Annotated in this window: 49 protein-coding genes (2 of these 49 running past the window's edge); 33 read left to right on the top strand and 16 right to left on the bottom strand. The window is 71.1% G+C overall.

Features of this window, described 5'->3' with window-relative positions; all coding sequences use genetic code 11:
• The 5 genes from ACWD1U_RS17575 to ACWD1U_RS17555 all read left to right on the top strand — a co-directional run.
• On the top strand, positions 1-925 hold the 3' portion of the coding sequence (locus ACWD1U_RS17575; protein WP_451108391.1) for an NAD(P)/FAD-dependent oxidoreductase. The gene continues 317 nt to the left of window position 1, outside the view; 925 of the gene's 1,242 nt are visible here — the last part of the coding sequence; its start codon lies off the left edge, out of view; its stop codon occupies positions 923-925.
• Positions 926-1,204: 279 nt separating this feature from the next.
• On the top strand, positions 1,205-1,570 hold the full coding sequence (locus ACWD1U_RS17570; protein ID WP_053671919.1) for an Rv2175c family DNA-binding protein: 366 nt from the start codon (positions 1,205-1,207) through the stop codon (positions 1,568-1,570).
• Between the two features lie 296 nt (positions 1,571-1,866).
• Positions 1,867-2,529, top strand: a complete 663-nt coding sequence (gene thiE, locus ACWD1U_RS17565; RefSeq protein WP_451108390.1) for a thiamine phosphate synthase — start codon at positions 1,867-1,869, stop codon at positions 2,527-2,529.
• A 95-nt stretch (positions 2,530-2,624) separates the two neighbouring features.
• On the top strand, positions 2,625-3,548 hold the full coding sequence (metF, locus tag ACWD1U_RS17560) for a methylenetetrahydrofolate reductase [NAD(P)H] (RefSeq protein WP_451108388.1): 924 nt from the start codon (positions 2,625-2,627) through the stop codon (positions 3,546-3,548).
• 56 nt (positions 3,549-3,604) lie between these two features.
• Positions 3,605-4,537 (top strand): SCO2102 family sporulation regulator, encoded by a 933-nt coding sequence (locus tag ACWD1U_RS17555; RefSeq protein ID WP_451108386.1) that lies wholly within the window; start codon positions 3,605-3,607, stop codon positions 4,535-4,537.
• A gap of 27 nt (positions 4,538-4,564) precedes the next feature.
• On the opposite strand, the gene ACWD1U_RS17550 is transcribed toward ACWD1U_RS17555, so the two are convergent.
• From ACWD1U_RS17550 to ACWD1U_RS17535, 4 genes are all read right to left on the bottom strand, one after another.
• Complete coding sequence (locus ACWD1U_RS17550; RefSeq protein ID WP_451108385.1) at positions 4,565-6,055, bottom strand: phytoene desaturase family protein; 1,491 nt, start codon at positions 6,053-6,055, stop codon at positions 4,565-4,567.
• A 432-nt stretch (positions 6,056-6,487) separates the two neighbouring features.
• Entirely contained in the window at positions 6,488-7,117 is a 630-nt protein-coding gene (locus ACWD1U_RS17545) for a TetR/AcrR family transcriptional regulator (RefSeq protein ID WP_451108383.1), read from the bottom strand.
• A gap of 47 nt (positions 7,118-7,164) precedes the next feature.
• Positions 7,165-9,249 carry a YhgE/Pip family protein gene (locus ACWD1U_RS17540; RefSeq protein ID WP_451108381.1) on the bottom strand — a complete coding sequence of 695 codons (2,085 nt, stop codon included), beginning with the start codon at positions 9,247-9,249 and terminating at the stop codon, positions 7,165-7,167.
• Complete coding sequence (locus ACWD1U_RS17535) at positions 9,221-10,015, bottom strand: ATP-binding cassette domain-containing protein (RefSeq protein WP_451108380.1); 795 nt, start codon at positions 10,013-10,015, stop codon at positions 9,221-9,223. The genes ACWD1U_RS17540 and ACWD1U_RS17535 overlap by 29 nt, the downstream gene beginning before the upstream one ends.
• Positions 10,016-10,183: 168 nt before the next feature.
• On the opposite strand from ACWD1U_RS17535, the gene ACWD1U_RS17530 reads away from it, so the two are divergent.
• The 3 genes from ACWD1U_RS17530 to ACWD1U_RS17520 all read left to right on the top strand — a co-directional run bounded on the left by ACWD1U_RS17530 (position 10,184) and on the right by ACWD1U_RS17520 (position 12,435).
• On the top strand, positions 10,184-10,747 hold the full coding sequence (locus ACWD1U_RS17530; protein WP_451108379.1) for an SAV_6107 family HEPN domain-containing protein: 564 nt from the start codon (positions 10,184-10,186) through the stop codon (positions 10,745-10,747).
• Positions 10,748-10,947: 200 nt separating this feature from the next.
• The gene (locus ACWD1U_RS17525; RefSeq protein WP_451108377.1) at positions 10,948-11,754 is read left to right on the top strand and encodes a class I SAM-dependent methyltransferase; all 807 of its coding nucleotides are present in this window, start codon (positions 10,948-10,950) and stop codon (positions 11,752-11,754) included.
• A gap of 279 nt (positions 11,755-12,033) precedes the next feature.
• Complete coding sequence (locus ACWD1U_RS17520) at positions 12,034-12,435, top strand: DUF3040 domain-containing protein (protein WP_451108375.1); 402 nt, start codon at positions 12,034-12,036, stop codon at positions 12,433-12,435.
• 70 nt (positions 12,436-12,505) lie between these two features.
• Here the strand turns inward: ACWD1U_RS17520 and ACWD1U_RS17515 are convergent, their stop codons facing one another.
• From ACWD1U_RS17515 to ACWD1U_RS17495, 5 genes are all read right to left on the bottom strand, one after another.
• Complete coding sequence (locus ACWD1U_RS17515) at positions 12,506-12,799, bottom strand: hypothetical protein (protein ID WP_451108374.1); 294 nt, start codon at positions 12,797-12,799, stop codon at positions 12,506-12,508.
• A complete protein-coding gene (locus tag ACWD1U_RS17510) occupies positions 12,769-15,159 on the bottom strand; it encodes a transglutaminase TgpA family protein (protein WP_451108372.1) in 2,391 nt (796 codons plus the stop codon). Before ACWD1U_RS17510 ends, ACWD1U_RS17515 begins: the two co-directional genes overlap by 31 nt.
• Positions 15,159-16,520 carry a DUF58 domain-containing protein gene (locus tag ACWD1U_RS17505; RefSeq protein ID WP_451108370.1) on the bottom strand — a complete coding sequence of 454 codons (1,362 nt, stop codon included), beginning with the start codon at positions 16,518-16,520 and terminating at the stop codon, positions 15,159-15,161. Before ACWD1U_RS17505 ends, ACWD1U_RS17510 begins: the two co-directional genes overlap by 1 nt.
• Complete coding sequence (locus ACWD1U_RS17500; protein WP_451108369.1) at positions 16,520-17,557, bottom strand: AAA family ATPase; 1,038 nt, start codon at positions 17,555-17,557, stop codon at positions 16,520-16,522. The genes ACWD1U_RS17505 and ACWD1U_RS17500 overlap by 1 nt, the downstream gene beginning before the upstream one ends.
• 301 nt (positions 17,558-17,858) lie before the next feature.
• Complete coding sequence (locus ACWD1U_RS17495; protein WP_451108367.1) at positions 17,859-18,416, bottom strand: beta-class carbonic anhydrase; 558 nt, start codon at positions 18,414-18,416, stop codon at positions 17,859-17,861.
• Between the two features lie 438 nt (positions 18,417-18,854).
• Here ACWD1U_RS17495 and rsmH point away from each other — a divergent pair, with 438 nt between their 5' ends.
• The 16 genes from rsmH (at position 18,855) to ACWD1U_RS17415 (ending at position 36,595) form a co-directional block, all read left to right on the top strand.
• A complete protein-coding gene (gene rsmH, locus ACWD1U_RS17490) occupies positions 18,855-19,811 on the top strand; it encodes a 16S rRNA (cytosine(1402)-N(4))-methyltransferase RsmH (protein WP_451108365.1) in 957 nt (318 codons plus the stop codon).
• Positions 19,812-19,845: 34 nt separating this feature from the next.
• Positions 19,846-20,295, top strand: a complete 450-nt coding sequence (locus ACWD1U_RS17485; RefSeq protein WP_451108364.1) for a hypothetical protein — start codon at positions 19,846-19,848, stop codon at positions 20,293-20,295.
• A 5-nt stretch (positions 20,296-20,300) separates the two neighbouring features.
• Positions 20,301-22,259, top strand: coding sequence for a peptidoglycan D,D-transpeptidase FtsI family protein (locus tag ACWD1U_RS17480; RefSeq protein WP_451108362.1), 1,959 nt, complete (start codon positions 20,301-20,303; stop codon positions 22,257-22,259).
• A gap of 182 nt (positions 22,260-22,441) precedes the next feature.
• Positions 22,442-23,962 carry a UDP-N-acetylmuramoyl-L-alanyl-D-glutamate--2,6-diaminopimelate ligase gene (locus ACWD1U_RS17475; protein WP_451108360.1) on the top strand — a complete coding sequence of 507 codons (1,521 nt, stop codon included), beginning with the start codon at positions 22,442-22,444 and terminating at the stop codon, positions 23,960-23,962.
• A gap of 28 nt (positions 23,963-23,990) precedes the next feature.
• Positions 23,991-25,406, top strand: a complete 1,416-nt coding sequence (locus ACWD1U_RS17470; RefSeq protein WP_451108359.1) for a UDP-N-acetylmuramoyl-tripeptide--D-alanyl-D-alanine ligase — start codon at positions 23,991-23,993, stop codon at positions 25,404-25,406.
• Positions 25,406-26,497, top strand: coding sequence for a phospho-N-acetylmuramoyl-pentapeptide-transferase (mraY, locus tag ACWD1U_RS17465; protein WP_451108503.1), 1,092 nt, complete (start codon positions 25,406-25,408; stop codon positions 26,495-26,497). The genes ACWD1U_RS17470 and mraY overlap by 1 nt, the downstream gene beginning before the upstream one ends.
• Complete coding sequence (murD, locus tag ACWD1U_RS17460) at positions 26,479-27,921, top strand: UDP-N-acetylmuramoyl-L-alanine--D-glutamate ligase (protein ID WP_451108357.1); 1,443 nt, start codon at positions 26,479-26,481, stop codon at positions 27,919-27,921. Before mraY ends, murD begins: the two co-directional genes overlap by 19 nt.
• A 138-nt stretch (positions 27,922-28,059) precedes the next feature.
• A complete protein-coding gene (gene ftsW, locus ACWD1U_RS17455) occupies positions 28,060-29,424 on the top strand; it encodes a putative lipid II flippase FtsW (RefSeq protein WP_451108355.1) in 1,365 nt (454 codons plus the stop codon).
• A gap of 6 nt (positions 29,425-29,430) precedes the next feature.
• Positions 29,431-30,528, top strand: a complete 1,098-nt coding sequence (gene murG, locus ACWD1U_RS17450; RefSeq protein WP_451108354.1) for an undecaprenyldiphospho-muramoylpentapeptide beta-N-acetylglucosaminyltransferase — start codon at positions 29,431-29,433, stop codon at positions 30,526-30,528.
• 25 nt (positions 30,529-30,553) lie between these two features.
• Entirely contained in the window at positions 30,554-31,348 is a 795-nt protein-coding gene (locus ACWD1U_RS17445; RefSeq protein WP_451108352.1) for a cell division protein FtsQ/DivIB, read from the top strand.
• Positions 31,349-31,635: 287 nt separating this feature from the next.
• Positions 31,636-32,829 (top strand): cell division protein FtsZ, encoded by a 1,194-nt coding sequence (ftsZ, locus tag ACWD1U_RS17440; RefSeq protein WP_451108351.1) that lies wholly within the window; start codon positions 31,636-31,638, stop codon positions 32,827-32,829.
• Between the two features lie 10 nt (positions 32,830-32,839).
• The gene (gene pgeF / locus ACWD1U_RS17435) at positions 32,840-33,571 is read left to right on the top strand and encodes a peptidoglycan editing factor PgeF (protein WP_451108350.1); all 732 of its coding nucleotides are present in this window, start codon (positions 32,840-32,842) and stop codon (positions 33,569-33,571) included.
• A 5-nt stretch (positions 33,572-33,576) separates the two neighbouring features.
• A complete protein-coding gene (locus tag ACWD1U_RS17430) occupies positions 33,577-34,296 on the top strand; it encodes a YggS family pyridoxal phosphate-dependent enzyme (RefSeq protein ID WP_451108348.1) in 720 nt (239 codons plus the stop codon).
• A gap of 128 nt (positions 34,297-34,424) precedes the next feature.
• Positions 34,425-35,066 (top strand): cell division protein SepF, encoded by a 642-nt coding sequence (sepF, locus tag ACWD1U_RS17425; RefSeq protein WP_451108347.1) that lies wholly within the window; start codon positions 34,425-34,427, stop codon positions 35,064-35,066.
• Between the two features lie 60 nt (positions 35,067-35,126).
• On the top strand, positions 35,127-35,411 hold the full coding sequence (locus ACWD1U_RS17420) for a YggT family protein (RefSeq protein ID WP_007448661.1): 285 nt from the start codon (positions 35,127-35,129) through the stop codon (positions 35,409-35,411).
• 53 nt (positions 35,412-35,464) lie between these two features.
• A complete protein-coding gene (locus ACWD1U_RS17415; protein WP_451108345.1) occupies positions 35,465-36,595 on the top strand; it encodes a DivIVA domain-containing protein in 1,131 nt (376 codons plus the stop codon).
• Between the two features lie 204 nt (positions 36,596-36,799).
• Here ACWD1U_RS17415 and ileS read toward each other — a convergent pair whose 3' ends face one another.
• Positions 36,800-39,943: an isoleucine--tRNA ligase gene (gene ileS / locus ACWD1U_RS17410; protein ID WP_451108344.1), complete on the bottom strand. Its 3,144-nt coding sequence runs from the start codon at positions 39,941-39,943 to the stop codon at positions 36,800-36,802.
• Between the two features lie 630 nt (positions 39,944-40,573).
• Between ileS and ACWD1U_RS17405 the strand changes: the two genes are divergently transcribed.
• The 6 genes from ACWD1U_RS17405 (at position 40,574) to ACWD1U_RS17380 (ending at position 46,605) form a co-directional block, all read left to right on the top strand.
• Complete coding sequence (locus tag ACWD1U_RS17405; RefSeq protein WP_451108342.1) at positions 40,574-41,821, top strand: TraR/DksA family transcriptional regulator; 1,248 nt, start codon at positions 40,574-40,576, stop codon at positions 41,819-41,821.
• A gap of 87 nt (positions 41,822-41,908) precedes the next feature.
• Positions 41,909-42,586: a signal peptidase II gene (lspA, locus tag ACWD1U_RS17400; RefSeq protein ID WP_451108340.1), complete on the top strand. Its 678-nt coding sequence runs from the start codon at positions 41,909-41,911 to the stop codon at positions 42,584-42,586.
• A 55-nt stretch (positions 42,587-42,641) separates the two neighbouring features.
• Entirely contained in the window at positions 42,642-43,586 is a 945-nt protein-coding gene (locus ACWD1U_RS17395; protein ID WP_451108339.1) for an RluA family pseudouridine synthase, read from the top strand.
• Entirely contained in the window at positions 43,583-44,053 is a 471-nt protein-coding gene (locus ACWD1U_RS17390) for a GNAT family N-acetyltransferase (RefSeq protein ID WP_451108337.1), read from the top strand. Before ACWD1U_RS17395 ends, ACWD1U_RS17390 begins: the two co-directional genes overlap by 4 nt.
• Before the next feature lie 95 nt (positions 44,054-44,148).
• Positions 44,149-45,735 (top strand): Na+/H+ antiporter, encoded by a 1,587-nt coding sequence (locus ACWD1U_RS17385; protein ID WP_451108335.1) that lies wholly within the window; start codon positions 44,149-44,151, stop codon positions 45,733-45,735.
• A 129-nt stretch (positions 45,736-45,864) separates the two neighbouring features.
• The gene (locus ACWD1U_RS17380) at positions 45,865-46,605 is read left to right on the top strand and encodes an SDR family NAD(P)-dependent oxidoreductase (RefSeq protein ID WP_451108334.1); all 741 of its coding nucleotides are present in this window, start codon (positions 45,865-45,867) and stop codon (positions 46,603-46,605) included.
• A gap of 92 nt (positions 46,606-46,697) precedes the next feature.
• Here ACWD1U_RS17380 and ACWD1U_RS17375 read toward each other — a convergent pair whose 3' ends face one another.
• Positions 46,698-47,822: a mechanosensitive ion channel family protein gene (locus ACWD1U_RS17375; RefSeq protein ID WP_451108332.1), complete on the bottom strand. Its 1,125-nt coding sequence runs from the start codon at positions 47,820-47,822 to the stop codon at positions 46,698-46,700.
• Between the two features lie 62 nt (positions 47,823-47,884).
• Between ACWD1U_RS17375 and ACWD1U_RS17370 the strand changes: the two genes are divergently transcribed.
• Positions 47,885-48,499 carry a dienelactone hydrolase family protein gene (locus ACWD1U_RS17370; protein ID WP_451108330.1) on the top strand — a complete coding sequence of 205 codons (615 nt, stop codon included), beginning with the start codon at positions 47,885-47,887 and terminating at the stop codon, positions 48,497-48,499.
• Positions 48,500-48,628: 129 nt separating this feature from the next.
• Here the strand turns inward: ACWD1U_RS17370 and ACWD1U_RS17365 are convergent, their stop codons facing one another.
• The 4 genes from ACWD1U_RS17365 to ACWD1U_RS17350 all read right to left on the bottom strand — a co-directional run bounded on the left by ACWD1U_RS17365 (position 48,629) and on the right by ACWD1U_RS17350 (position 53,397).
• Positions 48,629-50,299, bottom strand: a complete 1,671-nt coding sequence (locus tag ACWD1U_RS17365) for an alkaline phosphatase D family protein (protein WP_451108329.1) — start codon at positions 50,297-50,299, stop codon at positions 48,629-48,631.
• A gap of 92 nt (positions 50,300-50,391) precedes the next feature.
• Positions 50,392-51,210 (bottom strand): DsbA family protein, encoded by an 819-nt coding sequence (locus ACWD1U_RS17360; protein WP_451108327.1) that lies wholly within the window; start codon positions 51,208-51,210, stop codon positions 50,392-50,394.
• A 75-nt stretch (positions 51,211-51,285) separates the two neighbouring features.
• A complete protein-coding gene (locus ACWD1U_RS17355) occupies positions 51,286-51,978 on the bottom strand; it encodes a hypothetical protein (RefSeq protein ID WP_451108326.1) in 693 nt (230 codons plus the stop codon).
• A 69-nt stretch (positions 51,979-52,047) separates the two neighbouring features.
• Entirely contained in the window at positions 52,048-53,397 is a 1,350-nt protein-coding gene (locus ACWD1U_RS17350) for a DUF2252 domain-containing protein (RefSeq protein ID WP_451108324.1), read from the bottom strand.
• Positions 53,398-53,615: 218 nt separating this feature from the next.
• Here ACWD1U_RS17350 and dnaE point away from each other — a divergent pair, with 218 nt between their 5' ends.
• Entirely contained in the window at positions 53,616-57,155 is a 3,540-nt protein-coding gene (gene dnaE / locus ACWD1U_RS17345) for a DNA polymerase III subunit alpha (RefSeq protein ID WP_451108322.1), read from the top strand.
• 103 nt (positions 57,156-57,258) lie between these two features.
• On the opposite strand, the gene ACWD1U_RS17340 is transcribed toward dnaE, so the two are convergent.
• Positions 57,259-57,423, bottom strand: a complete 165-nt coding sequence (locus tag ACWD1U_RS17340; protein ID WP_451108321.1) for a hypothetical protein — start codon at positions 57,421-57,423, stop codon at positions 57,259-57,261.
• A 223-nt stretch (positions 57,424-57,646) separates the two neighbouring features.
• Here ACWD1U_RS17340 and ACWD1U_RS17335 point away from each other — a divergent pair, with 223 nt between their 5' ends.
• Positions 57,647-57,671: the 5' end (the start) of an NYN domain-containing protein gene (locus ACWD1U_RS17335; RefSeq protein WP_451108319.1), read on the top strand. The gene runs 1,187 nt beyond the window's last position; 25 of the gene's 1,212 nt are visible here — the first part of the coding sequence; it begins with the start codon at positions 57,647-57,649; its stop codon lies beyond the right edge, outside the window.

The following is a 57,671-nucleotide window of genomic DNA, read 5'->3' as shown; positions in this document are numbered from 1 at the left end:
GTACGACGTCCTGGTCGTCGCGACCGGCGCCGAACCGGTCCCGCTGCCCGGCGCGGAGGGCGTGCCCGGCGTGCATCTGCTGCGCACCCTGGACGACGCCGAGCGGCTGCGGCCGGTGCTGGCCCGCCGGCACGACATCGTGGTCGTCGGCGCGGGCTGGATCGGCGCGGAGTTCGCCACGGCCGCGCGTGAGGCGGGCTGCGCGGTGACCGTCGTGGAGGCCGCCGAACGCCCGCTCGCCGGGGCGCTCCCCGCCGAGGTCGCCGCGCCGATGGCCGACTGGTACGCCGACGCGGGCGCGGTACTGCGCACGCACGCGCGGGTGCGACGTGTCGAGCCCGGCGCGGTGCACCTCGACGACGGCTCGCGGCTGCCCGCGGGCGCGGTCGTCGTGGGCATCGGCGCCCGCCCCGCCACGGCCTGGCTGGCCGGCTCCGGCGTCGAGCTCGGCGCCCACGACGAGATCGTCGCCGACGAGCATCTGCGTACGTCCGTGCCGGACGTGTACGCGGTCGGCGACTGCGCCTCCTTCCCCTCGGGCCGCTACGGCGAGCGCCTGCTGGTGCACCACTGGGACAACGCCCTCCAGGGCCCGCGCACGGTCGCCGGGAACATCGTCGGCCGGGCCTCGGGTCAGACGCCGGCGGTGTACGACCCGGTGCCGTACTTCTGGTCCGAGCAGTTCGGGCGGTTCGTGCAGTACGCCGGGCACCACGCGGCCGCGGACGCCATCCTCTGGCGGGGCGACCCCTCCGGCCCGGCCTGGACGGTGTGCTGGCTGCGGGGTGAACGGCTGGTCGCGCTGCTGGCGGTGGGCCGCCCCCGGGACCTGGCCCAGGGGCGCCGCCTGATCGAGTCGGGCACACCGATGAATCCGGTGCTGCTGGCGGACCCGGCGAGGCCGATGAAGGCGGCGACGGCGTGAGGGGTCCTTGCACTGTGCCCGCCCGGGGCGCGCGGCGTGGCACCGCGCCTCGCCGCCTTGCCGAAACGAAACGCCCAGGTGGCTCCGCTATTCAGGGCACTCCGGCGCCTTGCGATGCACACACCGGACCACGCGACCTGATCGGACGCTCACAGTGCGAGGACTCTAAGGGCCGGGCCGTGCGAGGGCGCCGCTGACCAGGACGCCGGGCCCGGCGCGCCCGCCCGGGTGGACCGGGTCGACTTCCGACTGTCGGTGGCGGATGGCAGGCTTGTTTCCGTGACCGAGATTGACGCAAAGATCGATGCTCTCGTCCCCGCCTGGCTCACCCTCCCCGACATCGCCGAGCAGCTCGGCGTCGAGGTGACACGCGTGCGGCAGCTGGTCAAGGAGGGCCAGCTCATCGCCGTACGCCGCGGTGAGAACCGCGCGCTGCACGTCCCTGCCGCCTTCATCGACGGGGACAAGGTCGTCAAGGGCCTGTCCGGCACCCTGACGCTCCTGCGGGACGACGGCTTCACGGACGAAGAGATGCTCGAGTGGCTCTTCACTCCCGACCCCAGCCTGCCCGGCACCCCGGCGCAGGCGCTCAGCGAGAATCGCGGCACGGAGGTGAAGCGCCGCGCGCAGGCGCTCGCGGTCTGACCCGACCTCGACCGAACAACCGTCCGGCACCGTGTGAGCGGAGCCGGGCCTGAACAACCGCCCGTGGGGCCGTGGCCCGTCAGGTCACGGCCCGGGGCAGGCCGCGCCCGCTCCCGCCGTGGGCCGGGCGCGGCCGACCCGGGGGCCGCCCCGGGGCAGGCGTAAGGTGCCCGAGGCGTTGCGGTGAGGACAGGGGCGCTCCCGCACCGCACGCCACCCACGGGCACGCCGTATCCGTAGCCATCCGCGCAGGCGCGGAGCGCCGCCCGCACGCCACCGACACCCAGGGGGACATCATGACCGGCACCGTCGCCATCACCGCCCGTGCCCGGCTGGCCGACGCCCGGGTCTACCTCTGCACCGACGCCCGCAAGCGGCAGGGTGATCTCGCCGCGTTCCTGGACGCCGCGCTGGCCGGCGGGGTCGACATCGTGCAGCTCCGCGACAAGGGCATGGAGGCGGGCGAGGAGCTGGAGCACCTGGCGGTCTTCGCCGACGCCTGTGCCCGGCACGGCAAGCTGCTCGCGGTCAACGACCGCGCGGACATCGCCCACGCCGCCTGCTCCGACGTGCTGCACCTCGGCCAGGGCGACCTGCCGGTCCCCGCGGCCCGCGCGATCCTCGGCGACGACGTCCTGATCGGCCGCTCCACCCACGCCGAGTCCGAGGCCGCCGCTGCCGCCGTGCAGGACGGCGTGGACTACTTCTGCACCGGCCCCTGCTGGCCGACCCCCACCAAGCCCGGCCGCCACGCCCCGGGTCTGGACCTCGTGCGGTACACCGCCGCCCTCGGCACCGACCGCCCCTGGTTCGCCATCGGCGGCATCGACCTCGGCAACCTCGACCAGGTACTGGACGCCGGCGCCCGGCGAGTCGTCGTCGTACGGGCGATCACCGAGGCCGACGACCCGGGCGCGGCAGCGACCGAGTTCGCGAAGCGGCTGCGGGAGCGGGAGTGACGCCGGTCTGTCCAAGGGATGGACAACAAGTAGACAAAAAGGGCAAATGTCGGCGCCTGGTTGGGGGACCGACCGCCCCTGGCTAACCTGCCGGTATGGCCCTCGGCACCGCATCCATCAGGTCGGACCACGCACGCACGGTCCGCGACATGCTCGCGACCGGTAAAACGACGTACTCGTTCGAGTTCTACGCCCCGAAGACCCCGAAGGGCGAGCGGAACCTGTGGAACGCGCTGCGCCGGGTCGAGGCCGTGGCGCCCGACTTCGTCTCCGTGACCTACGGCGCGGGCGGTTCCACCCGCGCGGGCACGGTCAAGGCGACCGAGGCGATCGCCTCCGACACCACCCTCACGCCCCTCGCGCACCTCACGGCGGTCGACCACTCGGTGGCGGACCTGCGCAACATCATCGGCCAGTACGCCGACGCCGGGATCCGCAACATGCTCGCCCTGCGCGGCGACCCGCCCGGCGACCCGATGGGCGAGTGGGTGCCGCACCCCCGGGGCCTGGCCTACGCAGCCGAGCTCGTCGAGCTGATCAAGGCCTCCGGCGACTTCTGCGTGGGCGTCGCCGCCTTCCCGGCGATGCACCCGCGCTCCACCGACTGGGACGCCGACGTCCGCCACTTCGTCGACAAGTGCCGCGCGGGCGCCGACTACGCCATCACGCAGATGTTCTTCCAGCCGGAGGACTACCTCCGGCTGCGCGACCGCGTCTCGGCCGCCGGCTGCGATACCCCGATCATCCCCGAGGTCATGCCGATCGCCAGCGTGCGGACGCTGGAGCGCATCGGGTCCCTCACCAACGCCGCCTTCCCGGCCGCCCTGAAAGAGCGGATCCTCACAGCAAAAGACGATCCGGCCGCTGTACGCTCCATTGGGATCGAATTCGCCACGGAGTTCTGTGCACGGCTGCTCGCCGAGGGCGTGCCCGGCTTGCACTTCATCACGCTCAACAACTCCACGGCGACGCTGGAAATCTACGAGAACCTGGGCTTGCACCACGCACCGCAGGCCTAGACCGTTCGCACCGGTATACGACACACTGCGTAGCGGCGACTGGGAGAGGGGCGTACATGGGCTGGGCGGTCCTCTACATCGCGTTCGGCGTCGTCGCGCTGTGGCTGCTGGGCGAGGTGCTGTTGCAGTACAAGGCGCGGCTGCGCTGGCGGCTGCTGGCCTTCGTCGGGTTCCTCGGTGTCGTCGTCGGCGTCCTGATCCCCTCGGTCGTCGTGATCGGACTGGGCGCGGCAGCCTTCGCGGTCGGGCAGACCTACGTCACCCTGTCGTTCCGCAGCGGCTTCGCGGCCGGCTGGGCGATGAACGCGCCGGTACTGGGCGGCCGCAGCAAGCGCCGCCGCGGTGAGCGCGGCCGCCAGGAGCCGACCCTCGAGGTCTCCGACCTGGAGGCCGCCGACGGCGGCCACAGCGACGAGGGCGCCGACCACCGCCGCGACACGGCCGGATACGGCTATGACGACGACTACGACGCCGACGACGTCTTCACCCCGGCGCGCCCGGGCCGGCCGGCCGACGCCGAGACCACCGCCGTCTACGAGCCGCAGCCCATGCCCGAGGACACCGGCTCCTACGGCGTCTACGGCAACCCCGGCCACCAGGGCCAGTCCCACGACCAGTACGCCGCCCAGGGCGCCGACCAGTCCTACTCCTACGACTACTCGGGCTACGGCCAGCAGCAGGGCTACGACACCACCGGCCAGCAGCAGTACGCCGCCTACTCCGACCCGTACATCGGCTCGTCGAACTACGGCGGAGCCTCCTACGACACCGGCTACGGCGACCAGCAGTACTACGGCCAGCAGGGCTACGGCCAGGACCAGTACGCCGGAACCTACGGCGGCGAGACGCCGCCCGGCGAGGTGTGGGTGCCGCAGCAGCGCAACACCGACGAGTACGGCCGGGAACTGCCACCGGAGCAGCCCTACCCCTACCAGGGGGGCGAGCACCAGCCGCAGGGGAACGGCTTCGACGAGCAGTACCGTTTCTGAGGCCTGCGGCTCTTCAGCCCATCCACCTCACTGCGAGCCCCGGAACTCCGGTCCCTCCACGATCAGTCCCGCGACCAGCGCTCCGGACATGCCCGCGTGCGGCAGTCCGCCGCCGGGGTGGGCCCAGCCGCCCACGGTGAACAGGCCGGGCACACGTGTGGTGTTGGACGGGTGCAGCAGCCGCCCGCCGGCCGCCGCCAGCGCCGGCACCGGAACCGCGCCGCCCTCCGCGCCCGTCACGTCCGCGATGTCGGCCGGGGTGCGCACCTCGTGCCAGAGGAGACGCTCGCGCAGGTCTGGCACGGCGCGTTCGGCGGCGGTGATCATGCGGGCGACGAGGTCGTCGCAGGACCGGACCGGGCGCGCGGGCACCACCGTCGTGAGGGTGACCGCCTCGTGGTCCTCCGGGGCACCTCCCGGGTCGTCGGGCCGCAGGATCGTCACCGTGGGATCCGGACGTTGCGCCGCCGTGCCGAACAGGGCGTCCAACTCGGCCTCGCGGTCCGGGGTGTGGACCACCGTGCGGTGCGCCGTGCCCTCGGGGCGGGCGCCGCGCAGGGCGAGCAGGACCGTCAGCCGCCCGGCCGTCGCCGGCTGCGGGGACACATCGCCGTCGCCCCGCACCACATGGCCCGCCGTCAGCCCGTCCAGCGTGCCGGGTGCGACGCCGGCGACCACGAAGTCCGCCTCGGCGACCGTCCCGTCGGCGAGTTCGACCCCTGACGCCCGGCCGTCCTTCTCCAGCACGCCCGTCACGTCGGCGCCGAAGCGGAACTCGACCTTTCGGGTCACGCACCGCTCGTACACCGCCCGCGCCAGCTCCCGCAGGCCACCGCGCACGTACCAGGTGCCGAAGGCGTGCTCCATGTACGGCAGTACGGCCGAGCTCGCCGGGGTGGACCGGGGGTCCAGGCCCTGAGTGAGGGCGTGGCTCTCAAGAAGGGCGGCGAGCCGCGGGTCGCGCAGTTCCCAGGCGCCGATCTCGGCGAGTGTGCTGGCCCGGCGGGTGCGCAACAACCGTTTGTGCGGCACCGCCGGATACGGCTCCCGCTCGGCCAGCACCTGCCAGTTCGGCCACAGCGGCTCCTCCAGGAGCGGCCGGCGGGTCCGGTCCCAGGCCTCGCGGGCCCGGACCAGGAAGTCGCCCCACCGCATCCCGGCGCCCGCGCCGAGCCCCTCGTCCAGGGCGGCGACGACGCCCGCGCGCGAGGCGTTCGGCAGTGACACCTGAGTGCCGTCCGCGAACACGTGCCGGGACGACGGGTCGACCTGGACCAGGTCGACGCACGCCTCCAGCGGCTCCTTGCCGGTCTTGACGAACAGATCGCGGTAGACCGCGGGCAACGTGAGCAGACCGGGGCCCGTGTCGAAGGAGAATCCGTGGCGCTCGAAGCGGCGCAACGCCCCGCCGTACGTGTCCGTCCGCTCGTACACCGCCACCCGGTGGCCCGCGACGGCCAGCCGGGCGGCGGCCGTCAGCGCGCCCATCCCGGCGCCGATCACCGCAATCCGTGCCATGCCAGGGACTTTATCCGCCCTGCTGACAGCCCGTGCCGGGCCACCTCCGAGTACGGCCGCGGAGGCGATCGTGACCAGGTGGCGACGGAGCGTTCTGAGGCCGGATGCGCAGGAGTGAGTATCCGTACCTAGGCGGGGACTTGAGTACGCGCGCGGATGGGGGAGGACCTGCGGGAACGAGAGAGTGGAGACACGGAGAGGGGCACGGCTCCGGCACCGGCGACACGGGGCGCCGGAACGGAGCCGGCCCGCGATCCGCTCCTTCCGTCGGCGGTGCCGGCGGGAGCGAGGCACGGGGGAGAACCGGGGGACGACCGGAACGGGGGTCCTGCGGGGGGACGTACGGGGGAGCAGGGAAGGCGCCGGTTCGAGGTGGCCCGCGGGGGACGCGGCCAGTTCGGACCGGCGCTTTCACCTGTGCACCGCGTGCGGTCAGCGGCAGCCGCTCACCCGTCCCTGCAGCAGCCGGGACAGCGCCGCGTGCACGTCGTCCAGGGAGCGCTCCGGCTGGAAGGACTTCCAGTCGAGGGCCGCCACCAGGACCATGCCGACCAGCGCGGACGCGGTCAGCGAGACGTCGATCTCCTCGCTGAACTCGCCACCCGTCACTCCATCGCGCAGGACGCCCTCCACGACCGCGACGGCCTGCTCCCGCACCACCATCAGCGTCGACTGCCAGGCCCGGTTGGTGCGCCACAGCTCCGCCACGTACAGCTGGGTGAAGGCCGGGTAGCGGTCGATGAAGACCAGACCCGCGCGGACCATCGCGTCCAGGGCGTCGACCTTGCTGCCGCCCTCCTTGGCGGTCCGCTCCGCCGCGTCGCGCAGGGATGCGGTGAGGAGACCGACCCCGTGCCGCAGCAGCTCCTCGAAGAGGACGGACTTGCTCGCGAAGTTGTAGTACACCGTGCCCTTCGCGACCCCGGCGCGCTCGGCGATCTCGTCCACGGTCGTGGCGGAGAACCCCTGCTCGGCGATGAGCGTGACGGCCGCCTCGTAGAGCTTCTGCCGGGTGGCCTCGCGGCGCGTGCTGCCGCCCGACGCGGCGCTGCTGCTTTCCATGGCCCTGATTGTCACAGGAACCCTTCCGGGGGATGTCACCGAAGGGCTCACAGGGTCAGCTCCGGGTGCAGCCGGTCCAGTGTCCACACCTGGCGCCGGCGGGCCGCCACGGCGGTCAGCGCGAGGGCACCGGCGGTGAACGCCGTCAGCACCACGCACGCCTGCCACACCGGTTCGAGACCACCGCCGGTGATGAGCCTGCGCAGAGCCTCGACGACGTAGCTCATCGGCAGGTAGGGGTGCAGCGCGTTGAAGAAGGCGGGGCTGGTCTGCACGGGGTACGTGCCACCCGCCGAGGTCAGCTGGAGCATCAGCAGGCCGAGGACGAGGATCCGGCCCGCCGCCCCGAAGCGCGCGTTCAGCCACTGCACGATCGCGGCGAAGCACGCCGTCACCAGGAACAGGAAGGCCACCGTCCCGGCCGCCCGCGCCATCTCCAGTCCGACCGCCCAGTGCAGCACCGACATCAGGGCCACCGTCTGCAGCACCCCGATCGCCACCACCGGCAGCCAGCCCGCCAGCGCGATCCGCCATGCCGGGGCGCCCGCGGCGAGGGCTCGCCGGTTCATCGGCGTGATCAGCATGTAGGCCACCATCGCGCCCACCCACAGGGACAGCGGGATGAAGTACGGGGCGAACCCGGTGCCGTAGTTGGGCGCCTTGTGCAGGTCCTGGGAGGCGAGCCGCACGGGGTCGGCCATGACCTCCGTGCGCCGGTCGCGGTCCTGCTCGTCGTAGTCGGGGATCCGCTCCGCCCCGTCGTGCAGGCCGCCGGCGAGCTTCCCGGAGCCGCCGACGAGCTTGAAGATGCCGCCGTTGAGGTCGTCAGCGCCCGTCTTCAGCTCGCCCACCCCCTTGTCCAGGTCGACGGAACCGGTCTTCGCCTTGCCTAGCCCCTGGTGCAGCGTCTTCGCGCCCGCGGCCACCTTGGCCGCCCCGTCGTTCAGCTTGTTGATCTTCCTGACCGCGTCGTCGAGGTCCTCGGAGAGGTGCGGCGCGCGGTCGGCGAGGGCCTGGGACTGCTTCTGCAGGGTGGCGAGGTTCTTGTCGAGCTTGTCCAGGTCGCCCTTCTGGTCCGCGATCAGCGTGTTGAGGTCGTCCGCGATGAGGGTCACGTCGGCGGCCGCGTCCTTGGCCTTCTTCAGGTCCGAGCAGGCCGCGTCGGGCAGGACGGGGTCCTCGCAGCGCCTGGCGTGGACGTCGGTCAGCGCGCCGGACGCCGCGCGGGCGCCCTCGGCGGCGGTCGGGGCCGTCTTCACCAGGGCGTCCAGGTGCTCGCGGATCACCCCGGAGGAGTCGGCCACCAGCTGGGCCGTGTCGCCGATGTTCTTCTCGTTGCCCTTGAGGAAGGGGCGGACCTTGCCGGCGGTGCCGTTGACCCTGTCGGCGAGCTTCTGCGTGCCGTCCGCGACCCCCTTGGAGCCGTCCTCCAGGGCGCCCGCGCCCTTGGTGAGCTTCCTCAGGGCCTCGGACAGCTCGCCGCTGCCGTCCTTGGCGTCCTGCAGGCCGTGGGCGAGGTCCTTGGAGCCCTTCTCGGCCTTGCCGATGCCGCCCTTGAGCTCGTCGGCGCCCTCCGCCGCCTTCACGGTCTTGCCGTGGATGTCGGAGAACGACACGAAGATCTTGTCCAGGAAGGACCGCGACGTCTTCGTGGACGCCGCCTGCCGCACCTCGCCGAAGACCGTCCGGGAGATCTGCCCGACGATGTAGTTGTTCGCGTCGTTCGTGCGGACCTGCAGGGCGCCGGTCTCCGGGGACTTGCCCGAGCTGGAGGCGATGCGCTCGCTGAAGTCGGTGGGCAGTGTGAGCGACAGGTAGTAGGTGCCGTTCTCGACGCCCTTTCGGGCCTCTGCGGCGCTCACCTCCCGCCAGTCGAAGGTCTTGCTGTCGCGCAGGCGCTCGGTGATGTCGTCGCCCGCCGTGATCCTCTTCCCGTCGGCGGTGGCGCCCTTGTCGTCGTTGACGAGCGCCACGGGGACGCGGTCCAGACGGCCGTACGGGTCCCAGAACGACCACAGGTACAGCGCGCCGTACAGCAGCGGCAGCACCAGCAGCGCGACCAGCGCGGCGCGCGGCAGCTTCCCGCGGCCGAAGCGGCGGAGCTCAAGCGCGGCCAGTCTCGGCGAGCGCATCGGCCTTCTCCTCTCCCCGGTCTGCCGTGTCGTCCTCGGCGTCCTGCCGGTCGTCCTCGCTGTCCTGGTCCGCGTGTGTGGACAGCCGGACGGCTCCCTCCGGTGCCTCGCTGCACACCGCCACCACCGTCGTCCCGGCGTCCGCTAGGGACCTGAGCAGGTCCCAGGCCTCCGCCCGCTCGCCGTCCGAGAGCTTGAGGTCGGTGTCGTCGACGCCGAGCAGCCGCGGCCGGCCGAGGAGCGCGAGAGCGATGGACAGCCGCAGCGCCTCCAGGCGCTCCAGATCGCGTACGGCCGTGCGGGACCCCTTGGGCAGCTTCCCCAGGTCCAGGCCGGTTGCTTCCAGTACCTCGTCGACGCGCTGCCCCCACTCGGCGGCCCGCTCGCTCCGGGGGCGCAGCAGTCCGCGCAGGGAGTCGCCGAACCGCCGCTGGAGCAGCGCCCGTTCCCGCAGGTGCTCGCCCACGGTCAGCGCCGGGTCGAGGTCGGTGACCCCCGGGACATGCGCCGGCGCGCTGAAGCGGCGCACCGCCGACAGCTGCTTCGGCAGTCGGGCGTCGCCCACGACGGCGGTGCCCTCCGTGACCTTCATCCGCCCCGTCAGCGCGAGCAGCAGGCACGTACGGCCGGACCCGGACGGGCCCTCGACCGCTACGAGCGATCCCGGCTCGGCGTCGACGGAGATCCCGCGGACCGCCCACCCCCGCGGCCCCTTGATCCCGAGGCCCTCGGCGGCGATCCGCACTCCTCCCGTCTGTTCCCCCACGAGACTCCCCTGAATTTGAACTGACTGGTCAGTACAAAAACTACTCCGAACCTACGAGCGAGGCAAAACCGCAGGTCAGATCGGATTGTCAGTGCCATACCTCACGATGGGTCACATACGGCCACTCCGTAACGGACGTGCCGTCACACAGACGACAGGAGGTTCGTCATGGCCAGCCACCCCGCAGCAGCCGCCCGCCGGCGCCGCGCCACCGGCCCTGCCCCCTCACTGACCGGCCCTGCGAGCGACGTCCACCCCGTGCTGCGCCGGGCCGCGGCCCCGCCCGCGGCCCTCGACCTGCTCGCCCAGGCGCGCTCGGGGCTCGACGAGGCCACCGTTCTGGAGACACCGAACGAGCGCTACGCGACGGCCCACCTCGCCGCCCTGCGCACCGCCGCAGCCGTGCTCGCCGCCCGCGGGCGGCCGGAGACCTCGCCCCGCGGCCGGGCCAAGATCCGGAGCGCCTGGGAAGTGCTCCCCGAGATCGCGCCCGAACTGACCGAGTGGAGCGCGCTCTTCGCCTCCGGCGCCCGGCGCCGCGCCCGCGCCGAGGCGGGCATCCGGGGCGCGGCCACCGGCAGGGACGCCGACGACCTGATACGGGACGTGGCGATGTTCCTCCGCCTCGTCGAGCGCATGCTGGTCCTCCAGCCGGTGCTCCCGCAGCCCCGGCCGGACCAGGACCGGCCGGAGAGGCCGGGCGCGGGGAGGGACATGCCGGACGCGGGCTGATCGAATGCCGACCTGGGGCCGGCGGTCCGGGTCCGTGCGGTGCCCTCCGGCCGTACCGGGGCCGGTCATGCCGACCGCCGCGGTCGAGGCAATAGGGTGGGGGACGCCTGAAGTCTTCCCTCCCCAAAGCCGGGGCCGGGGAAGACACCCCGTTCGCGCCGCCGTGCAAGAGGCGGTGCCGCGCCGAGGAGTCAACTGCCGTGTCGGACCCGATGCGCCCCCGCGCCTCACTCCGTACCGCCGTGGTCTGGGAGGTCCTCCAGGACGCCCTGGAACGCCGGGTCAAGGCCACGGGCCGGGAGTCGCTGGACGTCCTCGACACCGGAGGCGGCAGCGGCAATTTCGCCGTGCCCGCCGCCCGCCTCGGCCACCGGGTCACGGTCGTCGACCCCAGCCCGAACGCGCTGTTCGCCCTGGAGCGCCGCGCCGCCGAGGCCGATGTCGCCGACCGGGTGAAGGGCGTGCAGGGCGACGCCCACGGCCTCTTCGACGTGGCCGAGCGCGGCGGTTACGACGTGGTGCTGTGCCACGGCGTCCTGGAGTACGTGGACGACCCGGCCGAGGGTGTCCGCAACGCGGTGGCCGCCCTGCGCTCGGAGGGTGTCCTCAGCCTGCTTGCCGCCGGTGTCGGCGGTGCCGTGCTCGCACGGGCCCTCGCGGGGCACTTCAAGGAGGCCCGGCAGGCGCTCGCCGACCCGAACGGACGATGGGGCTCGGGTGACCCCGTGCCGCGCCGCTTCACCGCCGAGCAGCTCACGGAACTGGTCGAGGGCGCGGGCCTCCGGGTCGGGGCCGTGCACGGCGTGCGGGTCTTCGCCGACCTCGTGCCCGGCGTCCTCGTGGACACCGAGCCCGGAGCGCAGGAGGCGCTGCTGAAGTTGGAGGAGGCCGCGGCCGAGCTCCCGGCCTTCCGCTCGGTGGCCACGCAGCTCCATGTGCTGGGTGAGACCGGCGGGACCGGTGAAGCCGGTGGGGTCGGCGAGACCGGCGGGACTGCCGGGAACTGAGCCGCCTCGTGAGGCACGGCCGCTGATCAGCGGCTTGACTGTGCATGGAGTACGCCACAGGCCACCCGAATGGGGGCTTCGCGCCGTATGATCGAGGGAGACCGTTCCGGCATGACGGGTCGGCCGCCGGGGAATGGAAGCCTCAGCGAGCCGGACGTCCATGGCGGGTGCCGGTTGGCCAATTGGCGCAGAGGGGCGGGTTTCACGGGGGCGATTCCCTGCCTATCCTGAAGAGACCCCCCGGGTCGCCCCCGGCGACTGCACGATGAGGAGGACTCCGTGCCGCTCTCGGAGCACGAGCAGCGCATGCTCGAGCAGATGGAGCGAGCGCTGTACGCCGAAGATCCCAAGTTCGCGTCGGCGCTCGAGGGAAGCGGGCTGCGTACGTACACCCGGCGGCGGGTCTACCAGGCGGTCGCGGGCTTCCTCGTAGGTATTGCGCTCCTCATGGCCGGTATGGTCGCCAAGCAGGTCTGGCTCAGCGTCGTGGGCTTCCTCGTCATGCTGGGCTGTGCGGTGCTCGCAGTGACCGGCTGGCGCAAGGCCCCCAAGCCGGGCGAACAGGCCGCCGGTGCCGCCGGAGGGCCGCAGGCCCGTCGTCAGGCCCGACAGCGGCGCTCCATGATGGACCGCATCGAACAGCGCTGGCAGAAGCGCCGCGACGAGCAGGGCGGCCATTAGCCCCTCCCGCTCGCGACGAGCAGGACGGCCATTAGCCCCTCCCGCAGCCTCTCCAGGACTACACCGTCCGTCAGGGGGTGACCACCGAGTCGGTGGTCACCCCCTGACGCATCCCTGCCGACGCCGTGGGGCGCACCTGGTCCTGGCCGTGCCCGCCGCCGGCGAGCGCGGGCACCCGGGGCAGGGCGGCAGCACGGGCACCGCAGGGCGGCAGCACGGGCATCGGCGGGACGACGGCCCGCACGACGGCCCGCTCCGACCAGCCGGAGCCGGACGCGGCAAGGCCGGTCGGACGCAACCCCGTCCGACCGGCCCGGGCCGTACCGGCCTCACTCAGCTCTGCTGTCCCGACGTCTTCCGCCATGTCGGCCGCAGTGCCAGGGCCCGCTCCCGCACCCCCGACCACCACGCCGACGCCGCCCACACCACACGCACGGTGGAGCGGGGGACGAGGAGTGCTCGCAGTCCGGTGGTGCGGCCGGCCCCGGCGCTGAGACCCGCTGCCGCACGGCGGACGTCCTCCGTGAGGCCTGCCGTCGGGCGGGGGTGGGGTGCGTAGAGGACCTGCTCCACCGCGTTCGCCACCCGGTGCACCGAGGCCGCCGCCGTCGCGTCGAGGTCGCCCAGCCGGACGATGCGGGCGGCAGCCTTGCGCGGGGTCCGGGACTCGTCCGGCGCGATGCCGAAGTCCCACGCCGTGTCGGTCAGCTCCTGCCAGACGGCCAGGGTGTGCAGCGCCGCGTCCGCCTCACTGCGGCCGTGCGCCCCGAGCCGGACCGTGCGGGTCCGCAGCCGCCACAGCATCGGTGCCAGAGGCAGCGCCAGGGCGGCGAGACCGGCCAGCGCCCAGCCAAGGAGCGCGTACCACTTCGGGCCGTCGTCGTCCGTGGGCAGCGCAGCCTGCGGGGACTCGCTCGCGCACCCGCCGTCCAGCTTCTTCTGCTCCGGCGTGCAGCTCTCGCTCCGCGAGGGCGCCGCGGACGGCGCGGCGGACGCCGACTGCGACGGGCGGGACGCCTCCGGCACCGAGCTGTCGGGGGTGTCCGGCAGGGTGTAGGACGGCATCGAGCCGCGACTCGGAGTCGGCTCGAAGCGCGTCCATCCCACACCCTCGAAGTACAGCTCGGGCCAGGCGTGCGCGTCCCGCAGCCCCACCGACACCGAGCCGTCCGCCTGCTGCGAACCCGGCGCGAAGCCCACCGCGACCCGGGCCGGTATGCCCAGGGAACGGGCCATCGCCGCCATCGCGAACGAGAAGTGCACGCAGAAGCCCTGCTTGTCCTTGAGGAAGCGGGCGATCGCCTGCGAGCCGCTGCCGACCTGTACCTGCGTGTCGTACTCGAAGCCGCCGGTCACGGCGAACCAGTCCTGCAGCTTGACCGCCTGGTCGTACGGGTCGGCCGCGCCCGCGGTGACCTGGCGGGCGGTGCGGGACACCACCGACGGCAGTGAGTCGGGCAGCTCGGTGAAGTCGCGCAGGACGTCCGCGGGCGGCGGCCCTGCCGAGGCCAGCTGCTTGGCTGTCGGCTGCACGTCCAGGCTCTTGACCTGGTACGTCAGTCCGCGTGTGTTCTGTCCGTGGTCGCCGACCAGCGTCATGCCCACGGGCTCGTAGCGCCAGTTGCCACTGATCCGCACGCCGCTCGGCGGGTACGGCATGGGCAGCCAGTCCTGGGCGTACCAGTCGGCCGCCGAGATCGTGGTGTCGACCTCCGTGCGCTTCACATCGGGGCCGAGGCCGGCCGGCGTCGGGAAGGTGCCGTCGGGGACGGCGGTGATCGACCGGCGGGACGGCTTCCACGTGGTGCCGTCGAAGTCGTCCAGGGACACGATCCGCAGGTACAGGTCGGAGACGTCCGGCATCTTGGTCCGCACGGACAGGACCTGCCGGTCCTCGTCCGCGTTCAGGTTGTCCCGCAGCGACACCAGAGGGTTCACGGCGGAGATCGTGCCGCCGCCGCCCGTGCCGCCGCCCGCGCCCGCTCCCACGGAGCTCAGCAGGCCGCCGTTCATCGCGGGCAGGCCGAGCGGCACCACGAGGGCGATGCCCAGCGCCACCACGCCTATGCGCCGGCCGGTGCGGACCGGGGCGGCCGCGCCGCTCGGCTCCCCTCCGGCCGCGGGCCGGCCGCCGCCGAAGACCCGGCCCCACTGGGAGACCCGGTCCCGGCCCTCGGCCAGCAGCAGCATCAGATAGCCGGCCGCCGCCACCACGAACCACAGCCAGTCCGTGCCGTCGGACAGTCCCGCGGCCACCGAGTACAGAGCCAGCAGCGGCAGCCCGGCCGGGGCGGCGCTGCGGAAGGTCACCGCGAGGGCGTCCACCAGCAGCCCGACGACCAGCACTCCGCCGATGAGTATCAGCCGGATGCCGTCGGACCCCAGGGGTGCCGGGATCGCGTACCGCGCGATGTCGTCGCCGCCTTGCTGGAGAAGGAACGCGAACCGGTCGAAGGCCTGCGGCCCGGGTATCAGCCCGACGATGGCCTGCTCGCGGGCGAACAGGAAGGTCAGCAGCACGACCGTGACCACGGCCTGCACCGCCACCGTGAGCGGCCTGGCCAGCGGCACCCTGCGGGCCGCGGCACCCGCGCCCGCCTGCACGGCCAGCAGGAACGCCGTCTGCACGATCCAGGTGGCCGGCTTGACGAGGGGCAGCAGGGCGCACGCGGCCATCAGCGTGGCCGCCCACGCGCCCAGCGTCAGTCGTACCCGCCCGCTCATCACGGCCCCTCCCCGCCGCTCGCGGCGGCCAAGCCCCGGCGCTCCCGGTCGGCCTGCCGCCACAGCTCGTCCACGGAGGCGCCCCGCGGCACGCCCAGGGCCGTCCAGCCCGCCTCGCGCAGCATGCGCAGCCGCTCCCCGCTTGTGTCCAACGGGCCCGGCACGTCGCTCGGTTCCCGCGTCCAGGTGGCACTGTCCAGCACGAAGGCGACCGCGCCCGGGCTGCGCTGCCGCATCCTGCCCAAAACGGCGGCCTGTTCCTCGTCCAGATCACCGAGGAAGGCCACCAGCAGCCCCTCGTTCCCGCCGCGCAGCACGTCGTAGGCCGGGGACAGGCCGGCACCGTCGGAGTGGTCGATCACCGCAAGGGTGTCCATCATCAGCCCGGCCGCGTCCGCCGACTCCTGGCTCGCGCCGGCGAAGCCGTCACCGCCCTCACCGGGCACCGCGTTGCCGGTGTCCGTCAAAAGCCGTACCGAGAAGCCCCGTTCGAGCATGTGCACCAGCACGGACGCGGCGCCCGCCACGGCCCACTCGAAGGCCGAGTCGGGGCCCGCGCCCCGGTAGGCGGTGCCCCGGGTGTCGAGCAGCACCGTGCAGCGGGCGCGCTGCGGCTGCTCCTCGCGGCGCACCATCAGCTCGCCGTACCGGGCCGTGGAGCGCCAGTGCACCCGGCGCAGGTCGTCGCCGTAGCGGTATCCGCGCGGGATCACGTCGTCCTCGCCGGCCAGCGCGAGCGAACGCTGCCGCCCGTCGCCGTACCCCCTCGCCTCGCCGCTCAGGCGCACCGGCGCCAGCGGCTCCACCCGCGGGATCACCGTCAGGGTCTCGTGCGTCGAGAAGGACCGGGTCAGCTCGCACATGCCGAACGGGTCGGTCAGGCGCAGTTGGAGCGGCCCCAGCGGGTAGCGGCCGCGCAGGTCGGAGCGGACCCGGTAGGACACCTCGCGCCGGCCTCCCGCCTCGACCCGGTCGAGCACGAAGCGGGGCCGGGGGCCGAGCACGTACGGCACCCGGTCCTGGAGCATCAGCAGGCCCGTGGGCAGCCGCGAGACGTTGTCCATCCGCAGATGGACCCGCGCCTCGCTGCCGGCGGGCACGCGCGCGGGGGAGAGGCGGCGGCTGCCCGCGACCCGGTAGCGCGTGCGGTACAGCACCGCCGCGCACACCAGCGGCAGTACGGCCAGCAGCAGGCCCACGCGCAGCAGGTCGCTCTGACCGAGCACGTAACTGCAGACCGCGGCCGCGACGCCGGCGGCCAGGAAGGAGCGTCCGCGGGTGGTCAGACCGGCCAGGGCGGTGCGGATGCCGCCCTTCTCGCCCCGGTCGGCCTCCGTCTGCCCCGCCCCCGCGGTGGTCATCACAGCCTCCGCGGCGGGTGCGAGGGGTACGCCGGCGCGGTCCGGCCCACGGCGCCGAAGCCATTGTGCTGCGGCGCCGACGGCACCGGGGTGCGCTGCAGGATGTCCTCGACGACCTGTTCGGCCGTGCGTCGGTTGAGCTGGGCCTGGGCGGTGGGCAGCAGGCGGTGGGCCAGGACGGCGACGGCGAGGGCCTGCACGTCGTCCGGCAGCGCGTACTCCCGGCCGCTGAGGGCCGCGGACGCCTTCGCCGCGCGCAGCAGATGCAGCGTCGCGCGCGGGGAGGCACCCAGTCTCAGATCGGGGTGGGTGCGCGTGGCGCCGACCAGGTCGACCACGTAGCGCCGGACCGGCTCGGCCACGTGCACGCCGCGCACCGCCTCGATCAGCTTGAGGATCTCGTGCGCGTGGGCCACGGGCTGGAGGTCCTCCAGCGGTGAGACGCCGCCGTGCACGTCCAGCATCTGCAGTTCGGCCTCCGCGCTGGGGTAGCCGACCGAGACCCGGGCCATGAAGCGGTCGCGCTGGGCCTCCGGCAGCGGGTAGGTGCCTTCCATCTCGACCGGGTTCTGCGTCGCCACCACCATGAAGGGGCTGGGCAGCTCGTAGGTCTGGCCGTCGATGGTGACCTGGCGCTCCTCCATGGACTCCAGGAGCGCGGACTGGGTCTTGGGGGAGGCGCGGTTGATCTCGTCGCCGATCACCACCTGCGCGAAGATCGCGCCCGGCTTGAACTCGAAGTCGCGCCGCTGCTGGTCCCAGATGGACACCCCGGTGATGTCCGACGGCAGCAGGTCGGGCGTGAACTGGATCCGTCGCACCGAGCAGTCGATGGACCGCGCCAGCGCCTTGGCCAGCATCGTCTTGCCGACACCCGGGACATCCTCGATCAGCAGATGTCCCTCGGCGAGCAGTACGGTCAGCGAGAGCCGTACGACCTCGGGCTTGCCCTCGATCACGCCTTCCACCGAATCCCGCACGCGCTCCACCACGGCGGTCAGATCAGTGAGGCTCGCTCGATCGTCATAGGTCGTCACCCGGCCCTCCTCGGCCTTTCCCCTGCTCCCAGGGAGCAGGGGATACCCCAATTTCCCGGGCCGACGCCGCATGACGCAGGCCGGCCCACCCCGAACCACGGGCACCACGCGGGAAAGGTTCGCGCGACGCCACTCCCGCATTCTTGCTGCCGTTACCGATTCGTGTCACTCGACTGTGGACAACTGGCCGCGATATGTCGGTCTTACGACCATTCGAACATGTGACTGACAGGCTTTCGACAGCTGTGGCAGGCGGGATTCCGGAGCGGGCTTCCTGCGGCGCCCAGGCCGCAAGCCCGGGTCAGGAGGCCGGATCGACCTCGCGCAGCAATCCGGTCTTCACGTCGAAGACGAATCCGCGCACATCGTCGGTGTGCGGCACGAACGGCGAGGTGCGCACCCGCTGCATCGACTGCCGTACGTCCTGGTCGACGTCCCGGAAGGACTCCACCGCCCACGCCGGGCGCTGGCCGACCTCGGCCTCCAGTTCGTTGCGGAAGTCCTCGGTGAGGCTCTCCAGGCCGCAGCCGGTGTGATGGATGAGAACCACGCTGCGCGTCCCCAGCTTGCGCTGGCTGATGGTGAGGGAGCGGATCACGTCGTCGGTGACGACGCCGCCCGCGTTGCGGATGGTGTGGCAGTCGCCCAGCTCCAGGCCGAGTGCCGCGTGCACGTCGAGACGCGCGTCCATGCAGGCCACGACGGCGACCTGCAGGACGGGGCGGGCGTCCATCCCGGGGTTGGCGAAGGAGGCGGCGTACCGGGCGTTCGCCTCGACGAGACGGTCGGTGACCGTGCCGCCACCGACGGTGGCGCTCTCCGAACCTGTGGAAACCGATGCAGAAGTCGTCATAGCCATGACGTTACTGGCCACACCCCTTCCGAGCCTCTTGTGAGAGTGGACAAAAAATGTCAGCCCGGCGCCGTTGTGAGGTAACCCACATGGGTGGCGCCCCTGTCTCCGTGCGAGTGATTTCGCGCGCCCCGCCGCGTCCGCGGCGCCGACGGCCACGACGCGCAGGCCGGTTGATTGACCGGGAGTCGCCGTGGACTAAAGTGACGCGGAGCGGGAGGCGAGACTCCCCCCGCTGACTGAATCACCTCGGAGACCCCGGCGACGACCGGAGATCTCCCCGCGTGCGCGGCGCGTACGTACGGCTCGGCCTTCTCCCGCTCCCGGTCGGCTGACGCTTCCGGCGCCGGCGGGCCTCCCCTTCACCGGGGGTCCCCCCAGTGAAGCTGAGGGGGGGCGGGGACCCGGCGGTGCGTACGGCCGCGCCGGATCTGAGAGGGCCCCTTGAGTCAGAGTCGACACGTCCCGGTGATGCTCCAGCGGTGCCTGGATCTGCTGGCGCCCGTGCTGGAGGACCCGGACGGCGTGGTCGTCGACTGCACCCTCGGCCTCGGCGGCCACAGCGAGGCCCTGCTCGAGAGGTTCCCCGGCGTCCGCCTCGTCGCCCTCGACCGCGACAAGGAGGCCCTGCGCCTGTCCGGCGAGCGCCTCGCGCCCCACGGCGAGCGCGTCACCCTCGTCCACGCCGTCTACGACGAACTCCCCGAGGTGCTCGACCGGCTCGGCATCGCGCGCGTGCAGGGCGTCCTGTTCGACCTGGGCGTCTCCTCCATGCAGCTCGACGAGGCCGACCGCGGTTTCGCGTACGCCCAGGACGCGCCGCTCGACATGCGCATGGACCAGACGACCGGCGTGAGCGCCGCCGAGGTCCTCAACACCTACCCGCCCGGCGAACTCGTGCGCATCCTGCGGGCGTACGGCGAGGAGAAGCAGGCCAAGCGGATCGTCGCCGCGATCGTGCGCGAGCGCGAGAAGGAGCCGTTCAGCACCAGCGCGCGGCTCGTCGAGCTGATCCGGGACGCCCTGCCGCAGGCCGCCAAGCGCACCGGCGGCAACCCGGCCAAGCGCACCTTCCAGGCCCTGCGTATCGAGGTCAACGGCGAGCTGACCGTCCTGGAGCGGGCGATCCCGGCCGCCGTGAAGGCCCTCGACGTGGGCGGGCGGATCGCGGTGCTGTCGTATCACTCGCTGGAGGACCGGCTGGTCAAGCAGGTGTTCGCGGCCGGCGCGGCCACCACCGCGCCGCCCGGGCTGCCCGTCGTGCCCGAGCGCTACCAGCCGCGGCTCAAGCTGCTCACCCGCGGTGCCGAACTCCCCACCGAGGAGGAGATCGCCGAGAACCGACGAGCGGCACCGGCGCGGCTGCGCGGGGCCCAGCGCATCAGGGAGGACGTCGAGTGAGCCACGGCTGGCCGTCCCGGACCGAGGAGCGTGAGTGAGCAGCAAACCCGAACTCAGGGGGAGGGCGGCCCGTCTCGCGCGGCTCTTCCCGACCGGCCCCGGCCAGGCGGCCCGCACGCCCTTCGTCCTCCTGGTCGTCCTCCTCCTCGGCGGCGGTCTCCTCGGCCTCCTGGTGCTGAACTCCGCCCTCAGCGAAGGCGCGTTCAAGCTCGACGACCTGCAGCGCGGGACCAAGAACCTCACCGACGAGGAGCAGGCCCTCCAGCGGGACATCGACGCCTACTCCGCCCCCGAGGCCCTCCAGCGCCGCGCCCGCGAGCTCGGCATGGTCCCCGGCGGCGACCCCGTCTTCCTCAGCCCCGACGGCACGGTCAAGGGCGTCCCCGCCCCCGCCTCCGGCGTCCGGCGGAGCGCCACCGACCTCCCCCCGGTCCTCGCCCCCGAGGCCATGACCGACGGCCCCACACCGAACCCCGGCAGGTGACGGAAGTGTCCGACAGGGAACCGCCGCGCCGCCGCGTGCCCGGCCCCGCGAGGGCCGCCCGCCCCGACGCTAGGCGCCGTCCCGGCCCCGGAGCCCGTCCGGCCCGGCGGCCGGGACCGGGCCGCCCGGTGGCGCCCAAGCAGCTCCGGTTGGGCAGCCCGCGCCCCCGGCTGCGTCTGGTCGGGCTCGCGCTGACCCTGGTCCTGGCCGCCTTCGTCGTACGGCTGTTCCAGGTGCAGGCCGTCGACGCGAGCACGTACGCCGCCAAGGCCGAGCAGAACCGCTATGTCGGGCAGGTGCTGGCCGCCGACCGCGGCGAGGTCACCGACCGCTCCGGTGTGGCGCTCGCGACCAGCGAGGACGCCTACGACATCACGGCCGACCCCACGATGTTCGCCCCGGACCACCTGAAGATCGGCGACGGGCCCGAGCAGGCGGCGGCCCTCCTCGCACCGATCATCGGCCAGGACCAGCAGACGCTGGTCGAGAAGCTGCGGCCGAAGAACAAGGCCCTGCGCTACGTCAAGCTGGCCTCCCGCCAGACCCCGCAGGTCTGGAAGCAGATCAAGGACCTGAAGACCGCGCTCGCCAAGAAGGCGGAGACGGACAGGTCCGCGCACAACGTCCTCGCAGGCGTCTTCTCCGTGGCCACCAGCAAGCGGGTCTACCCCAACGGCGACCTCGCCGCCGGGATACTGGGCTGGGTCAACGCGGAGGGCAAGCCCGGAGGCGGTATCGAGCTGCAGCTGAACAAGCAGCTGGCCGGCAAGGACGGCAAGATCCGCTACGCCCAGTCCGGCGGCCGTCTCGTCCCCACCGCGGGCTCCACCGAGACTCCCGCCGTCCCCGGCAGCGACGTCGAGCTCACCATCGACCGCGACATCCAGTGGGCCGCCCAGAAGGCCATCACCGACCAGGTCAAGGAGTCGGCGGCCGACCGCGGCTACGTCATCGTCCAGGACACTCGCACCGGTCAGATCCTGGCCATGGCCAACTCGCCCGGCTTCGACCCGAACGACCTGTCCGACGCCGACCCGGCCGCCCTCGGCAACGCGGCCCTCCAGGATGCCTTCGAGCCCGGCTCCACGGCCAAGGTCATGTCGATGGCCGCCGTCCTGGAGGAGGGCGCCGCCACCCCGGCGACCCACGTCGTCGTGCCCAACCGGCTGCACCGCGGCGACCGGCTCTTCAAGGACGACGTCGACCACCCGACCTGGTACCTGACGCTCAACGGCGTCCTCGCCAAGTCCAGCAACATCGGCACCATCCTCGCCACCGGCCAGCTCGGCAAGACCCAGACCCAGGCCAACAAGGTCCTCTACGACTACCTGCGCAAGTTCGGCCTCGGCCACTACACCGGCCTCGGTTTCCCCGGCGAGACCCCGGGCATCCTCGCCCCGCCCGACAAGTGGTCGACCTCGCAGCAGTACACGATCCCTTTCGGCCAGGGCGTGTCCATCAACGCCATGCAGGCGGCGTCCGTGTACTCGACCATCGCCAACGGCGGCGTCCGCGTCGAACCCACCCTCGTCCGCGGCACGAAGGGCCCCGACGGGCGCTACACACCCGCCCCGAAGCCCGAGAAGACACGGGTCGTCAGCGCCAGGACGGCGAAGACCCTCGCCCGGATGCTGGAGTCCGTCGTGGACGACGAGGAGGGCACCGGCACCAAGGCGCGCATCCCCGGCTACCGTGTCGCGGGCAAGACCGGCACGGCCAACCGCGTGGATCCGGCCACCGGCAAGTACCGCGGCTACACCTCGTCGTTCGCCGGGTTCGCGCCCGCCGACAAGCCCCGCATCACCGTCTACTGCGCCATCCAGAACGCCACCCGGGGCAGCTACTTCGGCGGTCAGATCTGCGGGCCGGTCTACAAGCAGGTCATGGAGTTCGCACTGAAGTCCCTCCAGGTCCCGCCGACCGGCGCCGCACCCGCGAAGCTCCCTGTCACCTTCAAGCGCTGACGGGCCGCAGGCCCCAGGTCAGCACGGAACCCACCAGGAACCACCTCGTGACGACGATCACCCCAGATCCCGGGAACCAGAGCAGCCCCGGCCCCTCACTTCGCCCCGAGGCGGGTGCGCCCGGTACGCTCACCGCCGTGCCACACGCTGATCAGTCCCAAACCACCCAGAAGGGCCACCCCGTGACATATCCCGGGCCGCCCAGGCCGGTGCAGGTCTCCGCCACACCCCTCGCGGAACTCGCCGATCAGCTGGGTGCTTCCACCCCGGAGAGCGCCGCCGAGGCCACGGGCATCACCCATGACTCACGCGCCGTGCGTCCCGGCGACCTGTACGCCGCCCTGCCGGGCGCCCGGCTGCACGGTGCCGACTTCGTCAAGCAGGCCGCGGGCCTCGGGGCGGCCGCCGTGCTGACCGACCCCACCGGCGCCGAGCGCGCCGCCGCGTCCGGGCTGCCGGTCCTGGTCGTCGACGACCCGCGCGCACGGATGGGCGAGCTGGCCGCCACGATCTACGGCCACCCCGGCCGGGACCTGCTCCAGATCGGCATCACCGGCACCTCCGGCAAGACCACGACCGCCTATCTCGTCGAGGGCGGCCTGAGGACGGTCCGGTCCACCGGCCTGATCGGCACGGTCGAGATGCGCATCGGCGACGAGCGCATCAAGTCCGAGCGCACCACCCCCGAAGCCACCGACCTCCAGGCCCTCTTCGCCGTGATGCGCGAACGCGGCGTCGAGGCGGTCGCCATGGAGGTCTCCAGCCACGCCCTGGTCCTCGGCCGCGTCGACGGCTGCGTCTTCGACATCGGCGTCTTCACCAACCTCAGCCCGGAACACATGGAGTTCCACTCCGACATGGAGGACTACTTCCGGGCCAAGGCACAGCTGTTCACGCCGGAACGCGGCAAACTCGGCGTGGTCAACGTCGACGACGAGTACGGTCGGAGGCTGGCCAACGAGGCCACCGTCCCGGTCGTCACCTACTCCGCCGAGGGCCACCCCGACGCCGACTGGCGCGCCGAGGACGTCGAGATCGGCCGGCTCGACTCGACGTTCACCGTCCTGGGCCCCAAGGGCGAGCGGATCAGCGCCAAGTCGCCGCTGCCGGGGCCCTTCAACGTGGCCAACACCCTCGCCGCGATCGTCGCCCTCGCCGTCGCCGGCCTCGACCCGCAGGCCGCCGCCGACGGCGTCGCCGCCGTCCCCGGCGTGCCGGGCCGGCTGGAGCGCGTCGACGCCGGGCAGCCCTACCTCGCGGTCGTCGACTACGCCCACAAGACCGACGCCGTCGAGTCCGTGCTGCGCGCCCTGCGCAAGGTCACCGAGGGCAGGCTGCACATCGTCCTGGGCTGCGGCGGCGACCGGGACAAGACCAAGCGGGAGCCGATGGGCGCCGCCGCGGCGCGGCTCGCCGACACCGCCGTACTGACCTCCGACAACCCCCGTTCCGAGGACCCCCTCGCGATCCTCGCCACGATGCTCCAGGGCGCGGCGTCCGTGCCCGCGCACCAGCGCGGCGAGGTGCAGGTCTTCGAGGACCGGGCCGCCGCGATCGCCGCCGCCGTCGCCCGCGCCGAACCCGGCGACACCGTGCTGGTCGCCGGCAAGGGCCACGAGCAGGGCCAGGACATCGCCGGGGTGGTCCGTCCCTTCGACGACCGCCAGGTGCTCCGCGAAGCCATCCAGAAGACCCAGGGATGAAAATCCAGAAGATCCAGGGGATGAACTTGTGATCGCCCTCTCCCTCGCCGAGATCGCAGAAGTCGTCGGCGGGCAGACGCACGACATACCTGATCCGTCCGTCGAGGTCACCGGCCCGGTGGTCCGGGACTCCCGCGAGGCGGGGCCGGGCAGCCTGTTCGTGGCCTTCGCCGGTGAGCGCGTGGACGGCCACGACTTCGCGGCGGCGGTCGTCAAGGCGGGAGCGGTGGCCGTGCTCGGCACCCGCCCCGTCGGCGTGCCCGCGATCGTCGTGGACGACGTCCAGACCGCTCTCGGCGCCCTCGCCCGGCACGTCGTACGCCGCCTCGGCGCCACCCTCGTCGCCCTCACCGGCTCGGCGGGCAAGACCAGCACCAAGGACCTCATCGCGCAGGTGCTCCAGCGCAAGGCCCCGACGGTGTTCACGCCCGGTTCGCTCAACAACGAGATCGGGCTGCCGCTGACCGCGCTCAGCGCCACCGAGGAGACCAGGTTCCTCGTCCTGGAGATGGGTGCCCGCGGTATCGGGCACATTCGCTACCTCACCGGCCTGACGCCCCCGAAGGTCGGTCTCGTCCTCAACGTCGGCAGCGCCCACATCGGCGAGTTCGGCGGCCGCGAGCAGATCGCCCAGGCCAAGGGCGAACTCGTCGAGGCCCTGCCCTGCGAGGCCGACGGCGGCACCGCGATCCTCAACGCGGACGACCCCTACGTCCGGGCCATGGCCTCCCGAACGAAGGCGAAGGTGCTCTTTTTCGGAGAGTCCGGCGAAGCGGACGTGTCCGCCGAGAACGTGCGACTCACGGACACCGGACAGCCCGCGTTCAGGCTTCACACACCCTCCGGTGCAAGCGATGTGACCATGCGCCTGTACGGTGAGCACCACGTGTCGAACGCGCTCGCCGCGGCCGCCGTCGCCCACGAGTTGGGCATGTCCGCTGACGAGATCGCCGTCGCGCTCTCCGAGGCGGGCTCCCTCTCCCGCTGGCGGATGGAGGTCACCGAGCGCCCGGACGGCGTGACGGTCGTCAACGACGCCTACAACGCGAACCCCGAGTCCATGCGAGCCGCTCTGCGCGCGCTCGCGGCGATGGGCAAGGGACGTCGTACGTGGGCGGTGCTCGGCAAGATGGCCGAGCTCGGGGACGAGGCTCTCGCCGAGCACGACGCGGTCGGACGGCTCGCCGTCCGGCTCAACGTCAGCAAGCTCGTCGCGGTCGGTGGCAGGGAAGCCGCCTGGCTGCAACTGGGCGCATATAACGAGGGTTCGTGGGGTGAGGAGTCGGTGCACGTGTCCGACGCACAGGCGGCGGTCGACCTGTTGCGCAGCGAGTTGCGCCCGGGGGACGTCGTACTCGTGAAGGCGTCCCGTTCGGTCGGCCTCGAGAGCGTGGCGCAGGCGCTGCTCGAGACCGGTGCCGAGGGTGAGGTTTCCGCCCGATGATGAAGCAGATCCTGTTCGCAGGAGTCATTGGTCTCTTTCTCACGCTGGTCGGCACCCCGCTGCTGATCAAGCTGCTCGCGCGCAAGGGCTACGGTCAGTACATCCGTGACGACGGCCCGCGCGAGCACGCCAGCAAGCGCGGTACGCCGACCATGGGCGGTATCGCCTTCATCCTGGCGACGGTCGCCGCCTACTTCCTGGCCAAGGTCATCACGGGCTACCTGGACCCGGACGTCGACGCGGCGCCGACCTTCTCGGGCCTGCTGGTGCTCGGCCTGATGGTCGGCATGGGCCTGGTCGGCTTCCTCGACGACTACATCAAGATCGTCAAGCGGCGTTCGCTGGGCCTGCGGGCCAAGGCGAAGATGGCCGGCCAGCTGATCGTCGGCATCAGCTTCGCGGTGCTGTCGCTGCAGTTCGCGGACAACCGCGGCAACACCCCGGCCTCCACGAAGCTGTCGTTCATCACGGACTTCGGCTGGACGATCGGCCCCGTGCTGTTCGTGGTCTGGGCGCTGTTCATGATCCTCGCGATGTCGAACGGCGTGAACCTGACCGACGGTCTGGACGGCCTGGCCACCGGCGCCTCCGTGCTCGTCTTCGGCGCCTACACCTTCATCGGCGTCTGGCAGTTCCAGGAGTCCTGCGCCAACGCGCAGACCCTGACCAACCCGGGCGCGTGCTACGAGGTGCGGGATCCCCTCGACCTCGCGGTGGTCGCCTCCGCGCTGATGGGCGCCTGCCTCGGTTTCCTGTGGTGGAACACCTCGCCGGCCAAGATCTTCATGGGTGACACCGGTTCGCTCGCGCTCGGCGGTGTGCTCGCCGGCCTCGCGATCTGCTCCCGCACCGAGCTGCTGCTCGCCATCCTCGGCGGCCTGTTCGTCCTGATCACCATGTCCGTGGTGATCCAGGTCGGCTCCTTCCGCCTGACCGGGAAGCGCGTCTTCCGGATGGCACCGCTCCAGCACCACTTCGAACTCAAGGGCTGGTCCGAAGTCCTTGTGGTGGTCCGCTTCTGGATCATCCAGGGCATCTGTGTGATCGTCGGACTGGGCCTCTTCTACGCAGGATGGGCAGCGGACAAGTGACCTCTCCGGAGCCTTTCGACTTCCAGGGCAAGCACGTCACCGTCGCCGGACTCGGCGTGTCCGGCGTACCGGCGGCCAAGGTGCTGCACGGACTCGGCGCGACCGTCACGGTCGTCAACGACGGCGCCGACGAACGCGCGCAGGCGCAGGCGGCGGAACTGGAGGCGCTCGGCATCACCGTGCGCCTCGGCGACGGCGACACCCTGCCGGAGGGCACCGAACTGATCGTCACCGCGCCCGGCTGGAAGCCCGACAAGCCGCTCTTCGCGGCGGCCGGGCAGGCGGGCGTGCCGGTCTGGGGCGACGTCGAACTCGCCTGGCGCCTGCGCGGCCCCGACGCCGCCCCGTGGCTCGCCGTCACGGGCACCAACGGCAAGACCACGACCGTCCAGATGCTCGCGTCGATCCTGAAGGCGGCCGGGCTGCGCACCGCCGCCGTCGGCAACATCGGGGTCTCGCTGCTGGACGCGGTGCTCGGCGAGGAGCAGTACGACGTCCTAGCCGTGGAGCTGTCCAGCTACCAGTTGCACTGGGCGCCGTCGCTTCGGGCCCACTCGGCCGCCGTGCTGAACCTCGCCCCCGACCACCTCGACTGGCACGGCTCCATGGAGGCGTACGCCAAGGACAAGGGCCGTATCTACGAGGGCAACCGGGTCGCCTGCGTCTACAACGTCGCCGACAAGGCCACCGAGGACCTGGTCCGCGAGGCCGACGTCGAGGAGGGCTGCCGAGCCGTCGGCTTCACCCTCGGGACCCCGGCGCCGTCCCAACTCGGCGTCGTCGAGGGCATCCTGGTCGACCGCGCCTTCGTGGAGAACCGGCAGAAGAACGCCCAGGAGCTCGCCGAGGTCGCCGACGTCAACCCGCCGGCCCCCCACAACATCGCCAACGCCCTCGCAGCGGCGGCCCTCGCACGTGCCTACGGCGTGCCCGCCAAGGCCGTACGGGACGGCCTGCGGGCGTTCACCCCGGACGCCCACCGCATCGCGCACGTGGCCGACGTGGACGGGGTCGCCTACGTCGACGACTCCAAGGCCACCAACACGCATGCGGCGGAAGCCTCGTTGGCGGCGTACGAATCGATCGTGTGGATCGCGGGCGGGCTCGCCAAGGGCGCGACCTTCGACGAGCTGGTCGCCAAGTCGGCGAAGCGGCTGCGGGGTGCCGTGCTGATCGGCGCGGACCGAGCGCGCATCCGCGAAGCCCTGGCGCGACACGCCCCGGAAGTACCCGTCGTCGACCTCGACCGGACCGACACTGGGGCGATGCGCGCGGCGGTCGACCAGGCGCGGCGCCTCGCCCGCCCCGGTGACACGGTGCTGCTGGCACCGGCGTGCGCCTCCATGGACATGTTCGTCAACTACAACAGGCGCGGGGACGCTTTCGCGGACGCCGTTCGTGAGCTCGGCTCCGCCGAAGGCTGACCCGGGTCCGCCTCGCCCGGCGGCAGCGCCGGGTGTACTTGGGAGGGACGCGTGACACGGAAGCGGCTGGTGCCCGAGCAGCGGCCGGACGGCCCGCACGGTGGAACGTTCCCCGACGGCACGGCGGGGTGAGCGGTGATGCCCCCCAGCCGCACCGGACGGCCTCCCGTTCAGCGCGCTCCCAAGCGCCCCGCCCCCTCCCGGTCCCTGCGCGACAACCCCGTCCTGAACTTCTACACCCGGGCGCGCAGGGGCTGGGACCGGCCGCTGACCGCCTACTACCTCATCCTCGGCGGCAGTCTGCTGATCACCGTGCTGGGGCTGGTGATGGTCTACTCGGCCTCCCAGATCACCGCGCTGCAGATGTCCCTGCCGGGCTCGTACTTCTTCCGCAAGCAGCTGCTCGCCGCCGTGATCGGCACCGGTCTGCTGCTCGCCGCCTCACGCATGCCGGTGAAGCTGCACCGCGCACTGGCCTACCCCATCCTCGCGGGCGCCGTCGTCCTCATGGCCCTGGTGCAGGTACCGGGAATAGGAGTGTCGGTCAACGGCAACCAGAACTGGATCGCCCTCGGCGGCTCCTTCCAGATCCAGCCCAGCGAGTTCGGCAAGCTCGCCCTCGTGCTGTGGGGCGCCGACCTGCTCGCCCGCAAGCAGGACAAGAAGCTGCTGACGCAGTGGAAGCACATGCTCGTCCCGCTGGTCCCGGCCGCCTTCATGCTGCTCGGTCTGATCATGATCGGCGGCGACATGGGCACGGCGATCATCCTCACGGCCATCCTGTTCGGCCTGCTCTGGCTGGCCGGGGCGCCCACGCGGCTGTTCGCCGGGGTGCTGTCGATCGCCGCCGTCCTCGGCCTGATCCTCATCAAGACCAGCGCCAACCGCATGGCCCGCCTGCAGTGCCTGGGCGCCACCGAACCCCGGTCGGGGCCCGTCGACTGCTGGCAGGCCGTGCACGGGATCTACGCCCTCGCCTCGGGCGGAATCTTCGGGTCAGGGCTGGGGGCGAGTGTGGAGAAATGGGGGCAACTCCCCGAAGCCCACACCGACTTCATCTTCGCCGTCACCGGTGAGGAACTGGGCCTGGCGGGGACGCTGTCGGTACTCGCCCTCTTCGCGGCTCTAGGCTATGCGGGTATCCGCGTGGCCGGACGCACGGAAGATCCGTTCGTGAGGTATGCCGCGGGAGGCGTGACCACCTGGATCACGGCCCAGGCCGTGATCAACATCGGTGCGGTGCTCGGTCTGCTGCCGATCGCCGGCGTCCCCCTCCCGCTGTTCTCCTACGGAGGATCCGCCCTGCTGCCGACCATGTTCGCCATCGGGCTGCTGATCGCCTTCGCGCGTCAGGACCCCGCTGCGCGGATGGCGCTTGCGATGCGGCAACCCCGCTTTGGTAGAAAGCGGGGGGCGGGGGGCACCGGTTCCGGTCGGAGTCCCCGGAGATGGAACACGATGCGACGGCGTGCCTCGGCGGCGCGCTCGTCCGGAGAGCGGTGAATTTCGGTGCATGTCGTACTCGCCGGCGGAGGAACCGCAGGCCACATCGAGCCCGCGCTCGCCCTCGCGGACGCCCTGCGCAGGCAGGATCCGTCCGTGGGCATCACGGCCCTGGGCACGGAGCGCGGTCTCGAGACACGTCTCGTACCCGAGCGTGGCTACGAACTCGCGCTGATCCCCGCCGTGCCGCTGCCACGCAAGCCCACCCCCGAGCTGATCACCGTCCCGGGACGGCTGCGCGGCACCATCAAGGCGACCGAGCAGATCCTGGAGCGCACCAAGGCGGACGCCGTGGTCGGCTTCGGCGGCTACGTCGCCCTGCCCGGCTACCTCGCGGCCAAGCGCCTCGGCGTGCCGATCGTCATCCACGAGGCCAACGCCCGCCCGGGCCTGGCGAACAAGATCGGCTCGCGCTACGCCAGCCAGGTCGCCGTCTCCACGCCGGACAGCAAGCTGCGGGGCGCCCGCTACATCGGCATCCCGCTGCGGCGCTCCATCGCCACCCTGGACCGGGCCGCCGTGCGCCCCGAGGCCCGAGCCGCGTTCGGGCTCGACCCGAACCTGCCCACGCTGCTGGTCTCCGGCGGCTCCCAGGGCGCCCGCCGGCTGAACGAGGTCGTGCAGACGGTCGCGCCCTGGCTCCAGCAGGCCGGAATCCAGATCCTGCACGCGGTCGGCCCGAAGAACGAACTGCCACAAGTCCACCAGATGCCGGGGATGCCCCCCTACATCCCGGTAAGTTACCTGGACCGGATGGACCTCGCGTACGCCGCGGCCGACATGATGCTCTGCCGCGCGGGCGCGATGACCGTCGCCGAACTCTCCGCCGTCGGGCTCCCGGCCGCCTACGTCCCGCTGCCCATCGGCAACGGGGAACAGCGGCTCAACGCCCAGCCGGTGGTCAAGGCCGGCGGCGGCCTGCTGGTCGACGACGCGGAGCTGACCCCCGAGTGGGTCCAGGGACACGTCCTGCCCGTGCTCGCCGACCCGCACCGGCTGTACCAGATGTCCCGCGCCGCGGCCGAGTTCGGCCGCCGGGACGCCGACGACCTGCTCGTCGGCATGGTGTACGAGGCGATCGCCGCCGCTCGTGCACACCGCTAGGACCGTATGACGGAAGGCAGGGAGCGTGGCCGGATCGACCACCGCCGAGCGCGGTGAACGCCAGCAGGGGTCGTCCGGCCCGCCGCCCGTCAGGCGTCTGAGGCGGCGCCACCTTCGGGTGATCGTCATCCTGGGCCTCGCCCTGGTCTTCCTCGGCATCCCGACGCTCTGGCTCTTCTACGGCTCCGACTGGCTGCGCGCCGAGCACGTCTCCGTCTCGGGCACCCGGGTCCTGACGTCCGCTCAGGTCAGGTCCGCCGCCGAGGTTCCCCTCGGCGAGCCGCTGATTTCCGTCGACACCGATGCGATCGAGACGCGTCTGCGCCGGAAATTGCCCCGAATCGACGCGGTTGACGTGGTCCGTTCCTGGCCCCGTGGAATCGACCTGAAAGTGGTCGAGCGGACTCCGGTTCTGATCGTCCAAAAGGGAAGAAAGTTCGTCGAAGTGGACGATGAAGGTGTCCGGTTCGCCACGGTTTCTGAGGCACCGAAAGGCGTCCCCGCGCTGGAATTGACACTGTCGAGGTCCGGCACCGCCGCCGCGAGCCTGCGTCGCTTCGGCGAGTCCCGGCTGGTGCGCGAGGCGGTCGGCGTCGCCCGCGCCGTTCCGGCCGCCGTCGCGCGCGACACACGGACCGTCAAGGTTCGCTCCTACGACGACATCTCACTGGAGTTGAGGGACGGCCGCACGGTCGCCTGGGGGAGCGGTGAGAAGGGTGCCGCCAAGGCCCGTACGCTCACCGCCCTGATGAAAGCCTCGCCCGGCGCGCGGTACTTCGACGTGAGTGTCCCCACCGCGCCCGCGTCATCAAGGAGTTGACGCACATCCGCGCAGGCCAGCACCCTGGTTGGGCGGCGCTACGGCTGATCACATAGGGTGAAAAGAAAAACGGGAGGTTCGGCGTGTTCGTTGAACGTGCGCCACTTGTCGACTTAGTGTCCTGTTCAGAAGACTCCAAGGAACAGACACACTGGTAACCCTAAACTTCAGGGTTAGGGTTCGGGTCGGCGATACGGACCGTCCCATTCGGCATCAGTCGTCGGGTCGCGGGGCGCAGGGCGCCACGTGATTCGGCGACACGTAACTCGAGGCGAGAGGCCTTCGACGTGGCAGCACCGCAGAACTACCTCGCAGTCATCAAAGTCATCGGTGTCGGCGGCGGTGGTGTCAATGCCATCAACCGGATGATCGAGGTCGGTCTCAAGGGCGTCGAGTTCATCGCCATCAACACCGACGCGCAAGCTCTGTTGATGAGCGACGCCGACGTCAAGCTGGACGTCGGCCGTGAACTCACCCGCGGACTCGGCGCCGGAGCCAACCCGGCCGTCGGCCGCAAGGCCGCCGAGGACCACCGCGAGGAGATCGAGGAGGTCCTCAAGGGGGCCGACATGGTCTTCGTGACAGCCGGTGAAGGCGGCGGCACGGGCACCGGCGGCGCACCCGTCGTGGCCAACATCGCCCGCTCGCTCGGTGCCCTCACCATCGGTGTGGTCACGCGACCGTTCACCTTCGAGGGACGGCGCCGCGCGAACCAGGCCGAGGACGGCATCGCCGAGCTCCGCGAAGAGGTCGACACCCTCATCGTCATCCCGAACGACCGGCTGCTGTCCATCTCGGACCGCCAGGTCTCGGTGCTCGACGCCTTCAAGTCGGCCGACCAGGTCCTGCTCTCCGGTGTCCAGGGCATCACCGACCTCATCACCACCCCGGGCCTCATCAACCTCGACTTCGCCGACGTCAAGTCGGTCATGTCCGAGGCCGGCTCGGCCCTGATGGGCATCGGCTCGGCCCGCGGCGACGACCGCGCGGTGGCCGCCGCCGAGATGGCGATCTCCTCGCCGCTGCTGGAGGCGTCCATCGACGGCGCCCGCGGTGTGCTGCTCTCCATCTCCGGTGGCTCGGACCTCGGACTGTTCGAGATCAACGAGGCTGCCCAGCTGGTGAGCGAGGCCGCCCACCCCGAGGCCAACATCATCTTCGGCGCGGTGATCGACGACGCCCTCGGCGACGAGGTCCGGGTCACGGTGATCGCCGCCGGCTTCGACGGCGGCCAGCCGCCGGCCCGCCGGGAGAACGTGATCGGCTCGGCCTCGGCCAAGCGCGAGGAGCCCGCCCCGGCACGGCAGGCCGAGAGCCGCCCGTCCTTCGGATCGCTCGGCAGCGTGACACCGAAGGAGAACCCGGAGCCCGCTCCGGAACCGGTCAACGACATCCCGGTCGCCCCGCCGGTACCGCCGGCGCCGCGTACCTACTCGGACAGCGCGGCCGAGGAACTGGACGTACCGGACTTCCTCAAGTGATCCTTCTGACGTGATAGGACAGCGCGAGAGCGTGAGCGGCGCGCACTTCGCCTTCACCGACAGGTGGGGCGGGGTGAGCGCCGCTCCGTATGAGGAGCTCAACCTCGGCGGAGCGGTCGGTGACGACCCCGACGCCGTACGCACCAACAGGGATCTGGCCGCCAAGTCCCTGGGGGTCGAGCCGGACCGGGTGGTCTGGATGAACCAGGTGCACGGGGCGGACGTGGCGGTGGTGGACGGGCCGTGGGGCTCGTCGTCCGAGATCCCTTCGGTCGACGCGATCGTCACGACGCGGCGGGGCCTCGCCCTCGCCGTGCTCACCGCCGACTGCGTGCCGGTGCTGCTCGCCGACCCGGTCGCCGGGATCGCCGCCGCGGCTCACGCGGGCCGGCCCGGCATGATCGCCGGAGTCGTCCCGGCCGCGCTACGCGCGATGACGGACCTGGGCGCCGAACCCTCCCGGATCGTCGCCCGCACCGGTCCCACTGTCTGCGGCCGGTGCTACGAAGTGCCCGAGGACATGCGCGCCGAGGTGTCCGCCGTCGAGCCGGCGGCGTACGCCGAGACGAGCTGGGGCACGCCGGCGGTCGATGTGAGCGCGGGAGCGCACGCTCAACTGGAACGGCTCGGGGTGCGCGACCGGGAGCAGTCGCCGGTGTGCACGCTGGAGTCGCGCGATCACTTCTCGTACCGCCGCGACCGCACCACCGGGCGGCTCGCGGGCTATGTGTGGCTGGACTGATGGGCATGACGGACCGTAAGGACGAACTCGCCGCGAATCTGGCGAAGGTGGAACGGCGCATCGCCGACGCGTGCGCGGCCGCGGGCCGGGAGCGTGACGAGGTGACCCTGATCGTGGTCACCAAGACCTACCCCGCGAGCGATGTCCGGATCCTCGCGGAACTCGGCGTGCGGCACGTCGCCGAGAACCGCGACCAGGACGCGGCCCCGAAGGCCGCCGCCTGCTCGGATCTGCCCCTCACATGGCACTTCGTTGGTCAACTCCAGACCAACAAAGTGCGTTCGGTGGTCGGTTACGCGGATTTCGTGCAGTCCGTCGATCGTTCCAAGCTCGTCACAGCTTTGTCGAAGGAGGCCGTCCGGGCCGGGCGTGAGGTGGGGTGTCTCCTCCAGGTCGCGCTCGACGCCGGGGAGAGCGGCCGGGGCGAGCGCGGTGGCATCGGGCCCGACCGCGTCGGGGAGTTGGCCGAACTCGTCGCCGGGGCTCCCGGGCTGCGGATCGCCGGGCTGATGACCGTCGCACCGCTCACCGGGGAGTACGCGGGACGCGAGCAGGCGGCGTTCGGGCGGTTGATGGATTTGTCGACCCACCTGCGCCGGAGTCATCCGGCTGCCACCATGGTCTCGGCAGGGATGAGTGCGGACCTCGAACAGGCCGTGGCGGCCGGAGCGACACATGTGCGCGTCGGCAGCGCGGTACTCGGAGTCCGCCCCAGGCTCCGGTAACGTCGCCAAGAAGTCGGACCACAGCAGAAAATATGGTCATTGCCGCCGAAAGGCGGATTTAGGACCTCGTGGATCGCAGGCACTTGGCAGTCGTCAGCCGATCCACCACAGAGCGGAGGACTCAGAGCATGGCCGGCGCGATGCGCAAGATGGCGGTCTACCTCGGCCTCGTGGAGGACGATGGGTACGACGGCCGCGGATTCGACCCCGACGACGACTTCGAACCCGAACTGGATCCGGAGCCCGAGCGGGACCATCGACGGCACGAGCCGTCCCACCAGCCGCATGGCTCACATCAGCCCCAAAGGGACGAAGAGGTGCGAGTCGTACAGCCGCCCGCGCCACGCGAACCGGCCGTCCGCTCCGCTTCGCTCCCCGCGGAATCCAGCCGCCCGGCGCGCATCGCGCCCGTGGCATCCATCACACAAGAACGCGCAAGTCTGGAGAAGAACGCACCGGTGATCATGCCCAAGGTCGTGTCGGAACGAGAGCCTTACCGGATCACCACGCTTCACCCACGGACCTACAACGAGGCCCGTACCATCGGGGAACACTTCCGTGAAGGCACCCCGGTGATCATGAATCTGACTGAGATGGATGACACAGATGCGAAGCGACTTGTCGACTTTGCGGCCGGTTTGGTGTTTGGTCTTCACGGCAGTATCGAGCGGGTGACGCAGAAGGTGTTCCTGTTGTCGCCTGCTAACGTCGATGTCACGGCGGAGGACAAGGCCCGCATCGCAGAGGGCGGGTTCTTCAACCAGAGCTGAGACGCACCATCGGAAACAGCAGTACACAGCAGGGCACAGGGGAGAGGGAAGCAAGAGGTCATGAGCGTGGTCCTGGATGTCGTCTACATCGCGCTGATGTGCTTCCTCATCGTGCTCATCTTCCGGTTGGTCATGGACTACGTCTTCCAGTTCGCCCGCTCATGGCAACCCGGCAAGGCGATGGTGGTCGTTCTGGAGGCCACCTACACTGTCACTGATCCACCGCTCAAGCTTCTGCGGCGGTTCATTCCGCCGCTGCGTCTCGGGGGCGTGGCGCTCGACCTGTCCTTCTTCGTACTGATGATCATCGTCTACATCCTGATCTCGATCGTGAGTCGGCTGTGAGCGATGTGAACTACGGTCTTGCCGAATGCCGACGACTACGTTGAGGTGAAGAGATGCCGTTGACCCCCGAGGACGTGCGGAACAAGCAGTTCACGACCGTCCGCCTCCGAGAAGGCTATGACGAGGACGAGGTCGATGCCTTCCTCGATGAGGTCGAAGCCGAACTGACCCGCCTGCTCCGCGAGAACGAGGACCTGCGCGCCAAGCTGGCCGCGGCCACGCGCGCCGCCGCCCAGAACCAGCAGAACATGCGCAAGCCTCCGGAGCAGCAGGACCAGCAGCAACAGCAACAGCAGCAACAGCAGCAGCAGGGCATGCGCGGTCCGGGTGGTCCCGTACCCGCCGGCATATCGGGCCCGCCGCAGCAGCAGATGGGTGGCCCCATGGGTGGTCCGCCCCAGCTGCCGAGCGGTGCCCCGCAGCTGCCCGCCGGTCCCGGCGGTCAGGGTGGCCCCCAGGGTCCCGGTCCGATGGGCCAGGGTCCGGGTCCGATGGGCCAGCCCCCGATGCAGCAGCAGATGGGTGGCCCGATGGGCGGCCCCATGGGCGGTCCGATGGGCGGCCCCGGTCAGGGAGGCCCCGGTGGCGACAGCGCCGCCCGTGTCCTCTCGCTGGCCCAGCAGACCGCCGACCAGGCGATCGCCGAGGCCCGTTCCGAAGCCAACAAGATCGTCGGCGAGGCTCGTTCGCGTGCCGAGGGTCTGGAGCGTGACGCCCGTGCCAAGGCCGACGCCCTGGAGCGGGACGCGCAGGAGAAGCACCGCGTCGCGATGGGCTCCCTGGAGTCCGCCCGCGCCACGCTGGAGCGCAAGGTCGAGGACCTGCGCGGCTTCGAGCGCGAGTACCGCACGCGCCTGAAGTCGTACCTGGAGTCGCAGCTGCGCCAGCTGGAGACCCAGGCCGACGACTCGCTGGCCCCGCCGCGTACTCCGGCGACCGCGTCGCTCCCGCCGTCCCCGGCGCCCTCGATGGCTCCGGCCGGCGCGAGTGCCCCGTCGTACGGTGGTGGCAACCAGACGATGGGCGGCGCCCCCTCGCCGTCCGCTCCGTCCTACGGCGGCCAGCAGCAGATGTCTCCGGCGATGACCCAGCCGATGGCGCCGGTGCGTCCGCAGGGTCCGTCGCCGATGGGTCAGGCGCCCTCGCCCATGCGGGGCTTCCTGATCGACGAGGACGACAACTGACGGCCTGATGGCCGGTAGTACGGCGTAGAGGTCGGCAGCGTTCAGGGCGAGGCCCCGGGTTTCCTCCCGGGGCCTCGCCCTTTGCTCTGCGCGTTCGCGCGTGCGCAATCGCGTTCGTACGGACGTAACCGCGTTCTGCGTACGCAACGCCGAAGGCCCGGACCCGCCAAGATTTTTGGCGGGTCCGGGCCTTCGCGCCGAGGGTTACGCCTTGCGCAGGCGGAACGTCAGGGACAGGCCCTCGTCGGTGAAGGACTCGCCGTACGAGTCGTCCGCCTCGCCCTGGGCGAAGTCCGTCGCCAGGACCTCGTCGGCAATCAGCGCCGCGTGCTCGCTCAGCGCCTCGGCGACGGCCGGGTCGGTCGCCGCCCAGCGCAGCGCGATGCGGTCGGCCACGTCGAGGCCGCTGTTCTTGCGGGCCTCCTGGATCAGGCGGATCGCGTCACGGGCGAGACCCGCACGGCGCAGTTCCTCCGTGATCTCCAGGTCCAGGGCGACCGTCGCGCCCGCGTCGGACGCCACCGACCAGCCCTCACGCGGGGTTTCCGTGATGATCACCTCGTCCGGAGCGAGGGTGACGGTCTCGCCGTCGACCTCCACCGACGCCGTGCCCTCGCGCAGGGCCATGGACAGGGCGGCCGCGTCCGTCTGCGCGACGGCCTTCGCCACGTCCTGGACGCGCTTGCCGAACCGCTTGCCCAGCGCGCGGAAGTTGGCCTTCGCCGTGGTGTCCACCAAGGAGCCGCCGACCTCGCTCAGCGTCGCCAGCGATTCGACGTTCAGCTCCTCCGTGATCTGCGCGCGCAGTTCGGAGTCCAGCGTCTCGAAGCCCGTCGCCGCGATCAGGGCGCGGGACAGCGGCTGACGGGTCTTGACGCCCGACTCCGCACGCGTGGCCCGGCCCAGCTCCACGAGTCGGCGCACCAGCACCATCTGCTTCGACAGCTCCGGGTCGATGGCGCCGAGGTTCGCCTGCGGCCAGGTCGACAGGTGGACCGACTCCGGGGCACCCGGGGTGACCGGGACGATCAGGTCCTGCCACACCCGCTCGGTGATGAACGGGGTCAGCGGAGCCATCAGCTGCGTCACCGTCTCGACGACTTCGTGCAGGGTGCGCAGCGCCGCCTTGTCGCCCTGCCAGAAGCGGCGGCGAGAGCGGCGCACGTACCAGTTGGACAGGTCGTCGACGAACGCGGACAGCAGCTTGCCAGCGCGCTGGGTGTCGTAGGCGTCCAGGGCCTGGGTGACCTGGTCGGTGAGCGCGTGCAGTTCGGACAGCAGCCAGCGGTCCAGGACCGGGCGGTCGGCCGGGGCCGGGTCGGCCTCGGAGGGGGCCCAGCCCGACGTACGGGCGTAGAGGGCCTGGAAGGCGACCGTGTTCCAGTACGTGAGGAGCGTCTTGCGGACGACCTCCTGGATCGTGCCGTGGCCCACCCGGCGGGCCGCCCAGGGGGAGCCGCCGGCCGCCATGAACCAGCGGACCGCGTCGGCGCCGTGCCGGTCCATGAGCGGGATCGGCTCCAGGGTGTTGCCCAGGTGCTTGGACATCTTGCGGCCGTCCTCGGCGAGGATGTGCCCGAGGCAGACCACGTTCTCGTAGGAGGACTTGTCGAAGACCAGCGTGCCGACCGCCATCAGCGTGTAGAACCAGCCGCGGGTCTGGTCGATGGCCTCGCAGATGAACTGCGCCGGGTAGCGAGCCTCGAAGAGCTCCTTGTTCTTGTACGGGTAGCCCCACTGCGCGAACGGCATCGAACCCGAGTCGTACCAGGCGTCGATCACCTCCGGCACGCGCGTGGCCGTCTTTCCGCAGCCGCCCTGCGGGCAGGCGAAGGCGACCCCGTCGATGAACGGGCGGTGCGGGTCCAGCCCGGACTGGTCGGTGCCGGTCAGCTCCGTCAGCTCGGTGAGGGAGCCGACGCAGGTCAGGTGGTCGTCCTCGCAGCGCCAGATCGGCAGTGGGGTGCCCCAGTAGCGGTTGCGGGACAGCGCCCAGTCGATGTTGTTGTTCAGCCAGTCGCCGTACCGGCCGTTCTTGACCGTCTCCGGGAACCAGTTGGTGCCCTCGTTCTCCGCGAGGAGGCGGTCCTTGAGTGCCGTGGTGCGGATGTACCAGGAGGGCTGCGCGTAGTAGAGCAGCGCGGTGTGGCAGCGCCAGCAGTGCGGGTAGCTGTGCTCGTACGGGATGTGCTTGAAGAGCAGGCCGCGGCTGTCGAGGTCCGCGGTGAGCTTCTCGTCGGCCTTCTTGAAGAAGACGCCGCCGACGAGGAGGACGTCCTCCTCGAAGGTGCCGTCCGGGCGGACCGGGTTCACGACCGGCAGGCCGTAGGCGCGGCAGACCTTGAGGTCGTCCTCGCCGAAGGCGGGGGACTGGTGGACCAGACCCGTACCGTCCTCGGTCGTGACGTACTCGGCGTTGACCACGAAGTGGGCCGCTTCGGGGAACTCCACCAGCTCGAACGGGCGCTGGTAGGTCCAGCGCTCCATCTCGGCGCCCGTGAAGGTCCGGCCGGTGGTCTCCCAGCCCTCGCCGAGGGCCTTGGCGACCAGCGGCTCCGCGACGACCAGCTTCTCCTCGCCGTTCGTCGCGACGACGTACGTGACCTCGGGGTGAGCGGCGACCGCGGTGTTGGAGACCAGGGTCCAGGGCGTGGTCGTCCACACCAGGAGCGCGGCTTCGCCGGCCAGCGGACCGGAGGTGAGCGGGAAGCGGACGAAGACCGACGGGTCGACGACCGTCTCGTAGCCCTGCGCCAGCTCGTGGTCGGACAGGCCCGTGCCGCAGCGGGGGCACCAGGGGGCGACGCGGTGGTCCTGGACCAGCAGGCCCTTGGTGAAGATCTCCTTCAGCGACCACCAGACCGACTCGATGTACTCGGGGTCCATCGTGCGGTACGGGTCGTTGAGGTCGGTCCAGTAGCCCATGCGGGTCGTGAGCTCTTCGAAGGCGTCCGTGTGCCGGGTCACCGACTCGCGGCACTTCGCGTTGAACTCCGCGATTCCGTAGGCCTCGATGTCCTGCTTGCCGGAGAAGCCGAGCTCCTTCTCGACGGCGAGCTCCACCGGGAGGCCGTGGCAGTCCCAGCCGGCCTTGCGGGCCACGTGGTAGCCGCGCATGGTGCGGAAGCGGGGGAAGACGTCCTTGAAGACGCGCGCCTCGATGTGGTGGGCGCCGGGCATGCCGTTGGCGGTGGGCGGGCCCTCGTAGAACACCCACTCGGGGCGGCCCTCGGACTGCTCCAGGCTCTTGGCGAAGATCTTCTGCTCACGCCAGAAGTCGAGCACGGCGTGCTCGAGGGCGGGCAGGTCGACCTGGGCGGGTACCTGGCGATACGTCGGCGATGTCATCAGCGGGCTTCCTCCGGCGGACTTGCTGCCTTCCGTCCGGAGGGACGAGAGCTACGTCTGCCTGCGCCGCCTTCGGCGCGCTCCCGCGGTACCACCCTCCTTGGCCCTCCGGCGCGGGGTGTGCGCCGACGAGCCCCCTCATTGGGGTCGCGATGCCGGTTCTACTGGCCCTTGCGGCCCGTGGGCGGAGCCCACTGTCCAAGGCTTTCTTCCGGCGGCTCCGGGGTGATCTTCGCGTCGCGCTCGCCCCCGGGCTTCCACCGTCCCCGGGTCGCTCTGGGCTGCGTACGCCGCTACTCGTCCCCATCCACGCTTTTCGCTCCGCCCAGTGTACGGCGCCGCACGGACAGCGGCCGACCGCTTTTCCGGGTTGTCGGCGGCCGGGAAGCATACGGAGTGCGATATGGGTTTGATGACCCGAATGGAGCGGGTATGGGTGTTCGGATCCTGGGACGCCCCGTCCGGCGGATTACCGGGCGGGGAGCTGGGCACAACGGATGCAGGTTCGCCGCGAGAGGTGCGCGAGGCGGGCGAATCGGGCGGTGTGCCCCGTTGCCGCGGGACTCGAGTCGATTTATCGTCCCAGCACGATTCGCGAGCAAGATCACAATATGTGAAGGGGCCGCGGCCATGGTGGCGAAGAAGACCGCCGTACAGCAGCCGACGTCCGGCAGGTCCGCGGAGGCCTCCGGCGGTGCGGCCAAGGACGTGGGCGGGAAGAAGTCCACGCAGGGCGGCTCGGCGGGGCGGGCGGCGAAGGGGGCCGGGGCGACGGCGGGTGGGGGGACGAAGGCGGCGGTCGGGAAGGTGACGGCCGGCAAGGCCGCGGCCGAGCGGACCTCGGCGAAGGAAGCGGCGGCCGGGAAGACGGCCGCCGGGAAGACGGCCACCAAGAGGACGGCCACCAAGAAGGCCGCGGCCGAGGTACCCGCGGGGAAGGCGGCGACCAAGAAGACGACGGCGAAGAGGACAGCCGCCAAGAAGGCATCGGTCGAAAAGGCCACGGCCAAGAAGGTGGCCGCGGCCGGAGAGAAGGCGGTCGGAGAGAAGGCGGGTGTCGGCAGGACGGTCGCCAAGAAGCCGGCGGCCGGGAAGACTGCGGTCGGGAGGACCACGGCGGGGCAGACCGCGGCCGGGAAGGCCCGGGGTCGGGAAGAGACCGGAGGGAAGACCGCGGCCGGGAAAGCCACGGCCGGCAGAGCGAAGGCGGGGGAGGCCGTGGCGGTGAAGAAGGGCGTCGAGGGCGTTGCCGGGCGGGGCGCCGCAGGCTCGAGCACCACCACGAAGGGCGCGACCGGGAAGGGCACCGCCCGGACCGGCGCAGTCACACAGGACACGGCCGGGAGCAGCACGGCCGAGAAGGCGGGTGCGGCCGAGGCCGCGCAGCAGACGGGAGCGACGACGGTGGGTGCGAAGAAGACTCCTGGCACGGCGACGGCGGCCAAGACCGCTGTTCCGAAGGCACGGGGCGCGGCGGAACCCGGTGAGCTCGCGGTTCGTCCGGGCGAGGATCCCTGGACGGCGGCGGAGGTCGAGGAGGCGCGGTCTGAGCTGATGTCGGAGGAGGCGCGGCTGCGGGAGGAGATCACGTCGTCGGAGCGGTCGCTCGCCGGCCTGATGCGGGACTCGGGGGACGGCGCGGGGCACGACGAGGCGGACACCGGCAGCAAGAACATCACGCGGGAGCACGAGCTGGCCCTGGCCGCCAACGCGCGCGAGATGCTCGTCCAGACCGAGCGTGCCCTGGAACGCCTCGACTCGGGCACCTACGGCCTGTGCGAGAACTGCGGCAACCCCATCGGCAAGGCCCGGATGCAGGCCTTCCCGCGGGCCACGCTGTGCGTGGAGTGCAAGCAGAAACAGGAGCGCCGGTACTGACCGGCGCCGAATGCCTCCTGAGCACGTGGATCGCGGCGGGCGTGTCGTACCCTCGTCCTCAGTCAGGCACCTAGGCGAGGGACTCACGTGGCAGAGGCGGAGCGCATCATCGGTACGCCGGACACACCGGACGCGGCCGGGAACGGGCAGGAGCGGCCCGGCGAGGACGCGGCGCCGGCCGAGCGCGCCGGCTCCGAGGGCATCCGGGCCGCCGGCGAACCGGGCACCGGCCGGGCCGCCGGAGCCGACGGGCCGGAGGGCGCTGCCCGGCCGACCCGGGGCAGGCGCCGGATCGCGGTCCTGTTCGCGGTGGCCTCGGTCGCCTACGCCCTCGACCTGATCAGCAAGATGATCGTGGTGGCCAAGCTGGAGCACCACCCGCCGATCGAGATCATCGGGGACTGGCTGAAGTTCGAGGCGATCCGCAACGCGGGCGCGGCCTTCGGCTTCGGCGAGGCCTTCACCGTGATCTTCACCATGATCGCGGCGGCGGTGATCGTGGTGATCGCCCGCCTCGCCCGCAAGCTGTACAGCCTGCCCTGGGCGATCGCGCTGGGCCTGCTGCTCGGCGGTGCGCTGGGCAACCTCACCGACCGGATCTTCCGGGCGCCGGGTGTCTTCGAGGGCGCGGTGGTGGACTTCATCGCACCCAAACACTTCGCCGTCTTCAACCTGGCCGACTCGGCGATCGTGTGCGGCGGCATCCTGATCGTGCTGCTCTCCTTCAAGGGGCTCGACCCGGACGGCACCGTCCACAAGGACTGAGGGGCCGCCGGGACTCTCGTACGGGGCTGTCCGACCCGTCCGGCATACTCGACGGGTGAGCACAGTTCCCGAGATCCGTACCCTGCCCGTGCCCGACGGACTGGAGGGCGAGCGCGTCGACGCCGCCATCTCCCGCATGTTCGGCTTCTCCCGGACGAAGGCGGCCGAGCTCGCCGCCGCGGGGAAGGTCACGGTCGACGGGTCGGTGGTCGGCAAGTCGGAGCGCGTGCACGGTGGTGCCTGGCTGGAGGTCGAGATGCCGCAGGCGCCCGCTCCGGTGCAGGTGGTGGCCGAGCCGGTCGAGGGCATGGAGATCGTGCACGACGACGATGACGTGGTCGTGATCGTCAAGCCGGTCGGCGTGGCCGCGCACCCGTCGCCGGGCTGGACCGGGCCGACCGTCATCGGGGGCCTCGCCGCCGCGGGGTACCGGATCTCGACGTCCGGGGCTGCGGAGCGCCAGGGCATCGTGCACCGCCTCGACGTCGGCACGTCCGGACTGATGGTCGTCGCCAAGTCCGAGTACGCGTACACGTCGCTGAAGCGCCAGTTCAAGGAGCGCACGGTCGACAAGCGGTACCACACGCTCGTCCAGGGCCACCCGGACCCGACCAGCGGCACCATCGACGCGCCCATCGGCCGGCACCCGCAGCACGACTACAAGTGGGCGGTCACCGCCGAGGGCAAGCCCTCGGTCACGCACTACGACCTCATCGAGGCCTTCCGCTCGGCGTCCCTGCTCGATGTGAAGCTGGAGACCGGACGCACCCACCAGATCCGCGTCCACATGGCCGCCCACCGGCACCCCTGCGTCGGCGACCTGACCTACGGCGCCGACCCGACGCTCGCCAAGCGCCTGCGGCTGACCCGCCAGTGGCTGCACGCGGTGCGGCTCGGCTTCGAGCACCCCGGGGACGGGCAGTGGGCGGAGTTCTCCTGCGACTACCCCGAGGACCTGCAGAACGCCCTGGACCAGGTCCGGGAGGAGACGTACGCATGAGCGCCCGGACGTACGTCGTGCGCGTCGCCGAGGATCCGGCCGACCGTGAGGCGTGCTTCGCGGTGCGCAAGGAGGTCTTCGTCGGCGAGCAGGGCGTGCCGCAGGACCTCGAGTACGACGTGTACGACGCCGGGGCCGTCCATGTGCTGGCGGTCCGGGAGGACGGTGTGCCGCTCGGGACCGGGCGGCTGCTGTCCGGTGACGCGGCCGTGGCGCAGACCGGGACCGACCCGTCCGTGGGCTCCCTCGGCCGGCTCGCCGTGGTGAGCCACGCGCGCGGACTCGGTGTCGGCGTCGCCCTGGTGCGGGCCATCGAGGACGCGGCACGCGTGCGTGGGCTCACGGCCGTGGACCTGCACGCGCAGACGCACGCGCTCGGCTTCTACGAGCGCCTCGGCTACGAGGCGTACGGCCAGGAGTACCTGGAGGCGGGCATTGCGCACCGGGGGATGCGGCGTTCGCTCTAGCTCGTCGCAGCGGCTGCCGAAACGGTTTGTCACGACAGTTGCGTGGCAGGTGTGACATCAGTCGTGTGAACTTCTGAGCTCCCGGAGTGCTGACCGTGGATCAGTTGGCCCTGCTGTTCGTGCTGCTGCTCGGGGCCGTGGTCAGTGTCCCGGCCGGGGACCGGCTCGGGGTGCCCGCGCCGGTGCTGATGACGCTGCTGGGCATAGTCCTCGCGCTGCTCGACTTCGTACCGAACGTCGAGATCCCGCCGGACCTGATCCTGCCGCTGCTGCTGCCGCCCCTGCTGTACGCGGCCGTACGGCGCACGTCCTGGCGGCAGTTCACGGCGAACAAGAGACCCATTTTCCTGCTGGCCGTGGCGCTGGTGTTCGTCACCATGGCCTGCGTGGCCGCCGCGGCCGACGCGGTCGTCCCGGGGCTGCCGCTCGCCGCGGCGTTCGCACTCGGCGCGCTGGTCGCACCGCCGGACCCGGTCGCGGCGACCGCCGTCGCCGGCCAGCTGGGACTGCCGCGCCGTCTGGTGTCGATCCTGGAGGGCGAGGGGCTGTTCAACGACGTCACGGCCATCGTTCTCTACCACGTGGCGATCGCCGCAGCCGTCAGCGGGACGTTCTCGCCCTGGAAGGCCGGGCTCGATCTGGTGCTGTCGGCCGTGGTGGCGGTGGTCGTGGGCATCGCGCTGGGCTGGGGCGCGAACAAGCTGATGGAACTCCTGGGCGACGCGACCCTGCAGATCGGGCTGACCCTGCTGGTGCCGTACGCCGCGTACGTCATGGCCGAGGAACTGCACGGGTCCGGTGTGCTCGCCGTGCTCACCACCGCGTTGTTCCTCGCGGAGTACGGCTCCGACGCCGACGACGTCATGACGCGGCTGGCCGGGCACACGTTCTGGAACATCGTCGACACACTCGTCACGGGCGTCGCGTTCGGGCTGGTCGGTCTCGAGCTGCACAACGCGATCCGCACCGCGCAAGGGCGGTGGGGCGAGCTGCTCGGCTGGGCGGCGATCGTGGTGGGCGTGGTGGTGTTCGTACGGCTGTTGTGGCTGCTGCCGGCGACCTGGCTGACCAAGCGGCTGCACGCGCGGCGGGACTACGACGAGGACATCCCGATGAGCTGGCGCGAGACCGTGGTCATGTGGTGGTCGGGGATGCGGGGGGTGGCCTCGGTCGCGCTGGTGCTGGCGATTCCGCTGGAGACCGACGCGGGGGAGCCGTTCCCCAGCCGGGACGAGATCATCTTCATCGCGTTCGGAGTGATCATGGCCACGCTCGTGCTGCAGGGGCTGACCTTGCCGTGGCTGGTGCGGCGGCTCGGCGTGAAAGCCGACACGGACCGGGAGAAGGAGCTCGCGAAGGCGCTGGCGATCCGGGCGGCCAAGGCGGCGAAGCGGAGGCTGCGGGAGATCGAGGAGAGCGAGGAGCTGCCGGAGGAGCTGTCCGAGCAGATGCTGCGGCGGGCCTTCGACATCGGGGTGCGGATCAGTCCCGAACTGGCGGAGGACGAGCGCCGGGAGGCGTACCGGGAGCGGGCACGGCGGGTGAAGCGGGTGCGCCGGATGCAGCAGGAGATGCTGAGTGCCGCGCGGCACGAGGTGCTGGCGGCGCGGAGTGAGCCCGGGGCGGATCCGGAGGTGGTGGACCGGGTGCTGCGGCATCTCGACGTCCGTAGCCTGCGGTGAGTCGCCCATCCGCGTGTCGCCCGTGACCGGGGCCCGAGGGGTCGGTGCTGGTTTCCCGTGAGGCCCGTTCGCCGACCGGGGCGGCCGGCGTTTGACGGCGGGCGGCCGAGGCGTCGTAGGGTCGTTCGCATGGCACGAAACGTGGTAATCAGCGGTGGGGGTACGGGAATTGGCCTCGCGGCGGCTCGGGTGTTCGCCGCGGGCGGGGATCGGGTGCTGCTGCTCGGGCGGCGGGCCGAGGTGCTGGAGAAGGCCGAGGTGCCGGGCGCGCTGACGTACGCGGCCGATCTCGCCGAGCCTGGGGACGTGGGCGGTGTCGCCGCTTTCGTGGAGCGGGAGTTGGGGGCTGTGGACGTGCTCGTCCACAGCGCCGGGGGCAGCGGGCTGCTCGAACCGGACGCCGGGAGCGACGATCTGCTCGAGGGTGTCGCCCACACCTGGACCCTGAACTTCAGGCTCAACACCCTGACCGCCGTACTGCTCACCGAGGCGTTGAAGCCGCGGCTCGCCGAGCCCGGTGGGCGGGTGCTGTTCCTCAGCTCCATCGCCGCCTACCGGGGGTCCGGCAGCGGGGCGTACGCGGCGGCCAAGGCGGGTCTGCACCCGTACGCCCACGATCTGGCCCGGGAGCTGGGTCCGCGCGGCATCACCGTGAACGTGGTCGCGCCCGGGTACATCGAGGACACCGAGTTCTTCGGGGACGCGATGGCCGAGGAGCGGCGGGCGCGGCTCATCGGCGAGACCTCCAACGGGCGGGCCGGGACACCCGGGGACGTGGCCGAGACCCTGCACTGGCTGGCCTCTCCGGGCGCCGGGCACATCACCTCGCAGATCATCCAGGTCAACGGCGGCGCCGAGCGCGGTCGCTGACCCGATCGACGCAGGAGGGCTGCCCGTAGCCGCGGGCAGCCCTCCTGCTGTGTGGTCGGCGCTTGGGTCCGGGCAGCGGCCGACCCGGGTCGTCAGCGCTCCGGCCGACCAGGACCGTGGAAGCGGCGCTGCTGGGACGGCACGCCGTCCGGGGACCGGCGGTGGCCATTGAGGGAGGGCGGCAGGACCGCGTCCGCCGTGTTGACCCGGGGCAGGGCGTACGGGTGTTCCGCGGACAGCCAGCGCATCATCTCCTCGCGGACCGTGACCCGCACGGTCCAGATGTCGTCCGCGTCCTTGGCCGTCGCCAGGGCCCGCACCTGCATGGTGTTCGGGGTGGTGTCCGTGACGCACAGGTTGTAGGCGCGGCCGTCCCAGGCCGGGCACTCGCGCAGGATGTCGCGGAGCTTGTCGCGCATCGCCTCCACGGGCGCCGAGTGATCGACGTGCCAGAAGACGATGCCCGTCATCTGCGGGGTGCCGCGCGACCAGTTCTCGAACGGCTTGGACGTGAAGTACGACACGGGCATGGTGATCCGGCGCTCGTCCCAGGTGCGGACGGTCAGGAACGTCAGGGTGATCTCCTCGACCGTGCCCCATTCGCCGTCCACGACCACCGTGTCCCCGATGCGCACCATGTCGCCGAAGGCGATCTGGAACCCCGCGAACATGTTGCTCAGCGTGGACTGCGCGGCGACACCCGCGACGATGCCGAGGATGCCGGCCGAGGCCAGCAGTGAGGCGCCCGCCGCCCGGAACGCCGGGAACGTCAGCAGCATGCTCGCCGCGGCCACCACGCCGACGATCGCGGACACCACCCGCATGATCAGCGTCACCTGGGTGCGCACCCGGCGGACCCTGGCCGGGTCGCGGTGTGCCCGGGCGCTGGCGTACCGGCTGTACGAGGTCTCGACGATCGCCGCCGCGATGCGGATGACCAGCCAAGCGGTCGACCCGATCAGCACCAGGGTCAGCACCCGGCCGACGCCCTCGTCGCGGCTCTCCAGCAGTTGTGCCTCGTCGTACGACCCTCTCAGCAGGGCCGCGCACAGCACGAGCTGGTAGGGGATGCGGCCACGGCGGAGCAGATCCCACAGCGGGGTGTCGTGGTCGCGTTCATCGGCCTTGCGCAGCAGGAAGTCGGTTGCCCAGCCGATCACCAGCGTGAGCACGACCGAGCCACCGACCACGATCAGCGGTCGTAGCAGGTTCTCCATGCCACCGAACCTAACCGGCTCCCGGGGGGCATGAACATGTGACTTCGGCGGCGTCGTGGGTAGTGCCGCGAAGCCGGGCCGTCACACCCGGCTGGCACCATGGCCTCATGAACATCATGCTCTTTCACTCGACCTACGGGCTGCGGCCCGCGGTGCTCCAGGCCGCTGACCGGCTGCGTTCGGCCGGACACGAGGTGTGGACGCCCGACCTCTTCGAGGGACGCACCTTCGAGGCGGTCGAGGAGGGCATGGAGCACAAGGAGAAGATCGGCAAGGAGGAGCTGCTGCGGCGGGCCGTGCTGGCCGCCGCGCCCTACTCGGAGCGCGGGCTGGTCTACGCGGGGTTCTCGCTCGGCGCCTCCGTCGCCCAGACCCTCGCCCTCGGCGACGAGAAGGCGCGCGGCCTGCTGCTCCTGCACGGCACCTCGGACATCGCTCCGGGCGTCGCGGCGGAGGACCTTCCGGTCCAGCTGCACGTGGCGGAGCCGGACCCCTTCGAGACGGACGACTGGCTCAGCGCCTGGTACCTCCAGATGGGCCGCACCGGCGCCGACGTCGAGGTGTACCGGTACGCCGGGGCCGGTCACCTTTACACCGACCCCGACCTGCCGGACTACGACGAGGAGGCCGCCGAGGCCACCTGGCGGGTGGCACTCGGCTTCCTCGAAACCCTCTAGGAAGTCGTCAGCACTTCTTCGGCGGGTTCCCGGCGAGGCGAAGTGCCCCGCCCCCGACCCTGCAGGCGATCCGCCGGGTCGTGCCCCGCGCCGGGTTGCCCGTCGTGGTACGCCTTCGAGTGACGGTGGTCACACCGGGGCGTAGACGCGCTCGATCTTCTGCGTGCCGCTGCGTGTGCGGTACGAACGGGACCACGTGGCGGTCGCGTCGCGCTTCGTGCGGTCGGAGACGACGTAGTAGTCCATCTGCGCGCGCTCGGCCGTGACGTCCAGGACGCCGAAGCCGTGCCGGTCGGTGTCGACCCAGTGCACGTGACGGTTGGCGGCGCGGATGACGGGCGAGGCCACCGCGGAGACCGTGCCCTCCGGGACTTTCACGATGTCGTCGAGGTTGTCCGAGGTGACCGAGGTGACGACGAACTCCGTGGCGGCCGACGGGGACAGCGGATACGTCCCGGCGTCCACCGGCACGTCGTTGGCCCAGGCCATGTGGATGTCGCCGGTGAGGAAGACCGTGTTGCGGATCGCGTTGGCGCGCAGGTGCGCCAGGATCTCGCGGCGGTCGCCGGTGTAGCCGTCCCACTGGTCGGTGTTGAGGGCGAGGCCTTCCCGCGGCAGGCCCAGCAGCTCGGCCAGCGGCTTGAGCAGGTCGGCGGAGAGAGAGCCGATGGCGAACGGCGAGATCATCACCGAGTTGCCGACCAGCCGCCAGGTGGTGTCGGACGACGTCAGGCCCGCCTTGAGCCAGTCGAGCTGGGCGCGGCCGGTGAGCGTGCGGTCCGGGTCGTCGACCTCGCCGTTGCCGACCTTGACCTGCTGGGAGCGGAAGGACCGCAGGTCGAGGAGGGAGAGGTCGGCGAGCTTGCCGAAGCGCAGCCTGCGGTAGGTGGTGCCCGTGATGGCGGGTCGCACCGGCATCCACTCGAAGTAGGCCTGCTTGGCGGCGGCCTGGCGGGCGGACCAGGCGCCCTCGGCGCCCTCGGTGTGGTTCTCGGCGCCGCCCGACCAGGCGTCGTTGGCGAGCTCGTGGTCGTCCCAGATGGCCACGACCGGGGCCGAGGCGTGCAGCGCCTGCAGGTCCGGGTCGGTCTTGTACCGCGCGTGCCGGAGGCGGTAGTCGGCGAGCGTGACGATCTCGTGGGCCGGGGCGTGCGGGCGGACGACCGTGCCGCGCGTGCCGTACTCGCCGGTGCCGTACTCGTAGATGTAGTCGCCCAGGTGCAGCCAGGCGTCCAGGTCGCCGCGGGCCGCGAGGTGGCGGTACGGGGAGAAGTAGCCGGCTTCCCAGTTGGCGCAGGAGACCACGCCGAAGCGGAGGCCGGTGACGGTCGCGTCGTTCGCCGGGGCGGTGCGGGTGCGCGCGGCGGGGGAGTCGGTGCCGCCGGCGGAGAAGCGGAACCAGTAGTCGGTGGCCGGCTCCAGGCCGCGGATGTCGGCCTTCACGGTGTGGTCGGAGGCGGCCGTCGCGGTGGTGGAGCCCTTGGCGACGACGGTGGTGAACGCCTTGTCCCTGGCGACGGTCCAGCTCACCTCGGTGTCCGGGCCGACGCCGGAGCCGGGTATCGCCTCCGGGACGGGGGTCACGCGGGTCCACAGCAGGACGCCGTCCGGCAGGGGGTCACCGGAGGCGACGCCGTGCAGGAAGGCGGGGGCCTGGTCGACGGCGCGCGCGGGCAGGGTCGCCGCCAGCGGGCCGGCCAGGACAGCGGTCGCCGCCGCGGCCTTGACGACCGTACGGCGGCGGGGTGTGAGGGAGTTGACGCCCTCTGACGTGTTCGATGATCTGTGTCGACTGGTCACGACCGATCAGGTTACTGGTCGGTATGCACCGGAGCGGGCGAACTCCGGAAGTTCGCCCGCCCTTCACCGGGTGACCGGTCCCTGACCTGCCGTCACTTCTTGAGGGCCTCGCCGACGACCCGGTTGAAGTCGGCCACCGTCATCAGCGGTGTGCCCTGGTTGTCGGCGGTGAGCTGCTTGCCGTCCATGACGAAGCCCGGGGTGCCCTGCACACCGTCCTTGTTGTCGTCGAAGGTCTTCGACATGGCCATCGCCCAGGCGTCGTAGGTGCCCTTCTCGACCGCGTCCTGGAACTTCTTGTTGTTCTTCAGCTCCGGGACGGTGTTCGCGACCTTGATGAGATAGCTGTCGTTCTTGAACTCGTCGGTCGTCTCGTCCGGGTGCCACTTCTTGGAGTACAGCGCGGCCTTGTAGTCGAGGAACGCCTCGGGGCTGACGTTCAGCGCGGCGCCCAGGGCGCTCAGCGCGTTCTTGGAGCCCTCGCCGTTGTCCTTGTTGTCGATGAAGGTGGCGCCGATGAACTGCATCTTGAACTTGCCGTCGTCGATGTCCTTCTTCACCGTCGGGCCGACGGTCTGCTCGAACTGGGCGCACACCGGGCAGCGCGGGTCCTCGTAGATCTTCAGGGTCTTCTTCGCCGAGTCCTTGCCGATGACGACCGTGGTGCCCTTGGCGCCCGTGGTGTTGGCCGGGGCGACGACCTTGGCGTCCTTTTGGGCCTCCCAGTAGGTGGGCTTGTTGGCCTGGACGACCGCGTAGCCGATGCCGCCGGCTATCGCCAGGACGCCGACGATGGAGCCGGCGACGATGACCTGCCGCTTGGTCTTCGCCCGCTTGGCCTCGCGCTCGCGTTCGAGGCGCAGCCGCTCGCGGGCCGCCATCTTCGCCGCCTGGCTGTTCCGCTTGCTCATGGTGATGTCTCCGTAGGGAAGCGCACACGTCTGTGTGCGGGATACGTAAGGGGGACTGCGGTGCTCGGAAGTGCCCTACACGAAGGCGGGCGAGCACGGCGGTCCACGCCGTCCCGGGGAGTGCGCGAGGATCCGGTCGCGGGCGGTGGGCTTACGGTCGGCCGCGCGCGCGGGCGGCCGGCGCCCGGCCGGGGCGCGCTCCACCGTCACCGCGGCGACCGCCAGCAGCAGCGGCCGGAAGGTCGTCGCCGCCACCGCCCGCACCAGCTGGGCCAGTGCCCGCTCGCCTCGGCGCAGCCAGACGGCGGCGGTGAGGCCGACGCCGATGTGCGCGCCGAGCAGCAGCCAGGCGGTGGCCGGGTCCGCGTGCGCGATCAACGTGGCGAGCCGGTCGGTGCCGGTGGCCCCGGCCATACGGGCCAGGGGGGCGCCGACCTCGCCGCCGCAGAGCACGTCCAGGCCGACCGACCGCAGAGGCCCGGCGACCGGGCCGCCCGCCCGGCCGTAGCAGGCGTGCTGCCCTGTGGTGAACACCGTGTCGGCGGCCAGCTCCAGCGGGATCAGCAGGGCCGCGATCCTCCCGAAGGAGCGCTCGCGGCCCGCCAGGGCGAAGGCGATCACGAACACGGCGGCGGCGACCGCGGCCACCGTGCCCACCGGCAGCGGGACCCGGGACAGCAGCACGTGCGACGCGGTGCTGAGCGTCACGACCACGGCCGTGAACAGCGCCGCGCGTACGGCTCTGAGCTGGATCCCGGATATGTCCATAGCGATAGGAGAGTGTGGCACGTTGTCCCGTAAGGGACCCCTAAAGGATGCCTGTGCGAGGCGGTTCCGTCACAGGCCTGGAATGCGGCCGTTGCGGAACAGGTCCACGAAGGTCTGGTGGTCGGCACGCGCGCGAGCGCCGTAGCCGTGCGCGAAGTCGACCAGCAGGGGCGCGAAGCCCTCCTCGTCGGCCGCGATCGCCGCGTCGATGGCCCGCTCCGTGGAGAACGGCACCAGGGACTCGCCGGACTGGTCGTCCGCCGCCGAGTGCATCGTGGCCGTCGCCCGGCCGAGGTCGGCCACCACCTGGGCGATCTCCGCCGGGTCGTCGATGTCGCCCCAGTCGAGGTCCACCGCGTACGGGGAGACCTCGGCGACCAGCTGACCCGCGCCGTCCAGCTCGGTCCAGCCCAGCCACGGGTCGGCGTGCGCCTGCAGGGCGCGCTGGGAGATGACCGTGCGGTGCCCCTCGTGCTGGAAGTAGTCGCGGATCGCCTGGTCCGTGATGTGCCGGGAGACCGCCGGGGTCTGGGCCTGCTTGATGTAGATCACGACATCGTTCTCCAGGGCGTCGCTGTGGCCCTCCAGGAGGATGTTGTACGACGGCAGCCCCGCCGAGCCGATGCCGATGCCGCGCCGGCCGACGACGTCCTTCACGCGGTAGGAGTCCGGGCGGGCCAGCGAGCTGTCCGGGAGCGTCTCCAGATAGCCGTCGAAGGCGGCGAGGACCTTGTAGCGGGTGGCCGCGTCCAGCTCGACCGAGCCGCCGCCGGGCGCGAAGCGGCGCTCGAAGTCGCGGATCTCCGTCATCGACTCCAGCAGCCCGAAACGGGTCAGCGAGCGGGCGTCGCGCAGCGCGTCCAGCAGCGGGCCCTGCGCGGTGTCCAGGGTGAAGGGCGGCACCTCGTCGCTCTTGGCGCCGGTCGCCAGCGCGTGGATCCGCTCGCGGTAGGCGACCGCGTAGATCGTCACCAGCTCGGAGATCTGCTCGTCGCTGAACGCCTTCGCGTAGCCGATCAGCGCGATGGACGCGGAGAAGCGCTTCAGGTCCCAGGTGAAGGGGCCGACGTAGGCCTCGTCGAAGTCGTTGACGTTGAAGATCAGGCGGCCGTTGGCGTCCATGTACGTGCCGAAGTTCTCCGCGTGCAGGTCGCCGTGGATCCACACCCGGGAGGTGCGGTCGTCCAGGTACGGACCGCTGAGTGCCTTCCCGCCGCCCCGCCCGGCGCTCTCCTCGTCGAGATCGTGGTAGAAGAGGCACGCCGTGCCCCGGTAGAAGGCGAAGGCCGAGGCCGCCATCTTCCGGAACTTCACGCGGAACGCGGCCGGGTCGGCGGCCAGCAGCTGGCCGAACGCGGTGTCGAAGACGGCGAGGATCTCCTCACCGCGGTGCTCGTCGCTGAGCTGCGGGAACGACATCGCTGGGTGCCTCCTGGTGCAGACGTTTCGGGGACGGCTGGTCCGCCCTCTGCCTAACGTGCGGCGGTCCGCGGGAGTGCCCGCGAACCTCGCACGAAGGTACGCGGGTCAGGCCCCCCGTGTGTCAGTGCCGAGGCATAGACTTCGACGCTGTCCCCCAGACTGTCCGCAGCCTGTCGGACCCCATTCGAACCACGTTCTCCCTGGAGGCCGCAGCCGTGTCAAAGCCGCCGTTCACGCACCTGCACGTCCACACCCAGTACTCGCTGCTGGACGGTGCCGCGCGGCTGAAGGACATGTTCAACGCGTGCAACGAGATGGGCATGACGCACATCGCCATGTCCGACCACGGCAACCTCCACGGGGCCTACGACTTCTTCCATTCCGCGCAGAAGGCCGGGATCACCCCGATCATCGGGATCGAGGCGTATGTCGCGCCCGAGTCCCGCCGCAACAAGCGCAAGATCCAGTGGGGCCAGCCGCACCAGAAGCGGGACGACGTCTCCGGTTCCGGTGGTTACACCCACAAGACGATGTGGGCGGTGAACAAGACCGGCCTGCACAACCTCTTCCGGCTGTCCTCCGACGCGTACGCCGAGGGCTGGCTGCAGAAGTGGCCCCGGATGGACAAGGAGACCATCGCCCAGTGGTCCGAGGGCATCGTCGCCTCCACCGGCTGCCCCTCCGGCGAGGTCCAGACCCGCCTGCGCCTGGGCCACTTCGACGAGGCCCTCAAGGCCGCCGCCGACTACCAGGACATCTTCGGCAAGGACCGCTACTTCCTGGAGCTGATGGACCACGGAATCGAGATCGAGCACCGGGTCCGCGACGGCCTTCTGGAGATCGCCAAGAAGCTCGGCATCCCCCCGCTGGTCACCAACGACTCGCATTACACCTACTCGCACGAGGCGAGCGCCCACGACGCCCTGCTGTGCATCCAGACCGGCAAGAACCTCTCCGACCCCGACCGGTTCAGGTTCGACGGCACCGGCTACTACCTGAAGTCCACCGACGAGATGTACGCCATCGACTCCTCGGACGCCTGGCAGGAGGGCTGCGCCAACACCCGCCTGATCGCGGAGATGGTCGACACCACCGGCATGTTCGAGAAGCGCGACCTCATGCCGAAGTTCGACATCCCCGAGGGGTACACCGAGGTCAGCTGGTTCCGCGAGGAGACCATGCGCGGCATGCAGCGCCGCTTCCCGGACGGCATCCCGGACGACCGCATGAAGCAGGTCGAGTACGAGATGGACACCATCATCTCGATGGGCTTCCCGGGATACTTCCTCGTGGTCGCCGACTTCATCATGTGGGCCAAGAAGCAGGGCATCGCGGTGGGCCCCGGCCGAGGATCGGCGGCCGGCTCGATCGTCGCCTACGCCCTCGGCATCACCGACCTCGACCCCATCCCGCACGGCCTGATCTTCGAGCGGTTCCTCAATCCCGAGCGCATCTCCATGCCCGACGTCGACATCGACTTCGACGAGCGCCGGCGCGTCGAGGTGATCCGGTACGTGACGGAGAAGTACGGCGCCGACAAGGTCGCCATGATCGGCACCTACGGCACCATCAAGGCCAAGAACGCGATCAAGGACTCCGCGCGCGTGCTGGGCTACCCGTACGCGATGGGCGACCGCCTCACCAAGGCCATGCCCGCCGACGTCCTGGGCAAGGGCATCAACCTCGACGGCATCACCAACCCCGAGCACCCCCGCTACTCGGAGGCGGGCGAGATCCGGGCGATGTACGAGAACGAGCCGGACGTGAAGAAGGTCATCGACACCGCCAAGGGCGTCGAGGGCCTGGTCCGGCAGATGGGCGTGCACGCCGCCGGCGTGATCATGTCCAGCGAGACCATCACCGACCACGTCCCGGTCTGGGTCAGGCACACCGACGGCGTGACCATCACGCAGTGGGACTACCCGAGCTGTGAGTCGCTCGGCCTGCTGAAGATGGACTTCCTGGGCCTGCGCAACCTGACGATCATGGACGACGCCGTCAAGATGGTGAAGTCCAACAAGGGGATCGACATCGATCTCCTGAGCCTCCCGCTCGACGACCCCACGACGTTCGACCTGCTCCAGCGCGGCGACACCCTCGGCGTCTTCCAGTTCGACGGCGGCCCCATGCGCTCCCTGCTCCGGCTGATGAAGCCGGACAACTTCGAAGACATCTCCGCCGTGTCGGCCCTGTACCGCCCGGGCCCCATGGGCATGAACTCCCACACGAACTACGCGCTGCGCAAGAACGGCCAGCAGGAGATCACGCCGATCCACCCCGAGCTGGAGGAGCCGCTCCGCGAGGTCCTGGACGTCACCCACGGCCTGATCGTCTACCAGGAGCAGGTGCAGAAGGCCGCCCAGATCATCGCCGGTTACTCGCTCGGCGAGGCCGACATCCTCCGCCGCGTGATGGGCAAGAAGAAGCCCGAGGAGCTGGCGAAGAACTTCGTCCTCTTCAAGGAGGGCGCCCGCAAGAAGGGCTACAGCGACGAGGCCATCCAGGCGCTGTGGGACGTGCTGGTCCCCTTCGCCGGCTACGCGTTCAACAAGGCGCACTCCGCCGCGTACGGACTCGTGTCGTACTGGACGGCGTACCTCAAGGCGAACCACCCCGCCGAGTACATGGCCGCGCTGCTGACTTCCGTGAAGGACGACAAGGACAAGTCGGCCGTCTACCTCAACGAGTGCCGCCGCATGGGCATCAAGGTGCTCCCGCCGGACGTCAACGAGTCGATGTCCAACTTCGCCGCCCAGGGCGACGACGTGATCCTCTTCGGTCTCTCCGCCGTCCGCAACGTCGGTACGAACGTGGTCGAGTCGATCATCCGGTGCCGCAAGGCCAAGGGGAAGTACACCTCCTTCCCGGACTACCTCGACAAGGTGGAGGCGGTGGTCTGCAACAAGCGCACCACCGAGTCGCTGATCAAGGCCGGCGCCTTCGACGCCATGGGCCACAGCCGCAAGGGCCTCACCGCCCAGTACGAGCCGATGATCGACAACGTGGTCGCGGTCAAGCGCAAGGAGGCCGAGGGGCAGTTCGACCTCTTCGGCGGCATGGGTGAGGCCGAGACCAGCGAACCGGGCTTCGGACTCGACGTGGAGTTCTCCACGGAGGAGTGGGACAAGACCTATCTGCTCGCCCAGGAGCGGGAGATGCTCGGTCTGTACGTCTCCGACCACCCGCTGTTCGGCCTGGAGCACATCCTGTCCGACAAGGCCGACGCGGGCATCTCCCAGCTGACCGGAGGCGAGCACTCCGACGGAGCGGTCGTCACCATCGGCGGCATCATCTCCGGGCTGCAGCGCAAGATGACCAAGCAGGGCAACGCCTGGGCCATCGCCACCGTCGAGGACCTCGCCGGCTCGATCGAGTGCATGTTCTTCCCGGCGACCTACCAGCTCGTCTCGACCCAACTCGTCGAGGACGCCGTGGTGTTCGTCAAGGGCCGCCTCGACAAGCGCGAGGACGTGCCGAGGCTCGTCGCGATGGAGCTGATGGTGCCGGACCTGTCCAACGCCGGCACCAACGCGCCGGTGGTCCTCACCATCCCGGCCACCCGGGTCACGCCGCCGCTGGTCAGCCGCCTCGGGGAGGTCCTCAGCCACCACAAGGGCGACAGCGAGGTCCGGATCAAGCTCCAGGGGCCGACCAAGACGACCGTGCTGCGGCTGGACCGGCATCGGGTGAAGCCCGACCCGGCGCTCTTCGGCGACCTGAAGGTACTGCTCGGGCCGTCCTGCCTGGCGGGTTGAGCGAGGTCACCGACGGCTCTTGATGCGCACGAGGGGCGTACCCGGTACCGGGGTACGCCCCTCGTGCGCGTGCGTGGGCTCTCAACAACCCTGTACGCGGATGTCAGTTGTGGCCGAAGCTGCGCTTCCGCTTGCGGGACGCCACGTCACCGGGTGTCATCTCGATTTCGGCCTGGGGCTCGGCCTCGGGCGCGGGGCTGCGGTCCGCCCGCTGCCCGCGCTCGGTCGGACGCTGCTGCTTACGGTCACGGTTCTTGTTCTTGGCCATGGTGATGCCTCCTGTGGGGGATCTAGGGGCCAGGGCCGGGACCAGATTCACACAGACCGACAACGATCGCATGTCGGACAATTACCCTGCGTGACAGGGGCAGTCGGAGCAGCGCGGAGCGAAACGCCACGCCGAAGATCGAGTTCCGGCCGTTAACCTCCGCGCCGTCGGGCAGACTCGAAGCAAGCTCCGAAGCAAACCTCCTGGGAAGAGGGTGAGTCGCGTGGACCGCTGCATCGTCCTGGTGG

It is taken from the genome of Streptomyces sp. NPDC002788, assembly GCF_053592115.1.
Note: the sequence above shows the minus strand (reverse complement) of the source record. Positions and strands in the feature narration are given on the sequence as shown.

Excerpts from the sequence above, each read along its gene's own strand:
- thiE (WP_451108390.1), top strand. The coding sequence starts at position 1,867 with ATGACCGGCACCGTCGCCATCACCGCCCGTGCCCGGCTGGCCGACGCC.
- metF (WP_451108388.1), top strand. The coding sequence starts at position 2,625 with ATGGCCCTCGGCACCGCATCCATCAGGTCGGACCACGCACGCACGGTC.
- ACWD1U_RS17555 (WP_451108386.1), top strand. The coding sequence starts at position 3,605 with ATGGGCTGGGCGGTCCTCTACATCGCGTTCGGCGTCGTCGCGCTGTGG.
- ACWD1U_RS17550 (WP_451108385.1), bottom strand. The coding sequence starts at position 6,055 with ATGGCACGGATTGCGGTGATCGGCGCCGGGATGGGCGCGCTGACGGCC.
- ACWD1U_RS17545 (WP_451108383.1), bottom strand. The coding sequence starts at position 7,117 with ATGGAAAGCAGCAGCGCCGCGTCGGGCGGCAGCACGCGCCGCGAGGCC.
- ACWD1U_RS17540 (WP_451108381.1), bottom strand. The coding sequence starts at position 9,249 with ATGCGCTCGCCGAGACTGGCCGCGCTTGAGCTCCGCCGCTTCGGCCGC.
- ACWD1U_RS17530 (WP_451108379.1), top strand. The coding sequence starts at position 10,184 with ATGGCCAGCCACCCCGCAGCAGCCGCCCGCCGGCGCCGCGCCACCGGC.
- ACWD1U_RS17515 (WP_451108374.1), bottom strand. The coding sequence starts at position 12,799 with ATGGCGGAAGACGTCGGGACAGCAGAGCTGAGTGAGGCCGGTACGGCC.
- ACWD1U_RS17510 (WP_451108372.1), bottom strand. The coding sequence starts at position 15,159 with ATGAGCGGGCGGGTACGACTGACGCTGGGCGCGTGGGCGGCCACGCTG.
- ACWD1U_RS17505 (WP_451108370.1), bottom strand. The coding sequence starts at position 16,520 with ATGACCACCGCGGGGGCGGGGCAGACGGAGGCCGACCGGGGCGAGAAG.
- ACWD1U_RS17495 (WP_451108367.1), bottom strand. The coding sequence starts at position 18,416 with ATGGCTATGACGACTTCTGCATCGGTTTCCACAGGTTCGGAGAGCGCC.
- mraY (WP_451108503.1), top strand. The coding sequence starts at position 25,406 with ATGAAGCAGATCCTGTTCGCAGGAGTCATTGGTCTCTTTCTCACGCTG.
- murD (WP_451108357.1), top strand. The coding sequence starts at position 26,479 with ATGGGCAGCGGACAAGTGACCTCTCCGGAGCCTTTCGACTTCCAGGGC.
- ftsW (WP_451108355.1), top strand. The coding sequence starts at position 28,060 with ATGCCCCCCAGCCGCACCGGACGGCCTCCCGTTCAGCGCGCTCCCAAG.
- ACWD1U_RS17430 (WP_451108348.1), top strand. The coding sequence starts at position 33,577 with ATGACGGACCGTAAGGACGAACTCGCCGCGAATCTGGCGAAGGTGGAA.
- sepF (WP_451108347.1), top strand. The coding sequence starts at position 34,425 with ATGGCCGGCGCGATGCGCAAGATGGCGGTCTACCTCGGCCTCGTGGAG.
- ACWD1U_RS17420 (WP_007448661.1), top strand. The coding sequence starts at position 35,127 with ATGAGCGTGGTCCTGGATGTCGTCTACATCGCGCTGATGTGCTTCCTC.
- ACWD1U_RS17415 (WP_451108345.1), top strand. The coding sequence starts at position 35,465 with ATGCCGTTGACCCCCGAGGACGTGCGGAACAAGCAGTTCACGACCGTC.
- ileS (WP_451108344.1), bottom strand. The coding sequence starts at position 39,943 with ATGACATCGCCGACGTATCGCCAGGTACCCGCCCAGGTCGACCTGCCC.
- ACWD1U_RS17405 (WP_451108342.1), top strand. The coding sequence starts at position 40,574 with ATGGTGGCGAAGAAGACCGCCGTACAGCAGCCGACGTCCGGCAGGTCC.
- ACWD1U_RS17390 (WP_451108337.1), top strand. The coding sequence starts at position 43,583 with ATGAGCGCCCGGACGTACGTCGTGCGCGTCGCCGAGGATCCGGCCGAC.
- ACWD1U_RS17380 (WP_451108334.1), top strand. The coding sequence starts at position 45,865 with ATGGCACGAAACGTGGTAATCAGCGGTGGGGGTACGGGAATTGGCCTC.
- ACWD1U_RS17375 (WP_451108332.1), bottom strand. The coding sequence starts at position 47,822 with ATGGAGAACCTGCTACGACCGCTGATCGTGGTCGGTGGCTCGGTCGTG.
- ACWD1U_RS17360 (WP_451108327.1), bottom strand. The coding sequence starts at position 51,210 with ATGAGCAAGCGGAACAGCCAGGCGGCGAAGATGGCGGCCCGCGAGCGG.
- ACWD1U_RS17355 (WP_451108326.1), bottom strand. The coding sequence starts at position 51,978 with ATGGACATATCCGGGATCCAGCTCAGAGCCGTACGCGCGGCGCTGTTC.
- ACWD1U_RS17350 (WP_451108324.1), bottom strand. The coding sequence starts at position 53,397 with ATGTCGTTCCCGCAGCTCAGCGACGAGCACCGCGGTGAGGAGATCCTC.
- ACWD1U_RS17340 (WP_451108321.1), bottom strand. The coding sequence starts at position 57,423 with ATGGCCAAGAACAAGAACCGTGACCGTAAGCAGCAGCGTCCGACCGAG.